Here is a 57,671-nt window from a genome sequence, read left to right on the forward strand (position 1 = left end):
GATCATAAATCAGACTTTTACCTTATTGAAGGCGCTGCGTAACCTTTGCTTCAACACATCGCGTCACTCAAGGAGTCAGCCATGAAAGACATCATCGACGGGTTTCTGAAGTTCCAGAAAGACGCCTATCCCGAGCGCGTCAAACTGTTCAAGGATCTGGCCAGCCAGCAGAGCCCACGTGCCCTGTTCATCTCATGCTCCGACAGCCGCCTGGTGCCGGAGCTGGTCACCCAGCGCGAACCCGGAGACCTGTTCGTCATTCGCAATGCAGGCAACATCGTGCCGTCCTACGGGCCCGAGCCTGGAGGCGTATCGGCCTCGGTCGAATATGCCGTGGCGGCCTTGCAGGTTTCCGACATCGTCATCTGCGGCCACTCCGATTGCGGCGCCATGACGGCCATCGCCACCTGCAAATGCCTGGACCACATGCCCGCAGTGGCCGGCTGGCTGCGCTACGCCGATTCCGCCCGAGTGGTTAACGAAGCCCGCAACCATTTCGGCCCGCAGGCCAAGGTCGAAGCCATGGTGCGCGAAAACGTGATCGCCCAGCTTGCCAACATCCAGACCCACCCCTCGGTGCGCCTGGCCCTGGAAGAGGGCCGCGTGACCTTGCATGGCTGGATCTACGACATCGAAAGCGGGCTGATCGAGGCCTTCGATGGCAGCACCGGCACATTCGTGTCCCTCGCCCACAACCCCGAAGTGCACGCCGTTTCCCATCAACCCAAGCGCGTTGCCTGAACATCTTTCAACCAAGGAGAAACACCATGATCCAATCGCAAATCAGCCAGAACGCCCGCCTTGCCCTGAGCGAAGTCATCCTTCTGGCCAAAGCCCGCAAAGACCTCTCGTTCTCGCAGATCACCGAAGGCACCGGTCTGTCCGAAGCGTTCGTCACCGCGGCACTGCTGGGCCAGCACCCGTTGCCGGCGAGCGCCGCCCAGGTGGTGGGTGACAAGCTCGGCCTCGACGCGGACGGCATCGCACTGCTGCAGACCGTGCCACTGCGCGGCAGCATTCAAAATGGTATCCCGACCGACCCGACCATCTACCGCTTTTACGAGATGTTGCAGGTGTACGGCACCACCTTGAAGGCGCTGGTTCATGAAAAGTTCGGCGACGGCATCATCAGTGCCATCAATTTCAAGCTGGACATCAAGAAAGTCGAAGACCCCGAGGGCGGCTCGCGCGCAGTGATCACCCTGGATGGCAAATACCTGCCCACCAAACCGTTCTGATTTGGCTGCAACACATGGGCTGGGCCGCAACTTCGTGGCCCAGCCACAACCTGAAGGTGATCAAAATTGAAAGCATTGTTCGCATTGATACTCGGCGCGCTGTGCAACGTGACGATGGCTGCTGACGTTGAGCAACAGGTCGAGCAGACACCGGTTGAACAGTACAGCTACTCCCAGCACCTCGATATTGCCCGTGTCATTTCCATGAGCGAGGTCCCCAATGTCTGTCAGGTCGTGCCCGCTCGCATGACGTACGAAGACTCCCAAGGCAATGAGCATGTGCTTGAGTACCGCGTGATGGGCAATGGTTGCTCGAATAACTGAGCCCGGCCTTCGCAGCGCTACAGCGCTCTTTATGAGGACTGAAGTTGATGGACCTTGTCTTTCGAAATGTACGCATTGACGACGCCCAGCCACGGGTAGATGTGGCTGTGCAAGCAGGCAAAATCGCCGAGATCGCGCCACACATCGCCACCACGGCAGAGCACGAAATCCAAGGCGACGGCAATGTGCTTGTTGCTGGGTTTGTCGAAGGCCACCTGCACCTGGAAAAAGCCAACGTCATGCAGCGCAAGGCCAATCGTTCCGGCACCTTGAAGGAAGCGATCGCCGTCACCGCCGAACTGAAGCCCACACTGACCCGTGAGGATATCCGCGAACGGTCGATCCAGGTGCTGCGCGCATTGGTACAAGCCGGTACCACGCACGTGCGCGCCCATGCCGAGTTCGACCCCGCCCAAGGCTTCACCGGGCTTGAAGTGGTGCTGGAGTTGCGCGAGCAGTTTCGCGAGGTGATCGACATCCAGGTCGTGGCCTTTCCGCAAGAAGGCATTCTCAAGCTGCCTGGCATGCAGGCCATGATGGCCCAGGCAATGGAGATGGGGGCCGATGTGGTGGGCGGCATTCCCTACAACGATGTGTCGCCGCAGGAGCACATTGATTTCGTCTTTGACCTGGCCAAGCGCTACGACAAAGACATCGACTTGCACCAGGACTTCGCCGATGACGCCGAGCACATGACCATCGAGTACGTGGCACGTCGAACCATTGCCGAAGGCTACCAAGGGCGGGTCTGCGTTGGGCACCTGACCAGCCTGGCGGCCGTCTCGCCAGCGCGGCAGGCACAGGTCATCGCGTTGCTACGTGAGGCCGACATCAGCGTGATGTGCCTGCCCGCCACCGACCTGCACCTGGGGGCTCGGGGTGACAGTCACAATGTAAGACGCACCCTGACACCTGTGCGTGCCCTGCGCGACGGCGGTGTCACGGTTTGCCTGGCCACCAACAACATCCGCAATGCATTCACACCCTATGGCACTGGCGACCTGTTGCACATTGCACAGCTGGCCATTCCAGCGTGCCACCTGGGCGGCGCGGATGATCAGGCCACCGTGTTGTCGATGCTCTCGACAAACCCTGCCAAAGCCTTGGGGTTGAAACACCACGGATTGGCGGTGGGCAATGATGCCGACCTGGTGCTGGTCGATTGCCGTGCTGTGGCCGATGTCATTCTCGACTTGCCGACACGGTTGATGGTGCTCAAGCGCGGCAAGGTGGTGGCAACGGCTGAGCATCGTAGGTCAGTCGCGTTTTGAGGCCATTTTGGAAATTTCGTAATCAAGCAAGTCCATGTATGGGACGGTCGCTTGTGGGAAGGCTACTCGAACCAACCCTTCGACTTCGGCCCTGTTCACTAGGCCACGCTAAGGGCCATGCCGGGACGCTATGGCGTCAAGGTATGCAGGAGTGCAGGTGAGTGGGGAGTGATCAGGCCATTGGCAATGGCACTGGCTTCAAGCTTCGCATGCTCCGTGCTCAGCAGGACATAAGCAGCTTGCAGCGTGGTGATCTTCGCTTGAATTTCGGCCATCTTGCTGGCGACCAAGGCTGCGCCTTGCGCGCAATCGATCTTGTTGCCTCGCTTGGCTGCAAGAATTTCTCCAATCTCAGCGAGGGAAAAACCGCCACTCTGGGCGCTCTGAATAAAGGCCAGATCAACAACCGTCTGATCGCTGTAGCTGCGGTAATTGTTGGCTTGTCGTTGTGCCACGATAAGCCCGAGCTGTTCGTAATAGCGCAATGCATGCCGGCCGACGCCACTGCGGCGCTCCAACTCTCCAACGTTCACACTAAAAACTCCTTGACTGTAGAGCGCACTCTACACCTTAGCCTGCACCCATTATCCAAACCAGGAGTCAGGCATGAGCGTGGAATGCTTCGTCACCGGCGGCAGTGGATTTGTGGGCCAACACTTACTGGCCCGACTTACTGCGACAGGGTACAAAACCTGGGTGCTTATGCGTACCCCAGGCAACATTGAGCGTCTCAGAAAACAGGTAGGTCAACTGGGCGGTAATCCTGCGTATATCCATGCCGTTGAGGGCGATATCAGCAGAGAGGGGCTCGGGCTCAGCGAGGCGGACATACAGTGCGTGTCTTCGGCCTCTGTGATCTTCCATCTCGCGGCGGAGTTTTCCTGGGGGCTGTCAATGGAGCGCGCCCGAGCAGTCAATGTGCAAGGGGCGCTGAGGGTCGCCAAGCTTGCGGCGCGCCAACGCATCCGATTGCTGATGGTGTGCGGCTTCATGCTGCAAAACCTCAACCACCTGGCCAGTATCGGCGTTGATGATGAGTGCCCTGCAAACACAAACTGGCCCGCAGTCTACCGCCGTGTAGGTGGCTACGAAGGCAGCAAGATCGAGTCCCATTTTGCCGTCATCCGTTATATGCAGGATGCGGGCGCGGACTACACCATCATTCATCCTGCTACGGTGTGTGGCCACAGCGAGAGTGGCCACATCCTGGAAGGACAGCCTCTGGCCGAACTCATTCGAAATTTGGCACAAGGTCGGTTCAAAGCGGTCCCCGGTTCCCCCAGGCACTGGTTGCCATTAGTCAGCGTCGACTACCTGGTAGCGATGATGACCTGTGTGGCGTTCGATCCTTCGATGGCCAACCGGCAGGTTCTGGCGCTCTATGAGCACACATCGAGCCTGCAGGGCATGCTTGAGCAGATCGCAAAACCGCTGGAGGTCAAGGCGCCCCGTCGGCATGTACCGATAAGGTTGCTCAGGTGGCTTTTGATGATTCCCGGGCTGGCAGCACGATTTGCGATCAGCGCCGAGTCATTGGACTTTATCCAGACGCAGCGCTTCGATATCAGTAATAGCGAGCAATTAGAGCGCAAGTATCAGTTCACACATCCCGATATGGCGCGCGCTCTGGAAAAGACGGTGCGCTACGTCAAGGATCACTATCTCCACTGAGGCAGGCCAGTCTTGATGGCTCAAGACATGCGTGTGAGAGCGAGCGCTTGCGACCCATAGCAGCCGCTGAAAGTTAACTGGCTTCGTGAGCGCGACGCGCATCCTGTGGGAGCGGGTTCACCCGCGAAGCAAGCGCCGCAATGGATGGCACCGGCGGTGCCGGTGTTCGCGGCAGTTCGACGCCTCGAAAAACCCGCTCCCACAAAAATTGCTGATGGGCTCAGCGTTCGCTTCGGGTCGAAAGCAGCCATTCACGACCAGCGACTAACGACCCATAGCTCCCCGCCTGGCGCGGCACCTCAAGGCGGGGCGGCCCACTATTACCTCACAACCCATCCCGATAATAAGCAGAAAAGCTCAGACTCTGGACATTAATGACTGGTATCTGAGCATTCAAGTTACTGGCTCGTAGGGCTCAAGAACGCTTTAGTTTGAACGATTCAAACAGCGTTGCTTTCTGGCGGACTATCCATAATTTATAGCCTACCGACAGCAATGCCAGCCACCCGATACCTACATAGAGCGCCATGCGAGTTTCTGAGTACCAACCCAGTACGCAGAAAATGAACAGCATGAAAACAATTGCGCAGGCGGGGCCTACAGGCCAGAAAGGCACGGGGAAATGCAGGGCCTCAACCTCAGTTCGAGTCATGTGCCGGCGCATGGCGACTTGGGACAAAAGAATCATCAGCCACACCCATACAATCGAAAACGTCACCACCGACGCCAAAATCATGAAGAGATTGTCCGGGAACAGGTAATTAAGCAGAACACCCAAAAGCAGGGCCGTCGCCATAACGATTACAGTCATCCAAGGTACACCGAATCGGGACAGGCGGGAAAAACTGGCGGGTGCCTGGCCGCTCTGAGCCATGCCGTACATGATTCTCCCTGCGGCGAAAATATCGCTGTTAATGGCCGATAGTGCGGCAGAAATGACGACGATGTTCAGCACTGTAGCAGCCGACTTTATACCTAAGCCGCTGAATATCTGTACGAAAGGGCTGCCCTCACTGCCAATCTTGGGCCAGGGATAGATGGCCATCAGAACGAATAGTGTAAGCACATAGAACATCAATATTCGCAGTGGCACGGAGTTGATCGCGCGTGGCAGGACCTGTTGCGGGTTTTTGGCTTCTCCCGCAGTGATACCAATCATTTCGATTCCGCCAAAGGCAAACATTACGACGGCGAAAGAGGCGATCATTCCACTCACGCCATTGGGGAAAAAGCCACCGTGCTGCCACAAATTGCTTAAGCCGCTCGTTACTTCATTGGCAGAGCCCAACTTAATACCGAAAACTAGAACTGCCAACCCGGCAACGATCATCGACGCAATAGCCGTGACTTTCAGCAACGACAACCAGAACTCCAACTCGCCAAATACCTTGACGCTGCACAGGTTCAGAGCCCCGATGAAAAATACGATGCCCAGGACCCAGATCCATCGTGGTGTGTCGGGAAACCAGTAACTCATGTAAACACCAAAGGCGGTCACATCTGCCAGACATACCACCAGCATGGAAAATGCGTAGCTCCAGCCAGTCAGAAAACCTGGAAAGCTCCCCAAGTACTGGGTTGCGTAGTGGGCAAAAGAACCCGATACAGGATTGCGCACGGCCATTTCACCCAAGGCACGCATCATCATGTAGATGGCCATGCCACCGATGATGTAGGCCAGCAGTACCGAGGGGCCAGCCAGCTTGATTGCTGAGGCGGACCCATAGAACAATCCGGTGCCAATAGCAGAACCGAGCGCCATGAAGCGAATATGGCGAGCACTCAGGCCTCGCCGCATGGAAGGTGCGTTATCGCTCATTCCAGGTAGTCTCCACATTATTTTTGTTTGAATGCCGAGGCGTCGCGCGGGCGTCTGGTTTTCAGGCCAGACAAGTCCCCAGGCCGGCCATCGGCACCTGTAGTGGTCAAGTAATCTGCGGGAATAGGACCGGCGTTTTCATCGTCAATGAAAGCCAGTTCGCGAGGCCTACAGCTGCACAGTGGAAAGCCGCTTGATTTCGGACCAAGTGCGTTGCGCGTAGTGAGGATCGAAGAGTGAGTGATAGCCCCCCGTGTGCCAGAAGACCACTGGGCCTTCCAACTCCCCCTTTTTCGCGAGATCGATCAGCGCCGCGACTGCCTTGGCGCTATAGACGGGGTCTACGAGTATCCCTTCGGTGGTGGCAAGCAGGTCGATCGCTTCTATCACGCCCGGTGCAGGCAGGCCGTAGCCGTCGCCCAGATAGTCCTCGGTGAGGTTGATGTCGTTGCGTGTCAGTTCCACTTCTGCGCCGATGAGGTGGGCACCACCTTGGGCATAAGCGAGGTACTGGCCGGGTACGTCATCATAGACATCCTCGGCAACGACGATACCGCGGATGTTGCTTGGCGAACCGTGCAAGGTATTGCCCAGCACCAGTCCGGAGTGAGTGCCTCCCGATGAGCTGGCATGCACAATGGTGCCGATCGAACGCTCATGCGCGGCCATCTGTCCGTGAAGCTCGGAGTAGGCCAGGGCAAACCCGAGCGAGCTCCTCTCGGAGGCACAGCCGATGGGTAGTCGATAGACACGCTCCCCATTATTTTCCAGCTCATTGACCACGGCCTGAGCATGATCGGCGAGTTCAGCCCAGGTTGCATTGCCCACTAAGCGCAAGTTGGCGCCAAAGAGTCCGTCCAATAGCAGGTTGCCAACCGGCTCCCGTGGCGCGTCATGGCAGAGTACCAGGGTGCATTTCAGCCCTGTCTGCGCCGCTGCCGCCGCCACCGCCCGCGCGGCATTGGAAAGACGTGAGCCTTCGGCAACCAGATGCTTGGCGCCCTGGGCGATCGCATAAGCCAGTTCTACTTCGAGCTTGCGCACCTTGTTACCGGCAAGACCGACCGTTCCGATATCGTCGCGCTTGCACCAGACCTCGACGCCAATTTCAGCACTGAACCGCTTCAGGTATTGCACCGGTGAAGTGAAGCCCCGCAGATTCAGCCGAGGTAGTTTTTCAAGTGTATCGAGAGCATTCATCGGGGTTATCCTCGTGATGAGCATCGTACGTAACAGGAGAATGGCCTGAGGAGGAGCCGCCCGACCCAAGCCCATATTTCCTGTCGACGGTGCAAGTATGAGGTTGGCGCTATATGCTGAAATAACGAAAACCAGACAACGCATACAAGGTTCCCGACAACATGGCCGCTGCACCTGTCTCACCTGCCATTAGCTCGCCGCTACCGCATTCCGTTCTGTTAAGGACCATGCGTCTGACGGAAGTAACGTCCTACCCGACCGAGCGCCATGACTGGGGCGAATTCGTCTACTCGTTCAGCGGCGTGATCGAGTTGACTGTGGACAACCGTGAGTACCTGACACCGCCGCATTACGGCTTGTGGCTTCCGCCCCGAGCGGAGCATGGCGCCAGTACTCGGCCCCACGTGTGTTACTGCGTGCTGGACATTGCCCCGGAACGCTGTGTCAGGCTGCCCACCGAGGTCTGCACGCTGGCGGTCGGCCCCATTACCAAGGCAATCCTTGCGGATTTGGTCGAGCGCCAGGTTGATTACCCTCGAAACGATGACGACGTACGGTTGATGCAGGTGCTGGTAGACCAGATAAGCCTGGCGCCGCGTCGAGATACGTATTTACCGATCTCTACAGACCGGGCACTCAGTCAGGTGCTCGAAGCACTGCATCTGGAGCCAGGTGATAATCGTCCCCTGGAAGCATGGGCCAGTGTCGTACATAGCACCGAGCGCACGCTCTCGCGGCGTTGCCAGCGTGACCTGGGAATGTCATTTGTGGAGTGGCGACAGCGTCTGCGGCTGGTGAGAGCACTCTCGATGCTGGAAGACGGCGCCCCAGTGCAGACCGTCGCGCTGGAGTTGGGCTACAGCACTTCGTCCGCTTTCATTGCGATGTTCCATCGAATGATCGGGTCGACTCCGGATGAGTTCCGCAAACGTGTCGTACAGTTATAACCACGTCGACGCGCCCGGCTTCAAGATCCCAGTGCCGTATCGTGCCCTCGCAGAAGAGATGGAGTGCCGCTAAAGGTGGATGTAGCGAGCGAGGTGGGAACTCCAAATATGCATTTTTATGCTTCAAGCGTTAATGCTGAATGGCTCCTGCTCGCCATTTGTTGCCCTCCACCAAGGGCCACTTTGGACTGCTGTCGGCCAGCAGCAGACTGACCAATAAATAGATCTGTCGCCTTTTTTCGCACCGCCAGCCGTCGGGGTTGGGTATCGCCGATCAGTCCATAAGGGCCACGGCCAATCTCCAGGCAGATCTTCGGCAGCAGCCTGGTCTTTCCCGCACCAGTTTTACTGGCGATCACCGGCACTTGATGTCTTTCTAGCGCAACCTTGATCTCGTCGCGCTTGGCAGCAATCGGCAGGGCATTGTCATACCGCATGACTGCCAAGTTCAGGCACCTCGCTTCGATCTTGGCGCAGGACGCCTGATACACAAGCCAACAACTACTCTCTGCATGCGGAAAAGCAATTTGCCGCTCAACGGGTTTGGCTGAGTATGATGCGATCAAACAGACGGTCGCCGAGCCATACGCGCATGCGAATCAGCATCTTGGCGAATTTACCGACGGCGTAGCGTGTGCTGGGGTTACGGCTGACCACTGCCTTGGAAACCACGTCTGCGATCACTTGTGGGTCACTGCCCGTGTTATGCCCGTAGGTGTTCTTAATCGACTTGGTCACCATTTGAACCATCCGCCCATAGGGTCCGCTGGCAGATCGTTTGACGATGGACTCGGTGGCGCCGTCGCCGAAGCCGGTTTCAATCACGCCTGGTTCGACGATCACGACCTTGATACCGAACTCGGCCACCTCCAGGCGTAGACAGTCCGACCACCCCTCCAGGGCATGTTTGGTGGCGTGATACCAGGCGCCGAGGGCGCTGTACATCTTGCCGCCCATAGAGGTGATGTTAACTATGTGCCCGGCACGCTTCGCGCGCATTGAGGGCAGTAGCAACTGTGTAAGCCGTGCTGCACCGAACAGATTGACCTCGAACTGGTAACGGGCTTCGTCGAGACTGATCTCTTCCACAGGGCCATAGAGACCGAAGCCTGCATTGTTGACCAGGACGTCCACGCCGCCCGTTTGGGTCAGGATGGTCTGAACGCCACTGACGATTTCCTCGTCCTTGGACACATCCATGCGCAGCGCCTGAGCGCCAAGCTCTTTCAGGTCAGCCATCTTGTCGACGCTACGTGCGGCCACGTAGACCTGATAACCGTCCTTAATCAACTGCTTGGCAATCGCTTTGCCCATCCCCGACGATGCACCGGTGACCAGGGCTGTTTTCTTTTCTTTGCTGAACATGGCGAACCTCATGCGTTTTGATGTGGCCAGTCTGGCAAAACTAGAGAGGGTCGTATCTCGCACAATACGCCAGCGGACCTGCAGAGTGCGCCATCTCGGTGGCAATGCGCGCATGGGGCGCCTGCGCATGCGCCCAGCAGTGCTGCCAGGAAGCGACGTGCCCTGTCCTGGTGATTTCTCATTGCGATTTCGCTCAGTGTGCCTGTCCGATCTTGGCCATCGTGTCAGAGGCCAGTACGACCACGCCGTGGGCCGTCGGTACGGTCTGAACCAGTGCCAGGGCCACGGCACGTGCATGCACCGGACGATAGGTGCCAGGCAGCAGCGGTGCCAGCAACCTGGCAATAGGTATCGAGAGGATCTCGCCGATGCGCGGCGGCTGCCCCAAACCGTTACGGTGATCCAGCAGCAAAGAGGGCTGGGCAATGACCAGGGCCGTCAGGTCCATGGCTTTGAGAGCATCTTCCAGTTCACCCTTGACGCGGTTGTAGAACATTGAAGAGCGTGCATTGGCGGCAGCCGCGCTGACCAGCCCTACACGTCGTGCACCGGCCGCGACGGCTGCCCGGGCAACGGCCAGGTTAGCGTCGTGATCCACCGCACGGAAGGCCGCCTGGCTGCCGGCAACCTTGATCGTGGTGCCCAGTGCCAGATAAACCTCATCGGTTTGCGGTAGCGCGGGCAAGTGGTTGAAGTCCGCAAGGTGAACCTGAAGCTTGGGGTGGCTGACGGCCAAAGGGCGGCGGCTCAGTGCGTGCACCTGCGCAACCGATGGATCGCTCAGCAAGGCCTGTAACATCTGGCCACCCACCAGTCCAGTAGCACCGGTCAGCAGGACGTGGCGTTGTTTCTCTTGGACAGGCATCGGGTATGTATCTCAGTTCAGGCGCATGGTGTGGCGTGCGGTATCGGGGGTTTGCCCGGTCCAGTCCAGAAATGCGCGATAGAAGGAATTCGGGTCTTCAAAACCGAGCAGGAAGGCGATTTCCCCGCCAGATAGGCTCGTGCTGCCAAGGTAGTGGCGGGCCAGGCTCTCACGCGTGGTATTGACCAAGGCACGGAAGTTCTCGCCCTCATCCTCCAGCCGACGTTGCAGGGTGCGTTTGCTGAGCCCCAAGCGTTGCGCAGCCTTCTCGATCGTGGCCGTGTTGCTGGGCAACAGTTCGAGCAGGACGGCACGTACACGCTCGGCCATCGTCGCTGCCGCATCCAGTTCGCTGAGCCGACGACGCAGGTCGGGTTCGAACACGCGCCACATACTCTGATTGACGGTCAGGAAGGGGCGCAGGGCGTCGGCGGCGGCAAAGGTAATGCTCGGTGTCTCACCCCGCTGCACGGGGGTACCGAAAAACACTTCGTAGCGGCGGGCGTAAGTGCTCGACGGCAGTTGCGCAAGCGCCACGCGCAAGGCTTTGATGCGCTCGCGCGTGGCAAGGTTGGCCAGCCGCAGAAAGAATGCGATTTCGGCCACTTGCAACGAATAGGGCACCTGCGTTTGTACAGACAGCCAGCGTGGCGAAACCGTCATTTCTCCGTTTTTGCCCACCTCAACGTCCAGGCTCATCGGGGCGACGAGTTGTTTGTACTTTGCCAGACGCTGCACGGCCTGCATGAGGTTGGTACTGCACAAGGCGGCGAATAGCGGTGGGTCGAAGACCTCGGCCGAGACGGTTTCCACCAAGCGTAGCGGAAACATCGGATCATCTGCCTCCGACTCAAGGGCACGCCAGAAACGGAAGTATTCATCGGTTAGCAGCCCGTAGCCCTCACGGGAAAAGAGGTCGTCTGGCAAGCCGGCTTTGCGCAGCACGTGTTCAGGCTGCAAGCCAACATCTTTCAGAAGCGTCCGCCAGCCAATGTCCAAGGAGAAAGTGAGATTGCGTGCCATTGATCGAAACCGTTCTATGAGTCGCTGATACGCCAGGGAAGGCGTTTCAGGCCAGTTTAGTCATAGGGGGCGGTCCATATAATGCAAAATGCGCCACATGAATTGCGGTCGGTGCCACATGGTGGCGCACACGGTGAAACCCTGCAGTGCAGGCATCGTGATCAAGTACTGTTCGGACAAATGAGCGTCAAGCTCCGATGTCGCACCACTGATGCCGATGCGGCCGGCATGCCCGCGGTCGGCGTCCGTTACCCTACAAGGCATGCGCCCCTGTTACCGCGAGGCATCCGGATAAATGGATGTCGAGTGGTCTACTGCAAAAACCTGAACTTCAACCAGGTATCCCTCTCCCAGATCGGCCCCGACGCAAGCACGCACTGGCTTCGGATAGCCCAGCAGCCAGGCGTCGTAAACCTCGTTGACCTTTTCGAAATGGCGGTAATCGGCCAGCCAGATCTGCACGCGGGTCAACTGCTCCTTGCCGACGTTGGCCTCAGCCATAAGCGCATCGATGGTGGCCAGCACTTGCCGCAGTTGCCCCTGAACATCCTCAAGCCTGTTATCTGCTGCCACTCCGGCGGTCTCGAACACGCCCCGGTAACTGACTGCCAGGGACATTCTGTCCCCGGATGCTAAACGTGTGATCACTGGTGTTTCGCTCCTTCGCCAGCGGCATAGCACCGGGTAGTGCTGTGAGCGCGCCTACCCGGTCAAGGCCACCGAGGTGAATGATGGTGTGCTGAACATCAACCGAGCTGGTTGATGCACACCACTTTGGGCTGGGTCATGTCTTCATAGGCAAAGCGCACCCCCTCGCGGCCCAGGCTGCCGTATTTGGAGCCGCCGAAGGGCATGGCATCGAACCGATAGTCGGAGGAGTCGTTGATCATCACGCCACCAGCCTCTATCCGCCGCGCCAAGTGCAGTGCCTTGGCCAGGTCCCGGGTGAAGACGCCGGCGTGCAAGCTGTACTCCGGCGCATTCGCCCACGCAACCGCCTGGTCGATGTCGTCGAAGGGCGCCAGCATTACCACCGGCGCGAACGCCTCTTCACGCCACAGCCGGCTGCCGTGGTCAACCTGTTCCAGGACCGTTGGCGCGTAGGTGGCGCCTTGGCGCTGATGGCCACAGAGCAGCTGCGCACCCTCTTGCAGCGCCTGGTTCACGCATTCTTCAACCCGCCGCGCAGACGCTTCGTTGATCATCGGCCCCATATCGGTTTCGCGCCGGCCCGGATTGCCCAGCACCATCGCACGGGTGAGCTCGACGAAACGATCACGGAAGGCCGCATAGATCGAGGCGTGGACCAGGATGCGCTGGGTGCCGATGCAGTTCTGCCCGGCTGCCCAGAACGCACCGGATACGCAGGATTCCACCGTCGCATCCAGGTCGCAGTCTTCGAGCACCAGCACCGGGGCGTTGCCGCCCAGGTCCATGGCGAGCTTCTTCAGGCCAGCACCGCGGGCAATCTGCTCGCCGGTGGCAAAGCCGCCGGTGAAGGAGATCATGCGCACATCACGCAGGGCGACCAACGCCTTGCCCAGCTCAGCCCCGCCCGTGGCTACGGTCACCACAGCCTCCGGCAAGCCGGCATCGACCAGGTACTGCACCAGCTTGAGCGCAGAAAGCGGGGTCAGCTCCGATGGTTTGAGGATCACCCCGTTGCCCCCGGCAATCGCGGGCCCCAGCTTGTGCGCCACGAGGTTGAGTGGGTCGTTGTACGGCGTGATGGCCAGGATCAGCCCCAAGGGCTCACGGGTGAACCAGCCCTGGCGCGACTCCGAGCCTTCGTAGGCATCGAAAGGCACCACCTCGCCCGCGTTGCGCCGGGCTTCTTCGGCCGACAACCTGAGAGTGTTGATGCAGCGCTTCACCTCTTTTTCGGCCTGGCGCAGGGTCTTGCCTGCCTCGTCGACGATCAGGCCCGCGAAGTCTGGCGCATCGCGCTCGATCAGCCGGGCGGCCTGTTCAAGGATGCCGGCTCGGCGGTGTCGGGGCAGGGCGGCGCTGTCTTTGACGCCTTGGCGGGCGCGGGCGAGCAGGCCGGGCACTGCGTGCTCGCCCAGGTTGGCAACGCTGCCAACCAGGCTGCCGTCGTAGGGGCTGAACACGTCGATCAGGCCAAGCGTCTGGAGGGGCGCGCGCTGCACGGAAGTCAGGTTCATGAGCGTCGCTCCTCAGGCCGAGTGGCTGGAAGTGTGGATGGCGAGGATGTCCGACAGCAGGGCAAAAGCCGTCTCAATGCGCCCCGCACCAGGGCCGGATACCGTCACCGCACCCAGCAACTCGGTTTCGAAGGCGATGGCGTTGGTAGCGCCGGCAATCCCCGCCAGGGGATGGCTGCCCGGCAGCAAGCGGGCCTGCACACTGGCTCGCACCGAACCGTCCGCTTCGCGGCGAGCGGCGCCGATCAGCTTCCAGTGCTCGCCCGACGCCTTGGCCCGCTCGATATCCTCGCGGGTGATCGCGCTGATACCGCTGCAGGCGACATCGCTGACCTGAAGGCACGCACCCAGCAACTCATTGGCGAGAATGACCACTTTAAGGCGTACGTCATGGCCTTCCACGTCGGCGGTCGGGTCCGCTTCGGCGTAACCCAGTTCTTGCGCCTTGGCCACGGCTTCGGCAAAGCCCAGGCCTTCTCCCATGCGGGTCAGGACGTAGTTGGAAGTGCCATTGAGGATGCCTTCGAAACCCACTAGGCCCGAGCCTGCCAAGGTCTGCCGGGCCATGCGCAGCACCGGCGTGCCGCTCATCACTGAGCCTTCGTACTCGAACGACACGCCATTGGCCTTGGCCAGCGCCTTGAGTGCCTGGGCATGCAGGGCGATCGGCCCCTTGTTGGTGGTGACCACGTGCTTCCCCGCTTCCAGTGCCCAGCGGCAGAAGGTGGCCGCTGGCTCACCGTCTTTCGGGTTGGTGAAGGTGGCTTCGGCGATGATGTCGGCCCCCGACTGCTTGATCACCGACTCGTTGAACGCCTCTGCCGAGCCTTGAGGAAGCTGCGCCAGGGCGCCTTTGCTGGTTGGTAGCGCGGCCAGGGTGGCTGCATCCAGGCCGTTGCGGTCGATCACCGAACCGAGGAACAGGTCGGTCACACCGACGATCTTCAGGCCAAAGCCCAGCTCCTGCTGCCAGCGCAGGTTGCGCTCGGCGATCAATTGGGCCAGGGCACGGTTAACACCGCCAAAGCCTACGAGTGCAATTTTGTATTCGGTCATGGGTTGTTGTCCTTCTCAGGCGTTGGTTGATGGGGACAGCCTAAGAGCCCGGCCATGCCAGTTGAATATGGCAATGCGCTGTATTTATTGGCCAATCTGGCCAGTGCCGGAGGCGCGCATTCGCGCCTGCAAAAACCACCACGCCGCCGGGGCTCGGGCCCAGGCGGCGTGGTGGTGGCAAGAGGGAGGGCGCTTACGGTCAGCTCAGATCACGCTCGACAACACGAACGAGGTCACTGTGTTCTCCACCCCCGGCATCGCGGCAATTTCCCGCCAGACGTGGTGCACCCGTTCCGGGCTTGCGGCCTCGATGCGCAGCAGCAGATCGAACTCGCCGCTCAGCACCTGGCACTGCACCACTTCCGGAATCTGCCGCAGCGCGTCGAGCACAGCGTCACCGCGCATGCGGTCGTAGCGGTAGACGAACACCAGCGCATTGATCAGCGACGCGGGCCGGCGCCCCTCGCCGATGCGCAAGGTGTAGCCCTGGATGGCACCGTCGCGCTCCAGGCGCTCGATGCGTTGGCGCACCGCATTGCGCGACAGGTTGACCTTCTGCCCCAGCTCGGCGTGGGCGATACGTGCATTGGCCGTGAGCTCGGCGAGGATGCGCTCGTCCAAGGGGTCGAGGATGCGCTTCATCGAGTGGCCTGCAACGCGGTCAATACCCCGTGCAAGCCCGTCAGGTCATCCTGGGCCAGCAGCGGACCGTCCGGGGTTGCCACCGCGTACGCTGGCATCGCCCCTTGCCAGGCACCCAATTCGGCCAGCAGCGGCGCCGATTTTTCAGGGGCGAACTGCCCCAGGGTCACGATCGGGGCGCCGATATTGCGCCGGTGCAGGCGCCCGGCGAAGGCACCCGTGGCGGTATGCGGGTCTACCGCACTGCCGGTTTGCTGGAACAGCGTGGTGATTTCTTCGCGGATCGAGGCATCGTCCACCGCATAGGAGTCGAACAGCATGCGGGCCTGCAACCACTGGCGGTTGCCGATGCTCAATTCGCCACAGGCCTCGAAGTGCTCCATCAGCGCCCGCGTCGCCTCGCCGTCGCGCTCGTACAACTCCCAGACGAAGCGTTCGAGGTTGGAGAACAGCGAAAAGTCCATGGCGGGCGACAAGGTCCGGCTGGTCGAGACCCGGCTGTAGCGGTTGCAATGGATGAACCTGTGCAGGGCGTCATTGCGGTTGGTGGAGACGATGATCTGATTGATCGGCAGCCCCATCTTCTGCGCGATGAAACCTGCGTAAATCTCGGCAAAACTGGCCGTGGGGATACTGAAGCCCACCGGGCGTGTGCCCCCGCCCAGCTGCAGCGCAGCATGGAAATAGAAAACTATCTGTGCCAGTACCCCGACCCAGTTGGTCGAATTGAAACTGATCGGTATCAGCGCCGGGCAGGGCCATTCGCGCAGCAACCGGGTGATCAGCGACTGGCAATCGTCGAAGCTGCCGTTCACCGCCACGCAACTGACGCTGCCCGAGTCGGCGCCGCGCATCACCGCCGCGCGGTCCGCCGGGGTGCCGGCCTGCGGATACAGCGCCAGCAGGCGGGCCGTAGGGCAGTGGCGCAAGGCATCGATTGCGGCCACGGCCGTGTCGCCATTGCTGGCGCCCACCCACATCACACGCTCACAGTTCTGGCCCAGGAAGTGCCTGATGAGCCGTGCCTGCAACTGCGCGGCAAAGTCCTTGGAGGATCGGGTTGGCCCGTGGAACAGCTGCATGATCCACTCGTTGTGGCCGATCTGCTGCAGCGGGGCGATCGCACGGTGCGCGAAGCCACGGTAGCTGTCGCTGACCAGCGCCCGTAACGTCGGCTCATCGAGGGTATCCCCTACAAAAGGTGCAATGACCCGCCAGGCCAGTTCGTCGAACGGCAGCCAGGACCAGCTGGCAATTTCCTGAGGGCTGAATTGCGGCAGCGACGCGGGCACGAACAACCCGCCATCCTCTGCCAGCCCTGAAAGCAGCGCTGTGCGAAAGTCAACTCGTGTCTCGCTGCCACGCGTGGTTGTGTACTGCATCGTTGCTCCAAATGACTCGTGATTAGCGTTGCGCCATGGCCACCAGCCAGTGGCTGAAGGCCTGGGCGTCTGCGGGTAGCGCCTCACCCAGGCCGCGCACCAGGTAGAACGACTCGCTGGCTTCGATGCGCTGGGCGAACGGCGCTACCAGGCGGCCTTCCTGTAACAGGTCCTCGGCCAGGGACGAGCGCGCCAGGGCCACCCCCAGCCCCAGCTCCGCCATGCGCAAGGTGGACACCAAGGTGTCGAACTGCAGGCCGCTCGAAGAATCGACGCCCTCGGCGCCGACCCGCTCCAACCAGTACCCCCAGCCTTCCTCGTAACCCAGCACATGCAGCAGTGGCAGGCCTGCCAGGTCGCGGGGCTCGCGCAGCGGGCAACTGGCGATCAGGGCGGGCGAGCAGACTGGCACCAGCAGGTCCCGGGTCAGGCGCTGCGCCTCGACGCCAGGCCATTCGCCATTGCCCCAGCGAATCTCCAGGTCATCCTCGGCATCGAGCTCCTTAACCCACAGGTTGCTGATGTAGCGGATGTCCACCTGCGGATGCGCCCGGCGAAAGTCAGCCAGCCGCGGTGCCAACCAGAAGTGCAGGAACGACAGGCTGCCGCGCACCTTCAAGGGCCGTCGCTGGCGTTGCCCGAAGATCTCGTTGGTGCCGACCGCCAGGCGGCTGATGGCGTCCTGCACCACCGGCAGGTAGGACTGCCCCTCTTCGGTCAACCCCAGCCCCCGGGGCAGGCGCTTGAACAGCGCCACCCCCAGCTGGCTCTCCAGGTGACGGATCTGTTGGCTCACCGCCCCCTGGGTGAGGTGCAGCTCCTCGGCGGCATGGGTGAAGTTCAGGTAGCGCGCCGACACTTCGAAGGCCCGTAGCCAGTTCAAGGGGGGCAAGGTTTTCTGGCTCAATGGAAGCTCCTCATGGCGACTGGTTCAGTGGCCCAGTATCACCTTGCTCAGGCGGCCTCGGTAGCCGTCTCGGCCATGTGCTGCGCACCCTGGCGACGCTGGCGATATTTGCAGGTCAGCCAGTACATGAAGTAGCACCAGGCAATGAACGGCAAGCCGAAGTACAACGCCACACGCTGAGCGGGGTCGAAGGCGATGCCCACGCAGGCCAGCAGGCAGCAGAACAGCGCGGCCAGGGGCACGAAGGGGTAGCCGCGCACGCGGAACTTGAGGTCTTCGAGCTTGCCGCCCGTGGCGATGTAGTGCCGGCGGAAGGCGATCTGGCTGGCCGCGATGCTCATCCACACCACCACCACCGCCAGCCCGGAGATCGACACCAGGGCAAGGTAAATGGTGTCGGGAGCGAACACGCCGCTGAGCAGCGAAGCCATGCCGCCCGCCATGCTCAAAACGATGGCGTTGAACGGCGTGCCGCGGCGTGACAGTGCAGCGAACTTGCGCGGCATGTTGCCTTGGTCGCTGAGGGTCCAGAGCATCCGCGCGGCGGCATACAGCCCGGAGTTAGCGGCAGACAGCAGCGCGGTGATGATGACGAAGTTCATGATGTCGGCGGCGTAGGGAATACCGATCATCTCGAACACCATCACGAACGGGCTTTCCACAAGCCCGGCCTGCTCGCGGGGCAACAGGGTGGCCAACACGAAAATGGTGCCGATGAAGAACAGCGCCAGGCGCAGCACCGTGGTGCGGATGGCCTTGGGCACGTTCTTTTCAGGGTCCCGGGTTTCGCCGGCGGCAATGCCGATCAGCTCGGTGCCGGAGAAGGCGAAGGACACGGCCAGCAAGGTCATGGCGATGGACCAGAAGCCGGTGGGGAACAGCCCTTCACGGGTGAAGTTGCCCAACCCGACACTGTGCGCCTGCTTGATGTCGAACACGCCCAGGATGGCGCCGCCACCGATGACCAGGAAGGCGACGACCGCAAGCACCTTGACCAACGACAACCAGAATTCCGTCTCGGCGAATGCCCGCACGGAAATGATGTTGGTGATGAACACCGCCGCGCCAAACAGCGCGCTCCACACCCATACCGGTGTGTCCGGGAACCAGCGCACCATGAGTATGCCGGCGGCGGTGAATTCCGAACCGATGGCGACCGTCCAGGTCAGCCAGTACATCCAGGCCACCATGTAGCCGGTGCCAGGCCCGAGGTAGCGGGTTGCGTAACTGCTGAAAGAGCCGACTTCCGGCATCTGCACGGCCAGTTCACCCAGGCACATCATCACCAGGTAAACCATTACCGCACCGATGATGTAGGCAATCACCGCGCCTAGCGGTCCCGCCTGGTTGACGGTATAGCCAGAGGTCAGGAACAGGCCGGTGCCGATGACGCCACCCAGTGCCAGCATGACGATGTGGCGGGTTTGCATATCCTGTTTGAAGGCATGCGCCGGGGCATTTTTGTTTGTGGTTATCTGCACGGACATTGTTGGAGTCTCATGAAAGTTGGCGGGCAAGGGCGTGCTACGACCTCGTCTTGGCAGCGCGAATCGAAATGCCTTGCATGTTGTTATTGTTCGACTTCATGAAGAGGCACCCGCCGCGGCGGGCGAGTGCCTTGGGGCAGGCTTCAGGCCTGTTGCTGGATCGGGCGGCCGGCCTCCTCGGCGCCACAGTGCGGGTCAGCCTGCCGCGCGAGTTCCGCGCGTACCGCGGCGCAGGCTTGGGCCAAGTCGGCCAGCAAGTCGTCGGTGTCCTCGATACCCACGGAAATACGCACCAGGCCCTCTGAAATCCCCAGCGCCTGGCGCTCTTCCAGGGTGTTTTCGACGTGGCTGGTGGTGCGCGCCGGGCCGTAGATGGTTTCCACCGCCCCGAGGTTGCCGGCCCGATGGGCGTACTCGAGGCGTGGCAACAGGTGGGCCACGGTGTCCATGCCGCCTTTGAGCACAAAGCTCACGATGGCGCCGAAACCGCGCATCTGCGCCTTGGCGATGGCGTGGCCGGCGTGCTGTGGCAAGCCGGGGTAGTTCACCGTTTCCACCAGCGGCTCGTTGCACAGGTACTCGGCCAAGGCCTGGGCACTGGCCTGTTGCTGACGCAGTCGAAGGGCCAAGGTCTTGATGCCACGGATGATCAGGTAGGCCGAGAACGGGTCCAATGATGCACCGTTGATTTCCCGGTAATGCCGCACCTGCGCCATCAGGTGCTCGGCACCACAGACCACACCACCCAGCACGTCGCCATGGCCGGACAGGAACTTGGTGGCACTGTGCACCACCACATCCACGCCCAGAGCCAGCGGGTTCTGGTTCAGCGGTGTAGCAAAGGTGTTGTCGGCCACCACCAGGGCACCTACTTTGTGCGCAGCAGCGCTCAGGCGGCGAATATCCAGCACCTTGAGCGTCGGGTTGGTGGGCGTTTCCAGGTACAGCAGATCGCAGCCAGCAGCGATTTCGCGCTCCAGGGCTGCGGTATCCAGGGTGTCGCACAGGCACACCTGCACGCCCATGCGCGGCAGGAATTCCTCGAAGATCTTGTTCGTACCGCCGTAGCTGTCGCGGGTCGACACCACCCGTTTTCCGTTCGCCAGAAAGGTGTGCAGCACCGCGCTGATGGCGGCCATACCACTGCTGAAGGCCACGGCCGACTCGGACTGCTCCAGCCCGCAAAGCTTGGCCTCCAGCGTGGCGACGGTCGGGTTGCTCATGCGGCTGTAGATGTAGCCCGGCAGCTTGCCCTGCGCCACGTCGTACCAGGCGTCGATGTCCTGATAGCCATACGCGGCACTGACCACGATCGGGGTCTGCGTCGCGTTGTAGGGGTGCTGGCCTTGCTCGCCACTCCACACCACCCGTGTGCCGACGCCCGCACCAGCAATGCCTGCAACCGCTTCGTTCTTGTTCATATCCAGTTCCTGCACGACTGTGATGACCACCCCGATGCCGGGGCGTTTCGTGGGGACTATAGGGGGAGGGCCTGGAACTGAAAAACGATGTATCTGGGGGCTCAGTAGCGTTTTTTTTAATGGCTGTGCCCCGAGGGATCTGAGTCAGAGGGCAGCGCTGTCGGAGATGGGCAGCCATCGGCATGCTCGACCAGCCATTGCAGGCTCTGGCGCGACGAGCCTGTCACCACCAGCGGGATACGCCTAGCAACATACCTGGGCAGCGGCCTTGCAGTGCCGAGTTGCCCCAGCGGCGAGTCGATCGGCTCGGGTTGATCGGCCAGCAGCCGGCGCAAGTAGTCCACGCACTGCGCAAAGCGCTCGCCACGGTCGTCGTGGTCCAGCCTGTATGCGGGGATCCAATACCAGCAACTCTGATGACGCTCCAGAATACTGGAATGGAATCTATGTTCTCTGGGGCGAGAATAGAGGGCAGGAGTGGCAAGCTAAACTAAATATCGAAACCTGGTGCATTGCAGTGATCCGATTCAACAGAGAAATCCAAAAGAAAGTAAATTCGATTCATATGCCCAAATATGATGAGTTATTTATTTGGCGGAGCTTGAGCACCATTGCTTTCAAACTATCACGCCCCGATCAGATCCGGTTCGATCTGTTTTCCTTGGGCCGATAGCGAACGACCGTGAAGGCCTATTTGGGGGGCGAAGGGCGGCCACTTGCGAACGACCGCCATCGACCCATAGCTGACACTCACGGGTAGATTTTCGTCAGCGTTGATCGACCTAGGTGTACGGTTAGATCCGCAAGGGTTCAGAGCTTGTGCATTAATCCCAGGCGCTTCACAGCCATTGCTTTGCAACGAAGGTGCGAACTCCTGTGCCGCGCTTAGGCGTGAACAGCAGAGTCGGCTGGGCACCAGGGTGTGATGAGCAGCGTTTGCTCACAAGGTGTCGGGGTCGATGCCGATCGCACGAAGGGCTTGAGAGAACGACCGATCGATGACAGCTTCGCCTGTGGTCGAGGCAGCTTGATCGATAGCCACAATGCGGTACTGCAGCTTTTGCCCAGCCACAAGGTCCCGGATGATCTGCTTTGCTTTTTCGCCAGAGGCCAGCGTGTAGGGGCTCATCATTTGCGTAGCGGCATCCATGGCCTGCTTTTCGGCGTTTTTGACGATTTCAGCGTGCTCACCAGAGTCAGTCACATCCTTCTGGAAAACGGCCGGGGAGAGACTCAACGGGTTTTCCTGCGGGGTGATGGTCCAGGCTTCATGTTGATCGACAAGCAGCTGCACGGTACCGACCGGTAGCCTGACCCTGCCGCCTGACATCACTCCAACTAAAAGCTCATCACCGTCCTTGCGAATCACCGGGAAGTAGTACACCGGCCTGGTGAAGAACCAGCTTGCACTGTCTGTGTCGCCAGTGCTGACCATCATGGTCATTTTGTTGGTGGACTCGTCCGTCGAAGAGGTCGCTCTCCAGGTTGGTTTGCTCACGGCGCATCCTCCCAGCGAGAGAGCAACAGCGAGCACTGCTGTGGTCCATTTCATTGCGGATTCTCAGTGTCCAAGGGGGCGAGTGTAACAGGGGGCAAGCTGCGAGTGCCCACTGGCTGCAATGGGTCGATTGCTGCCATTCAAAGCCTGCACATACCCCAACCCTTCAGGTAGAAGACTCATCGCCGCCTCGGGTAATGTGGCCGTTTCTAAAATGGATTTCGCCATGAAAGACTCACGACAGTCGGAAACTGATTTTCCCCAGGTCGCAGCACGGCTGAACAACCGTCGATTCTCTGTAGCCAGTAACACCCAAGGGTTATCGGGTGCCGGCACGGTCTTCCATTATTCAGTCGACGATGGTGCCATCAACAGCACTTACCAAGGCGGACGGATCCGTACAGGTAACCAGGTAGGCCGCGTGACAGGCCCCGATACCATCGAGCTGCTTTTCCAGTGCTTGACCACCGAGGGCGAGCTTCTTGCCGGCTGGTCCCGAGGTACGGTGGGCGTTGATCAAGCAGGCCGCACGACCCTGCACTTTGTCTGGGGTTGGTTATCTGGCGCCACTGGAGGGGGTGAGTCCAATTACGTCGAGCTGATCGATTAGTACAACGCCGACCTTTTGGCTCGTGCGCGCTCTGCGCGTCAGGAGCCAGCCTCGGTCCAGGACTCAAACCGCACCCGAGCAACCCCCACGCTTGCCCACCTCCCGCATCCACCGCCGATACTGCCGCGTGCGCAGCGCATTGGCCAATTGCTGCAACACCAGCGCCCGCAACGGCGACACCTGCGGATCCGGCGCTCGCCCAAGGCTCAGCCGACGCAGCTGGAACTTGACCGCCGCCATGTTGGCCAGCGAGGCCAGCGCCTTGTTCTTCCAGGTGATCGGCCGTAACTGCGGCGCCGGGTCGACGCCACGCTGCCAGTCGTTGGGCAGGCTTGGGGCGATGGCCAGGGCCGAGCCGATGCCGACCATATCCACGCCACTGGCTACTACCTGTTGGGCGACCGGCAGGCGGCGTATGCCGCCGGTGACCATCAGCGGCATCTGCGCGACCTGGCGGATGTCACGGGCGAAGTCGAGGAAGTAGGCCTCGCGGGCGAGGGTGCGGCCGTCGCGGGCTTCGCCTTGCATGGCCGGGGCTTCGTAGCTGCCGCCGGACAACTCGATCAGGTCGACGCCCTGGCCGTTGAGCAGCGCTACCACCTGGCGGGCGTCGTCGGCGCTGAAGCCGCCGCGCTGGAAGTCGGCGGAGTTGAGCTTGACCGCCACCGCAAAGCCGGGCGCAACCACCTTGCGCACTGCTTTCACCACCTCCAGCAACAGGCGAGCGCGGTTTTCCAGCGGGCCGCCCCATTCATCGGTGCGGGTGTTGCTCAGCGGGGAGAGAAACTGGCTGAGCAGATAGCCGTGGGCGGCGTGGATTTCGACGCCGGTGAAACCGGCCTGCTCTGCCAGCTGGGCGGTCCGGGCGAAGCGGGCGATCACCTCGTCGATGATGGGGGCGGTCATCGCCCGTGGGGTGCCGAAGTGCTTGGACATGCTGCCCAGTTCCAACGGCACGGCCGAGGGGGCCCAGGTCTGCTGGCCGAGGTTGGCCTGCATCTGCCGGCCGGGGTGGTTGATCTGCATCCAGAACTGCGCGCCCCGCGAGCGGCCGATCCGCGCCCAGCGTTTGAACGGCTCCAGTTGCGCATCGTGCTCCAGCACCACGCCGCCCGGGCCGGTCATGGCGCGGCTGTCGATCATCACGTTGCCGGTGATCAGCAGGCCGGCGCCACCGTCGGCCCAGGCCTGGTACAGGCGCATCAGGCGCTCGGAGGGGGCCTGGTCGGTCTGCGCCATGTTCTCTTCCATGGCGGCCTTGGCGATACGGTTCGGCACAAGCGAACCATTGGGCAGGGTGAGCGCAGCGAACACATTCATGGCAAGGGCCTCGAGGGGGAGTGGCTCGACCTTAAGCTTAAAGGCAACTTTAAGGTCAACAGTTTTTGTGGGATAACGCGTCTTGGGCGATGCCATCGTCCAGTGAACGCATTCAGCGAGGTGAGTGATGAAAATCGGTGAACTGGCCAAGCGCAGCGGCCTGGCGGCGTCGCGTATCCGCTTCTACGAGGCCAGCGGGCTGATCAAGGCGGTCGAGCGCCGGGCCAATGGCTATCGCGACTATGGGCCAGAGGCGGTGTGGATCCTGGAGATCATCACCGGTGCCCAGCGCGCGGGCTTTTCACTGGAAGAGATTCGCCACCTGCTGCCGGTGGGGCCCAATGCCTGGCGCAAGGACGGCCTGCTCGACGGCCTCAAGCGCAAGGTGGCCGAAATCGAAGCCATGCAGCAGCGCCTGGCGCAGAGCAGGGCGCAGTTGCTGATCGCCATCGACAGCATCGAGAACCGGCCCGAGGGCATGCCCTGCGACAACAACACCCAGCGGGTGCTGGAGCGCCTGCGTGAGGAAAGCGCAGGGGCGGCCAAGGCTCATTGGGTTGTGGAGTGAGCCTTGGATGAACGCTTGACCTTGAAGTTGAGTTGAATCTTAGAGTGATTGACGCGGGCTGATCATCGGCACGCCCCCTCGGCTGCCCGGCGGGTCAATCTTCGAGAAAGGTCAAGCAGATATGGACAGGCGATACACCCAGGTCGAGTTCGGCACGCAGCAGGTCGAGGTGCTGGAAGGGGGGTACTACGACCGCTTCCGGATGAACCCCGACCTCGACCAGGTCGCGCGCGACCCGGCCGCCGGAGACATCACATTCTTCCGGCGCATCCCCAAGCAGCTGGTGCAGTCCCGGGTCGGGCCGGTCTGGGCGCCGAATTTCTATTACCGCTCTGCCTGCATCCAGCTGTTGTACCTGGCCCCCCTCGCGCGCCTGCGGGCGAGCCTGCCGGCGGCCCTGGAACCCTTGAGCCCGTTGCCGGGGTACGGCTTGGTGGCGCTGAATTTCTTTTCCTATGGGGTGTGCGACAACGATCCCTACGACGAGGTGTCCGTGGCCATCGTCATCCGCCGCCCTGGCGCCCGAGGGCCCCACGCGCTGGAGTTGCTGGATGCGATGCGGCGGCGCAGTTTCTTCGCCCATGTGCTGGCGCTGCCGGTCAACACCGAGATCGCCCGGGTGCGTGGGGTGCTGGGCTATCAGCTGCCCAAGTGGCGCACGCCGATCGAGGTGGATATCGGCACCAGCGTGCAGGCGCGGATCGCCGCCGCCGACGGCAGGCTGGACCTGAGCCTGCAGGCGCCGTTGCCCGTGCTGCGCACGCTGGCATCGCAATCGAGGATGGGCACGACGACCATGGTCCATCAGGTCGACGGCCAATGGCAGCAGACCCAGGTGCTGACCAATCCGCTGTCCTTTGCCCAGCGCCTGCTGCCTCGGGGCGTGAAACTGGTACGCCATGGCGGCCCGTTGAGCCAGTTGCTCGACGGGCTGGGGGCATCGACCCTGGTGCGGTTGGATGTGGTCAAGGAGGCGCAGGTGGTACTGCACCTGCCCGCGCCTTTGGCTGGGCTGGGGCAGGCCGGTCAGCGGCGATAGTAGCGACGGTCATCGTAGTAGCGATCCTGCCGGGCGCGGTCGTGATAACGCTCCCAGTTGTGCCGCCGTTCCATTTCGCGGCGGTATTGCTCACGACGCCACTGCTCTTTGCGCCATTGCTCGCGGCGCCAGTCTTCGCGGCGGTCATGCCAGCGGTCATCACGGTAGTAGCGGTCGTCATGGGCCAGCAGCGTTGCGGGCTGCTCGGCGACCGTGCTGGCCAGGCTCGGCCAGGGGTTGGCGGGAGCTGGGGCCTGGGGCGCCGCCACTTCGGCGGCGTGCACGGGGCTGGACGTCTTCATCGGCGAAGCGCTCGCCGAGCCCACTGCCACAAGGGCGAACAGGCCAAGGAGCAGCATGCGTGGGGTAGGTAGTTTCATGGGTGAAGACAGCCTCTGAAAGACAGTTGAAGGTGTGGCCAGCCGCCCGCGTCAGCGTTTCGCTTCGGGCTTGTGCAGATAGACCGGCAAAAAGGAAAAAGTTCTGGGGCCTGCCGCTTTTATAGCCATGGCTGAAAACCCTTGGCACACTGGACCGCATTCTGCAGCCAATAGAATTCCTACCGCCATGTCAGCCGCATTCCCCTCGCTGCCCTCACTCAACGCCCTGCGCATGTTCGAGGTGGTCGCCCGCCACCTGAACTTTCGCCTCGCCGCCGAGGAGCTGGGTGTCACCCAGGCGGCCGTGGCCCAGCAGATTCGTGGCCTGGAGGCCAGCCTGAACATCCGCCTGTTCGAGCGCCTGCCCCGTGGGCTGGGCCTGACTGACGCCGGGCGCGCCTACAGCTCCAGCGTGCGCGGCGCATTGGCGATGATCGACGAGGCGACCCGGTTGCTGCGGCCTCAGCCTTCGCAGCTCACGGTCAGCGTGACACCGAGTTTTGCGGCGAAATGGCTGATCCCCAGGCTCGGCGATTTCGCCGAAAGCAATCCGGACATCGACCTGCGCCTGCTTGCCGGCGACCGGCTGTCGCACTTCCAGACCGATGGCGTCGACCTGGCCGTGCGCTATGGCCAGCCACCGTTCGGCGCGGGGCTCAATGCCGAGCTGTTGATGGAGCAGAGGCTGGTGGCGGTGGCCAGCCCGCAGTTGCTGGCGGAAAAAGGCGTACCGGCAACCTTTGCGGCGCTGCAGGGGTTTGTCGCGCTGCACGACGCCCATGACTTCTGGCCCGCGTTCAAGGCGGCGCTGTTCCCCGGGCAGGGGCCGGGGACGGCACGCAACCTGCGTTTCAACCAGACCTCACTGGCGATCGACGCGGCCGCGGGCGGGCAGGGCATCGCGCTGGCCAGCCACGCCTTCGTCAAGGGCGATATTGCCGCCGGCAGGCTGGCCCAGGTGTTCCCCCAGCAGCTACAGCTGGACAAGGCGTTCTACCTGGTGTGGCCGCGCAAGGCGCAACAGCCTGCTGCACTGGCAGTGGTCAAGGCTTGGCTGAAAGAACAGGCAGGCGATAGCTGAGCTACTGGCTTGCGAAAGCTTGGCTGTCTCCCTCGATGGCTGCACGGCTGCTAGGGTGAGTGGGTACCTGTAGGAGCGGCCTTGTGCCGCGAATGGGCCGCAAAGCGGGCCCGACGATTTTGCATTATTCCGAAATCCTGGGGCCGCTACGCAGCCCTTTCGCGGCGCAAGGCCGCTCCTACCCAGGCGAAGATGGCAGCACGGGTAATGCAGCCTGGCGCCCTCGAACCATCATGTTTTTGTTCAATCCAGGAGGCAGCATGTCAGTACAGAAAGTAGCAATCATCACCGCCGGCGGCAGCGGCATGGGCGCGGCCGCGGCCCGGCGCCTGGCCGCCGACGGCTTCAAGGTCGGCATCCTGTCGTCGTCGGGCAAGGGCGAGGCGCTGGCCAATGAACTGGGCGGTATCGGCGTGACCGGCAGCAACCAGTCGGTCGAAGACCTGCAACGCCTGGTCGACGCGGTCATGGCCAAGTGGGGCCGGGTGGATGTACTGGTCAACAGCGCCGGCCACGGCCCCCGCGCGCCGATCCTGGAAATCAGCGACGAAGACTGGCACAAGGGCATGGAAGTGTACCTGCTCAACGTGATCCGCCCGGCGCGGCTGGTGACGCCGATCATGCAGCGCCAGCAGGGCGGGGTGATCATCAACATCTCCACCGCCTGGGCCTTCGAACCCAGCGACATGTTCCCCACCTCGGCGGTGTTCCGCTCGGGGCTGGCGGCGTTCAGCAAGGTCTTCGCTGACACCTACGCAGCCGACAACGTGCGCATCAACAACGTGCTGCCTGGCTGGATCGACAGCCTGCCGAAAACCGAGCAGCGCCGCGACATGGTGCCGATGAAGCGCTATGGCACCAGCGAGGAAATCGCCGCCACCATCGCTTTCCTGGCCAGTGACGGCGCGGCTTACATCACCGGGCAGAACATCAAGGTCGATGGTGGTTTGACGCGCAGCGTGTGAGCAGGCTAGGGGGCTGAAAACTGGGCTAGGCTCTGTACGAAAAGTATGGTCATCCATCGTTGTGGGAGCGGCGGTGCGCCGATGCGACTTGCCCCGCGGTCTTCAGCAACGCGGCAGCAAAACCTGAATTCGCGGCGTTTTTGACACTATTCGATATCGGGTACAGGAGCGCTTCGCACTCCATCGCGGGGCAAGCCCCCTCCGACAAAACTTTTCGTACAGAGCCATGTTCAGCACAGGACAGGCAACCTGTGCTGAACATGGAGTTTCCCCGGGGAGACCAAAATCACTGCATCAGCCGTCGGAGGAAACCCGCCTCTTGTTACCGATATTCGGGAGCAGCATCAATTGAGGGCGGCGTTCGCTTTTACCATGATGGCATACGTCCGGTGGACCCACGCTGTGCGCATATTTCTTGGATAACCTGCGTATACGAATCCTTGATTTCTGATCGGTTCAATAATTGGCGCGCATAATTATGGAGGTCTGCTATCGTGCTAAGTTGCTGTGCTTCAATTAGGTGGATCACCGATTTGATGTATTCATATATATCGTCGCAAGCTAAAGAAGGTTCGTAGGCTAGTTCGTAAAAGTCCTTGCCGCCATGAACCAGCTTGTTGCGTACGTTTGCGTAGAGTTCATCGTATCTGCGCAGAATGTTTGCAAAGTACGAGGCGTTGCCGTGGGAGATTAGAGCGGCCAAGTAGGTACGATGTTGCCAGCCACTCCATGACTGTGCCGGGTGTGTTAACCCATCTAGAGCGAAAACCAGGTTAAGGAATTTTAATTCTTCGCCGGGGGCATAGAACGACTGCCGGCATCCACGTAACGTTGCTTTTACGAGAAGCCCGAGTTCATCGCTACGCCCGGCCAGTATATCGTGCAGTAGTGTATAGCCAGGTGATATGGCGTGTTCCACCTCGGGCCCCAGCCAATTATTAGAGGACGACAGGGGACGTGTGATACCGGACAAAGAGAGCGGCTTCAGGTATGTCTTGCCCTTTGGGATGATTTCGATTGAGTAGAAGCCGTTTGCCTGCTGGCCTGCAGGGTTAGGTGTGAACTCAGGCCTGAGGAAAGAGCTGAATTGGTAGCGGATGATGTCCATCGCATGCTCGGCCAGCGACAAGCACTTGTTGATGACAACATCATTGTGGGCGACGGCCCTATTGATCCGGAGCAAGTCCGGATAGCTCAGCAAGGCATCAAACTGTAAATATTCACTGTCGAAATCACCCAGGCGCTCATGGGGAGACTCATCGAATTCACGTCTGCAAATGAACTGGTAGTCGCCGATGGCGAACGATTCTTCGATGAAAATGCACTCCAACGGCACGATGATAGTGCAGGGGATTTCCATGCCAGATGCCAGTTCGGCCAGTTCCAAATTCGCGTCGCCGCTTTCGGATAATTCGATGTCCAGCCAGGGGAAAGCGGAAACGAAATCCTGAACGACCTGATCAGTTGGTTTATCTTCGTCATTCCAACGGAACGTCACACCATCTTTCTCCGGAAAAGGACTTGCCCAATACCCCATGGAGTCCAGGATGGACAGTGATTGTTTGATGAGGTTTTCCTTGCCATTGATTTCGACGGGGCTCCAAATGAGGTTGCCATTCACGTTTCCCCGCTGAGGAATTAGTTTTGACTTCATGTCGTCCGAAAGGCCTTGTGTGATGTGAAAAGATGAATGCTGTGGACTCGGCGTCTGCTGCTTCCGGATTATGAGTAGTTGTGGAGTGTGTGTCCACGCTGGGAAAAGTCGATGAATAAGGGGTTGTAGCAGTCAAGTGTATTTGCTGAACGTCATACTGCCGGCGCGGTTGGTTACGCCAATAGTGCAGTGACAGTAGAACCGGGCGATTATCTATCTATCCACCTATTGGATCTTCAAGCCCAGCGACATGTTTCCTACCTCGGCGGTGTTTCGCTCGGGGCTGGCGGCGTTCAGCAAGGTCTTCGCCGACACCTACGCAGCCGACAACGTGCGCATCAACAACGTGCTGCCTGGCTGGATCGACAGCCTGCCGAAAACCGAGCAGCGCCGCGACATGGTGCCGATGAAGCGCTACGGCACCAGCGAGGAAATCGCCGCCACCATCGCCTTCCTGGCCAGTGACGGCGCGGCCTACATCACCGGGCAGAACATCAAGGTCGATGGTGGTTTGACCCGCAGCGTGTGAAACACGCGTCTGGATGCAAATGAATGATAAGTATTACCATGTGCGACTTTCATTCATTTGCCGCCGGAGATTCGCGCCATGAACCCAGCCAACCGCCATGTCGTCGGCGATCTCTACCTGCGGCACCACAGCTGGGTAGTGAGCATGCTGCGCAACCGGTTGGGTAACCGCGAGCAGGCGCTGGACCTGGCCCAGGACACCTTCGTCAGGCTGTTGCGCAGCGAGTTGCCGACGCAGTTGCGTGAGCCACGCGCCTACCTGGCGACCATCGCCGGGCGCCTGTGCCTGCAGCACTTTCGCCGCCAGGCGCTGGAGCGCGCCTACCTGGACAGCCTGGCGCTGCTGGAACCGCAGCATCAGCCCTCGGAGGAAACCCGCCTGCTGGTGCTCGAAGCGCTGGATGCGGTGGGGCAGGTGCTCGATGGCCTGGGCAGCCGCGTGCGCGAGGTGTTCCTGCTGTCGCAACTCGACGGCCTGACCTACGCGCAGATCGCCGAGCGCCAAGGGTTGACCGTCAATGTGGTGCAGAAAGCCATGCTCAAGGCCTATCGGCACTGCTATGCGTCGGTGTACGGCGAATGAGGCCGCAACAGGCCGATGCGCAACGGCTGGACCCGGCCGTGGTCGAGCAGGCCATGCTGTGGATGGTGCGCCTGCAGTCGGGGGCCAGCAGCGAGGCCGAGCGGCTTGCCTGCCAGCACTGGCGCCAGGCGAGTGCGGCCCACGAACTGGCCTGGCAGCGCCTGGATGGCCTGGGCCAGGGCCTGCGTAACGGTACTCACGGCGTGCCGGCGGCGCGCAGCCTGCTGCAGGCGCGCAGCCGGGTGTCGCGGCGGGCCTTGCTCGGCGGGCTGGCCGGGGCCGGGGTGCTGCTTGCCAGCGGCTATGGCGTGCAGCAGCGCAGCGTGCTGCCGACGCTGCTCAGCGACTACGGCACTGCCACCGGCGAGCGGCGCAGCTGGCGCCTGGCCACGGGGCTGACGGTACAGCTTGATACGGGTAGTGCACTGGATGGCGATCAGGTGGCCGGTCAGCAGGTGCTGACGCTCAACCGTGGGCGCGTGCTGGTGGAAACCGGGCAGGGTGCCGGCATCAGTGTGCGTGCGGGGCAGGCGCGGATTCTGCCGGGCGTGGGGGCACGGCTGGTGGTTCAGCAGCAGGTGGCCGCCACCCTGGTGCAGGTGCTCGACGGCAGGGTGCTGGTGGAAGACGGGCAGGGTGTGCGTGCCGGGCTGGAGGGCGGCTGGCAGCAGCTGTTCGCGGCCACGGGCGCTGGCAGCGTGACGCCATTGCCGGTGGGCGCAGCGGCCTGGACCCAGGGGCAACTGGTGGCCGAGCGCATGGCGCTGGGCAGTGTGTTGGCCGACCTGGACCGCTATCGCAAAGGGGTATTGCGCTGCGATCCGCGGGTGGCCGGGTTGCAAGTCAGCGGCACCTTCTCGCTGGACCAGCCGGAGGCCAGCCTGGACCTGCTGGCCGAGGTGTTGCCGGTGCGGGTGCAACGGGTGCTGGGTTACTGGGCCACGGTAGTGCCGGCCTGAATTTCACCGCGCAAAAAAACTTGCCCATGCCCGGCAGGTTTTCATTTCTCGCGCATCAGTACAGGCAAACGCGCTGAATCTGCAGCGCCTCGCCCACGCCTGTCTGCCAAGGATTGTCTCGATGCTGTGTCGCCTTACCCCTCTCGCAAGCCCGCTGTTGCTCGGCCTGGCCGTGGCCGCGTGGCACCTTCCTGCCCAGGCCGAAGAGCGCCGTTTCGATATCGCCCCTGGCACCCTCGACAGTGTGCTCGGGCAGTTCGGCCAGCAGGCCGGGGTGATGGTCGCCGTAGACTCTCAGGCCTCCCGGGGCGTGCACAGCCCCGGCCTGCGCGGTCAGTTCGCGGTTGAGCAGGGCCTGGCCATGCTGCTGGTCGGCACCGGGCTGCAGCCGGTGCAGGTCAGCAGCGACCGTTATCGGCTGATCCCCCAGGCAGCCGACAACGGCGTCATGGAACTGGGCGCCACCAGCGTCAACGCCACCGGGCTCGGCGCGACCACCGAGGGCACCGGTTCCTACACCACCGGGGTGACCAGCACCGCCACCAAGATGAACCTGTCGATCCGCGAGACCCCGCAGAGCATCAGCGTGATCACCCGCCAGTTCATGGACGACCAGCAGCTCACCAGCATGTCCGACGTGCTCAAGCAGACCCCGGGCATCACCATGTCCCAGGATGGCGGCGAGCGCTTCAACATCTATTCGCGCGGCAGTGGCCTGAACACCTACCAGTTCGACGGCATCACCACCTACCAGGAAAACCAGACCCGCACCATGCCCAGTACCCTGCTGGACATGGCGATCTACGACCGGGTCGAGGTGGTGCGCGGCGCCACTGGCCTTATGACCGGCGCGGGCGACCCCAGCGGTGTGGTCAACGTGGTGCGCAAGCGCCCGACCCGGGATTTCCAGGCCTATGTGCAGGGTGGCCTGGGCTCGTGGAACTATCGGCGCCTGGAGGCCGATGTGTCCGGCCCGCTGACCCCCGAAGGCAACCTGCGCGGGCGCCTGGTAGCGGCCAAGCAGACCAACCACACCTTCATGGACTGGTATAAGCAGGACAAGGACATCGCCTACGGCGCGCTGGAAGCCGACCTCACCGACACCACCCTGCTGCGGGTCAGCATCGACCACCAGCGCTATCGTCCCACCGGCGGCCAGGGTGTGCCGCTGATCTACAACAACGGCACGCCGACCGACTTCTCCCGCTCCACCAGCTCCGGGGCGCGGTGGAACCTGGACCGCTTCGAGACCACCAACTACACCATCGGCCTCGAGCAGCAACTGGCTGGCGACTGGCAGCTGAAAGTCGGCACCACCTACATGGATGTCGACCGCTACGCGTTGTCGGGTGCCTATTACAGCTCATCGAACAACTCCAACATCAGCCCTGACGGCAGTGCCAAGATCGACCAGAGCGACGCCACCGCCACCCAGCGCCAGCGCGCGATCGATGCCACCTTGCAAGGGCCGTTCGAACTGTTCGGGCAGACCCACGAACTGATCTTCGGCGCCAACTACTTCGACTACGTCAATCGCCATCACTCCGAGGGCACCGATGACGCGATCGTCGACTTCGACACTTGGGGCAACGAACTGCCCAAGCCGAACAGCGACACCTTCACGCCGGTGCTGGACTACGATGTCGACACCCGTCAGAGCGGCTACTTCACTGCCGCGCGTTTCAACCTGAGCGACAGCCTGCACCTGATCCTCGGCGCCCGGGCCAGCAACTACCGCTATCACTACTACCTGCGCAGCCTGCCCGACGGCGCCCCGAATACCTACGGCATGACCGAGCGCGGCGTGGTCACGCCCTACGCCGGGCTGGTCTACGACCTCACCCCCGAGCAGTCGGTGTACGTCAGCTACACCGACATCTTCAAGCCGCAGTCGGCCCGTGACCGCGACGGCAAGTACCTGGAGCCGGTGGTGGGGAAAAACTACGAGACGGGTTGGAAGGGTGAGTTCTACGATGGGCGCCTGAACAGCAGTGTGTCGCTTTACCTGGTCGAGCGCGACAACGTCGCCGAGCTTGATGGCGGCGCCAAGGTGCCGGGCACTCGCGACCAGGAAGACGCCTACCGCGCCGTCAGCGGCGCCAAGACCAAGGGCATCGACATGGAGCTGGCCGGCGAGTTGGCCACGGGCTGGAACGTGCAGGCCGGCTACAGCCATTCGCGCACCGAGGACGCCGATGGCCAGCGGCTGACTGCCCAGTTGCCGATGGACACTTTCCGGCTGTGGAACACCTACCAGCTACAGGGCGACTGGCAGCGCCTGACCCTGGGCGGTGGGGTCAACTGGAACTCCAGCAACTCGGTGTATTTCTCCCGTTATCGCACCCGCATCACCCAGGACGACTACGCCGTGGTCAACCTGATGGCTCGCTACCGCTTCAACGAGCACCTGAGCAGCACGCTGAACCTCAACAACCTGTTCGACGAGAAGTACTACACCGGCTTCTCCGGCAGCTGGGGGCATTACGGTGCGCCGCGCAACGTGATGATGAACCTGCGCTACGACTTCTGACCCTCAACCCGCCGCCCGGCGCCGCCGTTTCTGCTGGTACATGTCGTCGTCGGCGCGGCTGAGCAGGGTGTCGGCGTCCTCACCGTCATCGGGGTAGCAGGCTACGCCGATGCTACAGCTGGGCATGCCGATATCGCCGAACTCAGGGCCCAGTGGCTCGGCCATGACGGCGAGGATCTGGGCGATCTGCTCGGCAACCGCAGCGGGCGACGAGATATCCGGCAGCAATACGGTGAACTCGTCGCCGCCCATGCGCGCCACCGTGTCGGTGGCCGCCACGCAGGCTTCCAGGCGCCGGGCAATGGTGCACAGCACGCGGTCGCCCGCCGCATGCCCGTGTACATCGTTGATGCCCTTGAAGTCGTTGATATCCAGGAACAGTAACGCCAGTGGACGCTGCTGGTACCTTGCGCTGTGCAGCGCCGCAACCAGGCGGTCGTTGAACAGCGAACGGTTGCACAGTCGGGTCAGCGGGTCGTGATGGGCGAGGAAGCGCAGCTCCTGCTCGGCCTGGGTCAGGGCGGTCACGTTGCGCGCCACGCCGATCCGCGCACCCACCTCGTCGGACCAGAACGCCGCCCACAAGATGTGCACCACCGCACCATCCTTGCGGATGTAACGGTTACGGAAATCGAAATGGGCTTGGCCGTTCATGATGCGGATGATCGAGGCGCGGGTCGCCTCCAGGTCGTCCGGGTGCATGTAGCGGGTGATCGGGGTGCCGGTGAGTTCGTCGGCACGGTAGCCCAGCAGCGCTTCGCAGGCGTTGCTGACGAACACGATGGTGTTGTCCCGGTCGACCACGAACACGGTGTCCAGCATCAGGTGGATCAGCTTGGGGTACAGCGCTTGCAGGTCAACGGGCATGGGGCTGGGAGTCCGCTACGGTGGGCTCGATCGTGGCCTGATCGCGAAGGGCGGCGGCGAGTGGCCCGGTCGGCAGCGGGGCAGGGCCAGGCAACGGTTCGCGGCGCCGGCCAGCATACACAGTGGCGGGCGGCTGTCACCAGTGGCGGCGGACGAAATGGACGGGCGCGCAGTGGCACCTGTCGTTCATGGGCAGGCCAGGGCGCCGAGCGGAGCCCTGGCCGGGATCATCAGGCCGGTACGCCGAGGATGATGTGCGAGGCCTTGATGACGGCGGTCGCATTGACGCCTGGGGCCAGGCCCAGCTCCTGCACGGCATCGCGGGTGACGATGGCGTGGACCTGGGTGCCGCCGGCGAGTTCGAGGGTCACTTCGGCGTTGACCGAACCGTCGGTGACTTTCACCACCTTGCCATTCAGGCAGTTGCGGGCGGACAGGCGAATGTCGCTGGCCTCGGTCATCAGCATCACCCAGGGTGCCTTGATCAGGGCGATGGCCTCGGCGCCTGGCTTGAGCCCCAGGCTGTTGACGCTCTCGACGGTGACCACCGCCACCAGGGTTTCACCGCCGGCCAGCTCGAGGCTGACCTCGCTGTTGACGGCGCCGGGGCGCACATCACGGACCTTGCCTTTGAACACGTTGCGAGCACTGACTTTCATGACATTCTCCTTGGTGATAAAAATCTGACTGCAGTGTCAGGATTTCGTTATGTAGTTTCCAGCATAGCGGCGGCAGTGAGAGCTTCTTGTATACAAAAACTGTCAGTTCTGCTTACATTGGCCGGCGCCTACGACAGCGGCAATCGCCGCTGCGTATTGCGACGGTTACCCATCATGCAACACCCAACGCTGCTCGAACCCTACGAGCCTCTTGCGCGAATCCCGTTCAACGCTGATGCATGCTTCAGCGCTCCCACGAGCGACGGACTCGCCGCCATACCCTTCACGCCTGAAACCCGTCCATGCCTGTCAGGGCCCTTGGCTCATGCCTTGGCACGTGCGGACTCAGCTGCGGCACGGTATCGCCTGCCGTTCATCTGCGCACTGCCTGCGCAGCTGCACTGAACGCTCCATCCAGGCCGCCCGCCGGCGGCCTGTGCAAACATCCTGTTGAATGCGACCCCTTGCGGGAGAGGAACACCCATGCCCAAGACAATGCTGGTCAAGAACGCCGAACTGCTGGTGACGATGGACGGCGAACGCCGGGAAATCAAGCGCGGCGGCCTGTACATCGAAGACAACATCATCAAGCAGGTCGGCCCTAGCGACAGCCTGCCGCAAACCGCCGATGTGGTGCTGGACATGGCCGGCAAGGTGGTCATCCCCGGCCTGGTCAACACCCACCACCACATGTACCAGAGCCTCACCCGCGTGGTGCCGGCCGCCCAGGACGGCGAGCTGTTCAACTGGCTGACCAACCTGTACCCGATCTGGGCGCGGCTGACACCGGAAATGATCGCGGTTTCGACCCAGACCGCCATGGCCGAGCTGATCCTGTCGGGTTGCACCACCTCCAGCGATCACCTGTACATCTACCCCAACGGCTGCAAGCTCGACGACAGCATCCACGCTGCCGAGGAAATCGGCATGCGCTTCCACGCCGCGCGCGGCAGCATGAGCGTTGGCCGCAGCCAGGGCGGCCTGCCGCCGGATTCGGTGGTAGAGAAGGAGAGCGACATCCTCAAGGAGTCCCAGCGCCTGATCGAGGACTACCACGACGCCAGCCATGGTTCGATGCGCCGCGTGGTGGTGGCGCCGTGCTCGCCGTTCTCGGTGAGCCGCGACCTGATGCGCGAAGCCGCGGTGCTGGCGCGCGAGTACGGGGTGTCGCTGCACACCCACCTGGCCGAAAACGTCAACGACATTGCCTACAGCCGCGAGAAGTTCGGCATGACCCCTGCCGAGTACGCCGAAGACCTCGGCTGGGTCGGCCATGACGTGTGGCACGCCCACTGTGTGCAGCTCGACCAGCACGGCATCGAACTGTTCGCCCGCACCGGCACCGGTGTGGCCCACTGCCCCTGCTCGAACATGCGCCTGGCCTCGGGCATCGCGCCGATCCGCAAGATGCGCGACCACGGCGTGCCGGTGGGCCTGGGGGTGGACGGCTCGGCCTCCAACGATGGCGCCAGCATGATCGGCGAAGTGCGCCAGGCGCTGCTGTTGCAGCGGGTCGGTTTCGGCCCCGATGCCATGACCGCGCGCGAGGCCCTGGAGATCGCCACCCTGGGCGGTGCCAAGGTGCTTAACCGTAACGACATCGGCGCCCTGGCCCCCGGCATGGTCGCCGACTTCGTCGCCTTCAGCCTGGGCCACGTGGCCTACGCAGGCGCCTTGCACGACCCGCTGGCGGCCCTGGTGTTCTGCACCCCGACCCACGTTGACACCAGTGTGATCAATGGCCGGGTGGTGGTGAAGGACGGGCATATCACCACCGTGGATCTGCCCCTGGTGCTGGAGCGTCATAACCAGCTGGCGCGGCAACTGGTCAGCGGCGAGTGACTTGAGTGGCCGTTGCGCTCCACTGGGGTGCGACGGCCCAGGGGGCATCCGCTAACAGGTGGTTCAGCTGTCGGTTGCACTCGAAGCGGGACCGCCCGGGCACCTGGCGCTCGTTGAAACCCATGTGCCGCAACGACAGGGCTGAAACACCAACTCAACAGAGATGCTGGGCAAGCTCGCATGCGTTGCGGCCAGAGGGAAGCAGGGGCATCACTCGGGGTTCAGCAGTCCGTTACGCTGGATATGTGAGAGCCAACGTTTAGGGTGGTAACCATCAAGCAGAGCGGTTGTTTTTTCACCCTTGGCAAGATCAATTGCACCGACCGCTGCACCCGCTGCAGCGCCCAGGGGGCCTGCCAGACACATCCCGATCGCGGTACTGACACCTGTCGCGGCGCCGAATCTCATCCATTGGGTCCATTTTTTCTTCGAGGGGAGAAGCTTCTCAGATGCGGCGTAACTCGCTCGTACGTCCAGGTCGGGGGCGAGGTGCTTTGAGAGCCACATCCTCAAATCCTGTGCCTCGTCACTCACAAGGGTAGTGATGATCTTGTTAATGTCTTCGCGGTCACGAAAGACCAGAGGAAATCCTGTTTTCTCGAAGCTTGGAAGGTTTTCAATTTTATGCAGGTCATTAATTATCTTTCTGGCGTGAAAGACTTCGGCGCCAGGCGTGGCGCCTTCTGCCCTTCGAATCGGGAAACAGAGCTCAAGCAATTGTGGCAACTCGTGGTCCATCTCCATCTCTGACACGCCGGCGGCCAGAAGATCATTCATGCGGGCGATGCCCGTGACGGCGCCAGTTTGATAGTAGTAACGTTCAGAGGGAAACAGGAACTCGTAATCTGGGCGTCCTGCGTAATAGCCAAACGCGTCATCAACCTTGCCTTTGGCGGGTAACCAGGCTGTGTAGTCAGGTGCAATGGGGTCGATGAACGTCTCTTCTATTTCAGCGAACAGTGCGTTGCGATCACTCGCATGCTGATGCATGTCTAGTTTACGAACACGTTCAATGAATCGATCACGCGCATAGGCTTCCGGCGTGGTGCTGTTTGCGTGCTCCAAGGAATAGGCGGGGCAGAAGCGAATTCTTTTTTCTCGCAAGAGAAGCCGGAGTTGCTCTGTTTCAAATGCAGCCTCCAGTCGGTTCAGCACGGTTGCTTCCAGTGGAATCACAACCTCTTCGTGTACCAGCAAGCAGTCCGCCAGGTAGCCAACGTTGTCAGGCGTGGAAAAACAAAGGTCTGCGGCGATGCCTAAGCGTGCGGGCAACTTGGGCGTATCGGTAGGAGTGGCCATGCTTCCAAGTCCTATGTTCACATTGAGCGCTAATGGATTTTTGTATTGCAGTGTCTTGGTTCAGCTGTGCGTTGGCTGACAAGGCATCTGCTATTCAGCGTTTGATTGGCCAAGATACCCGGCCAGCAAGTCAATCATGTCCTGCTGATGTTGCCTCGCCTGTGCGTCACCCCATCGCTTGTGGGCATAGATCAGTTTCATCTTCAGCGAGTCGATGCGTTCCCTGTTGCGGTTCTCGAAATGCTTGCGCTTCTCGTTGAACGGCTTGTTGCCGTACTCCGAGTTGATGCCCCGCGATACCAGTGCCAGGTTGCCGAAAGTATCCAGCACCTCGCCGGAAACGGTATCAAGGTCGACGTCCTGCGCCGTCTGCGGCGAAATATGCTCGATCGAGTTCTTTGCGGTCATCCGGAACTGGGTGCGTTGCTGGGCATTCAACTGAGCGGCGTTGGTGCTCCAGAGCACGTACTCCAGCTTGTAGAACCAGTAATGCGCGAAACTCAGGCCCGAAGCCTCGTTCAACACCTTGGCGGGGTCTACCAACGGCATGGTGGCCGAGGCATCTTCCAGGAACACATGGCTGCGTGCGATCAGGGGCCTGGGGTCGTCGCTGCACAGCAGGTGGTTATCGAGGTGTTTGAGCTGTCGAAGGTAGCTGGCCCGGCCGGTTCGATTGGCGCGTATGTACGCCAGCAACGGAGTTAGCCAGTACTGGGTGGTGATCTGTTGCGAGTGGTACAGCATGCTCTGCAGCAGCGCGAATGCGTGATCGCTGGCTTCTTCGCGGACCAGGGTCGTGTATGGCTTGCCGGAGGCGGCCTCGGTTGTGCGCTTGCGCAGGTCGTGGATGAGGTGGTGTTCCTCGCCATCGACTTCCACCCACTTGATGACATGCTTGTCGAAGCAGTAGCGTACTTCCCACAGCAAGGCGATGAACTTCTTCGCCTTGGCGCCACTGCGGGGCGCTTTCAGGAAATGCGTGTCGAACAGCGACAGCAGCTCCTTGTCGTTGATCCTGGGAATGTCCGGCTCACCTTGTTCATTCAGCCAGATGCGCAATGCATGCTGCAGCAGCATCGAAAAAGTGATGATGCTGCGTACCTTGCGCGTGCCCTGGAATACTTCTGGCGGTTCGCTGCCCTGCTCGGGGAGTGCTCTCGTCCTGCCAGCTAGGATATCGGCCAGGGACAGCGAGCTTGAATTGCGGTTGGCCGAATATTTGTCACTCAGCGCTTCCAGAACACAGGCTGACCAGGCCAGTTGCTCGTCATCGCGCCGCGCTGCTGGATTGGAGAACAGCGGGTGCACATCGAACCTGGCGATGCTGCGCAGATTGCGTTCAACATAGTCGTCCATATAGGCGCAGGACTCCCACAGCGCTGCATAGCGTTCTCGCTCGGCGGTGTTGCCGATGTGCTGGAGCAGCCTGGCCTTGAGAATTTCATGTTGCTGGAGCTGCACGCCCCGGTTGTTGATCACCTCGAAGATCTTGTTGAGGTCCATGGTTGCCGGGAAGTGGGTCATGACCACGGTTACTTTGTTCAGCACGTACTCGGTGAAAGCGGTCAGCCTGGCTTCCTCGCGCTCGTGCTTGAAGCGCTGGATGACCCCCAGCGCGGTGTCGATCTTGTCATGCTCGATGGACGGCGCCTTGCCGGAGACACAGCTGGCCTTGAACGCTTTCTCGATATCCGGCCGGATGGGGAAGCCCAGGCGCGGACGAAGTCCATCGTTGTGTTCGCCGGCGAGGAATGGCTTGAGTTCCTGCCCCAGGGACAGTGCCAGCAGCCACAAGGTGGTGAAGCGCTGTTGGCCATCGATCAAGTCGTACTCGACCGTCGAGTGATCCTGATGCCGGGTCACCACCAGGATGCCGCCCAGGTAGGCGATGGGGCGTTGGTCTTCGAATGCGGCCCACAGGTCGTCCAGCAGGGTGCGCACCTGCTCATCGCTCCACACATACAGACGCTGATAGACCGGAATCTGGAAGAATATGCCTTGCTTGACGATCTGCTGCAGGGTGATGTCGTGTGATTGAATGGTCATGCGCATTGCTCCTCGATCCAGGCTTCACGCCCGTCCAGCGTGCCTTCCTTGCCATAGAACGCCAGCACTGCAGCTTTGTAGCGCCCTTGCACGGTTGAGTCGGGCTCGATGTCTTCCGCTGCATAGATGGCCGCAGAGCGTGAGTCGGACATCAGGAACGCCATCACTTCGTCTGGGGTGTAGGCTTGGGCGATCACATCCAGCAGGTTCAGCGGTGCGTCGCGCAGGTAGACAGGGATAGCGGCGGCAAAGATGTAGCTCTTTTCAATTCGGATCGCGCCGATGACGTAATCCAGGCTGAGCGCAAAGCGCAGCAGGTCGCGGGTGCCGAAACGGTCGACGAACATCAGCACCGCCAGGCAGAACAGCTCGCGCAGGTAAGGTGATAGGCGCAGGGTCACCTCGGTGTAGAACTGCCGGAAGGCCCGCTCCTGCGTCTTTGCACCGAACAGCTGATTGACCAGTGCTGCGTACTTTTCGACATACAGGAAAAAGCCCAGCCCGCGCTGGATGGGTTGGCGCAGCGAGAAGGGCAGGGTTGCGATGTCGTCCGGCTCGGGCAAGGCCCCGTGGCTCAATTTGACGTTGCCTGCCTGGGAAACCAGCAATTGTGCCGAGGCATAGGCGACCGGCGCAGGCGATATGCCCAGTCGGTGCCCCTGCTCGGGGCGCAGGGTGCGTGCCTGGAATTCGTCGATGATGCCGTCCCGGCACTCCTCGCCAAGCGTCTTCTGGCCACGCCAGCGCCGCCCGCGCCAGAGCAATTTGCCGAACAGCAGCGCGTCGAAATCACCTGCGATGCCCATGCACTGGTTATGTTCCTGCCAATTTTCCCAGCGCTCGGCGAACAGGGCACGCAGCTTGTCCCGGTGCCCACCCTCGATGGCGCGCAGGTGGAAGGCCTTGAGCAGGTCGGCGGCGCCCAGCGGCACGCCGCGGCTGTTCTGGTTATCGAAGAAGGTGAACGCCAAGTCTTCGTTGGGCACCGTGATCACGGTGAAAACGATGTGCCGGAATAGCGCTTTGCAGTCATCCGCCAAGCCTTCGGCTTCGATGATTCGCTGGGCCTGCTGGATGTTATTGACCGACGCTGGTGACCGGTAGGCAAAGTCGGCCCCGCTGGGCAGCGTGCCATGGAGCACGTGGTAGAGAATGCACAGCGTGGTCAGCCGCTGCTGGCCGTCAATGACGAATTGCCTGTGCTGTGCGCTGTCCTTGTGGATCAGCAACGCGCCCATGTAGTAGTCGAGCCCACTGTCCCGCTCCAATTGGAACTCTCGAAGGTCCTTGAGCAATTGCTGAACCTTGTCCTTGTCCCAGACATAGGGACGCTGGTAGGTATCCAGGGCCAGTGGCATCCGTTGCGAGGCAAGCAATGCCTCGAAAGGGATGACCCTGACCGCTACGGCGTTGTTCTTGCTCATCGCTGGCGAATCCTTACGCTGGGCGGCTGTTCAAAGGCGGCCAATCCTACAGCGATTGGTGAATGATGGCCATGGGCCGCCTTTTGCAGGTGCTTGCCCTCCGGAAACAGCGTTTGGCGCTGCCCTGCCGGCCGGATTAGGCCGAGCGCTGGCTCCGCGAGTGCCTGCGGCGCAGCAAGGTGTTCGAGCTTGATCAGCGTGGGGTGCCGACGACGTTGTGAAGAATTGCTTGGCGCGCCGACCCTTCAGTGATCACAGAGTGTTTATGCCCGCCAGGGGCGTGTAGCCGTTTTTCCACACCCGAACAGGAATGCTCCGTCCTGCATGCGAGACACCTTCTGACTTCTTCCTGAATACCGCCTCGGTATGGTTTCCCTCCTGCATTTTCAGGTCGCCCGACCGAGGCCATTGCACTGCACCACCCACCTCGTGGGAGCGGGCTTGCCCCGCGATGCGTAGCTTCCAGGCGATCTCCTTTCCAGCAAGGAGCGCCAAACCAAATGGCAACCACCCCCGGCAAGGCCAGCCCTTCAGGCAAGGGCATTTTACAAGTAGCGATCACACCACTCGCCGAAATCCAGGCCAAGGACGTCGGCCGTGGCGCCGCAGTGTTCGACGCCTGGCTGCGTGAAGTCAGTGCCGGCCATGCCACCCTCGAGCGCCTCAAGGCCGTCGCCGGCAATGTGCCGGTGGCGGGCAACAGCATCGCCCTGATCGACGCACTGGGCGCTATCGCTACCCTGGCCCGCAGCAAGGTGCCCGACCCGCTCGACTGCGCCACCTTTGCCCTCAATCTGATCGCCTTGGTCACCTCGCCCGCCGGTGAGGCGCCGGCACGCATGAGCTTGCGGCCGATGCTGTTGTTCGTGCGCCAGGAGGGTAAGCAGGTGCTGGACGATGCGTCGGTCGAACTGCTGGCCGGCCACCTCAACGCCGATATCGTCGGCAGCCTTGATAATTTCGTCACCCAGGCCGCCGGCAAACTCAAGGGCATCCTCGCCGAGGCCGCCACACTCGGCGAGCGGATCATCCTCGACATTGCCAGCGGCCTGGCCACCCTGGCCGAAGGCGCCGGCCCAAAACACGCCCGCCCGGCATCCCGCCACGAACAGCGCGCTGAATGCAACAATCCGCTGGCCACGCTCGACAACTACCTGGCCGGTGCTTTCAGCGCCTACAAGCACGCTGGCAAGGGTATGACCAGCGCCAATGTCAGCCCCACCCTCAGCGCTACGGCCAAGGCCGAACTGCTGGCCCACAGCGCGCACTCTGCGCACCCTGGGCGCCTCTGGTGCGCGGCATGATCCTCAAGCTGGGCGATGCCAGCAGCCCCGGCTCCATCGAGGCCCCTGAGTCAGACCCTGGCCAGCAGCGTCAAACAGTGGGCGCCAACGCAACCCCCAGGTGGTGGTGGCCAACATCAAGCCCGGCGGCACCAGCAAGGCCCGCCACCACTGGCCGAAGGCAAGCTGGAAACCCAAAAGAGCAGGCGCCCGCGTCCCCAGGCCGCCAACCCGTGCAAGAACGGCGCCCCGGCCAAACACCTGCAACAGCATCAACTTCGCCCTGGGCAGCGAGACCCTGCAGCACACCGACTTCAGCCTGCCCGGCCCGTTCCCGATCACCTGGACCCGCACCTACCACTCGCGCCTTTTCGCCCTCGACAGCGGCAGCCTCGGCCGCCCGCCTTGGATCACCGCCTTCACCACTGCATCGATGTGCAGGACGACGGGCTGCTGCTGCACGATATCGACGGCCGCAGCCACGCCTACCCGCTGCCCAAGGTCGGCAAAACCCATTACGACGCAGTGGAGTACCCGTGGCCTGACCCGCCACACGACACCCAGCTCATCCTGTCCGCCGCGGGCAGGAGCGCCACGAGACCTACGAGCGCGTCGGCGAGCGCCTTCCCACCTGGTGCATATCGTCATGCGCAATGGCGTCGGCGCGATGCTGCACTACGAGCACAACCACAACGGCCGCCCGGTGCTGTCGGACATCAACACCTACGCCGACAACGACCTGAGCAAGGTGCACCTGCAACTGGGCACGCTGCTCGATGACCACGGCCATATCCAGGGCCTGTGGCAAGTGGTCGACGGCAAGCCGCTGCGCCAGCTGTGCGCCTATCACTACGACGACCAGGGCGACCTGATCGCCGCCCAAGATGAACATGGCGCCGCCTGGCGTTACCAGTACCAGCACCACCTGATCACCCGCTACACCGACCGCACCGAGCGCGGCCTCAACCTGGAATGGGACGGCAGCGGCCCGCACGCCCGGGCGATTCGCGAATGGGCCGACGATGGCAGCTTCGAAACCCGCCTGGCGTGGGATGAGCACATCCGCCTGACCACCGTGACCGACGCCCACGGCGGCCAGACCCGCCACTACTACGACGCCGAGGGCTACACCTACCGCATCCAGCACGCTGACGAGCGCTCCGAGTGGCTGTTCCGCGACGCCCGCAAGAACGTGATCCGCCACCTGCACGCCGACGGCAGCCAGGACCGCTTCACCTACGATGAACGCAGCAACCGCCTGCAGCACATCCGCGCCGACCATACCGTGGTGCACTACGCCTACGACGACAAGGACCAGCTGATCAAGATCAGCGATGCCGAAGGCGGCCTGTGGCTGCGCGACTACGACGATGTCGGCAACCTGGTCGAAACGGTCGACCCGCTGGGCAACAAGACCGAATTTGCCTACACCTCGACGGGACTGTTGAAGGCGATCAAGGACGCCAACGGCAACGAGAAGAAGCTGGCGTACAACGACGCCGGGCAACTGCTCGAATACACCGACTGCTCCGGCAAGACCAGTAAATGGGAGTACGACGAACTGGGGCGCCTGGTGCAGGCCAGTAATGCGCTGGGTGAGAAGACTCAGTTCATGTACGAGGCCGGTCAACTGGCGAAGGTGACCTATCCGGACCTGACCGAAGAACGCTTCCACTACGATGCCGAAGGCCGGCTGCTGGCCCATGTCGATGCGCTGGACCGGTCTACTACCTGGAGCTATACCCATGCTGGGTTGCCAAGTGAGCGTGTTGATGCAGCGGGGTACACGTTGCGCTACCACTGGGACAAGCTAGGTCGATTGGTCTGCCTGGACAACCAGAACGGAAGTAGAGCGACATTCTGCTATGACCTGGTCGGACGCTTGTCGCAGGAAACCGGTTTCGACGGTTTGGCTAGGCACTATCGGTATGACGTGCATACCGGGCGGCTGGCGTTCACGCAGGTTGGCCAGCGTCGCGTAACCATGCGTTTCGATCGTATGGGCCGACTGATCGAACGTACTGCCGGCCTGGGTGAACAGGTGGAATCGGAGCATTATGCCTACGACGGCAATGGCCAACTGCTCCAGGCCCGCAATGCCGTCAGCATGTTGCAATGGTTCCATGACGAAGCCGGCAACATGGTCCGCGAGCACCAGCATTATCTGGGTATCGGCACACCCATGGTTGCCGTCTGGCAGCATGAATACGATGCGTTGAACCAGCGTGTGGCAACCATCCGGCCCGATGGCCACAAGGTCAGTTGGTTGACTTACGGTAGCGGCCATGTCGCTGGCATGACGCTCGATCATCACGAAATGCTCGCCTTCGAGCGTGACGACTTGCACCGCGAAATTGTCCGTCACCAAGGCAACAAACTCATGCACAAACAGCAGTGGACTCTGCGGGGAAGGCCGCAAGAGCAATTGATTGGCGGTGCCGATGGCGAATCTGTCCTGCTCAAACGGGAGTATCAGTACGACACGGTCGGCCAACTGACCGGTATCCGCGATACGCGTCGTGGGCAATTGGCTTACCAATACGACCCGCTTGGCCGGCTGCTGCAGGCCGCCAGCCGTTTAGGCGTTGAAACTTTCGCGTTCGATCCCGCGGGCAACCTCATTGACGAAGCCCAACAACTCAATCGCCCTCTGGAAGAAAAGGCCAGCCATGGGAAGCTGATGGACAACCGCTTGCGCGAATACGGCGGTGTCCATTTCAAATATGACGAGCGCGGCAACCTGATTCACCGGCTGCAAGAGGGCAAGCATGCTCATCTGACCTGGGACTTGTTCGATCGCCTGACGCACTACAACGATGACCGGCTCAAGGTCGACTACAGCTATGACGCGCTGGGGCGCAGGTTGCACAAGCATTCCGTTGCCCATTACTGGGATAGGCCTGAAGCCGGTACTGGCTGGAACCAGATGCAGCGAGCCAAACGACAGCGCGAGTTGAAATGCGGCTTCACGCTGTTCGGCTGGGATGGCAACGCGCTTGCCTGGGAGAGTTCCCCGCCACGTGACGACAGTGATACCGGCAGGACGGTGCACTACCTATATCTGCCAGGCAGTTTTGTGCCAGTGGCCCAAGCGGTGCGCAATGGTCCGGTTCGCCTGCATAAACAACCTGATTGGAGTGGGCGGGAATATGACTTCGAGCAGGACCCGTTATGGCATACGGAGGTGAAGCCGATGGGGTTCGACAATATTTTTTGGTATCACTGCGATCATTTTGGGACGCCGATGGAAATGACTGGCGAAGATGGCAGTATCGTCTGGTCTGCTAAATACAAAGCTTTTGGCGTGTGTTTTACCTCGAAGGAATCTTTCGGAATTATAAATCCGTTTCGTTTTCAAGGGCAGTATCATGACCCTGAAAGTGGATTGCATTACAATAGATTTCGCTATTATGATCCTGGTATGGGGCGCTATATATCGGAGGATCCAATTGGTTATGAGGGAGGACTGCATGCTTATAGTTACGTAGGTGCGAGCCCGGTGACTCATGTTGACCCCATGGGCTTGGCTCGCTGGGACTGGAATGGAATTGGTGATACCTCAGTGTGTGCATATTATGATTCTCGAGCTTGCGAGACCACGGGGGATTTAAGTAGTTATTATAAGACGGCGGGAAAAATTTGTCGCGGCCAGCGGGGGGACGTTAATGTTGTGCTGACGGCTGGAATTACTAATGCTTGGATTTATAAATATACATCTGAATCTGAGTCAGGGGTTTATGATTCCATTAGGCAAAGCTTGATATCGAGTGATAAGGCTGAAGTGGCTGTGCATGGTGTCAATGGGGTAACTGGAAATGCTATTGATGCTTATCATGATAAAGCGTTCGATGGCGCAGGACTGGCGACGAGATTTTACGGTGGCAATATATGGTTCCAAGGCATCTCACCAAATCCAGTACCCTTTGATCGGGATGAAAAATTTGGTTTTGATCCTCGGAGGATGTTACCGACCGGGGACTCTACGCAATCTTTGGGGTGCTCAAAAAATTAATGGCCTTGGGCTAAGCGGAGATGGAAGTGGGTCTTTTATTTAAGGTGATACTGGCGCTGCCATTATTTTTGGTTTATGTGTTTTTTATTTGGGCGGCCGTTCATGCTGGAGCGACCTCCCCAATTGGATTTATTCGCCATGCCATTCTCGTTGGTGGGCTGGCGCCGTTGTGTGCGTGGTTGGGAGTGATGTTTTTTGCTGAAGATAAAATCCTGCCTAAGGCGATTATGGCAGCACTGGGCTTGACGGCTTACCACTATTATTTGTTCGCGGTTTCGGCGCATTACGATGGATTCATGTATTGGGGGGGCCAGCTTGTTGAGTTGTTGGCTTTGTTCGCATTTGTAAGGTTTATCCGCAAGGGGTCTAATTGATTAAGGTGGTCTAATCGATATCGTTAAGAGAGGGCGGGGTGCTAGATCCTGGCGCGAAGCCGCTGACGGAGCGAGCCAGACTGCAGGGGGAGAGCAATCCGATTCGGTTCTAGGGGCAGTATCAGGACTTGGAAACGGCACTGCACTACAACCGCTATCGCTATTACGAGCCGAAAATGGCGCGGTATGTGTCCAGGGACCCGATTGGGATGCAGGGTGGGATGAACGTCTATAGCTATGTGAATAACGCGCCTGTTATGCGCGCGGACCCATTGGGACTGTGGGATGCACCATTTACCAACATGCCGGGTGTGCAGGAGCGTACTTCGCTTGGCACTCATATGATGAAAAATGGCGAGATGCCCGAAGCGATTGCTAAAGCGATGGCGCCACCGCCCCCCAAACCCATAGCGACAGGCGAGTGCCGTGCAGCTGGTACCGCCGCGGTGGGAGCAGGACTCTCCGTGGGGTTAAGCGAGAATGAAATTTCTGGATTTGGCTCGCAGCTCAGTGTTCCCGTGTCAACGGTTGCGTTGCGCGCGGCTGCGAGTTGTGGTTTGAAAATCGCAGATCCTGACGCTAAGCCGCTTAAGGCCGGTGCCGGAGTAGGTATGAGTTTTGGAATCATTTCAGTAGAGGTCGGGCAGACGTCTACATGGCCGGAGATTTACTTTGGTATTGGACTAGGTGCTGGGCCAGAGTTGAAGATTCCTGTGCACCCCAATATCTCTATTCCACTTAATAAGTAAGGATGCGTTATGTGTGTTTGGCTGAATACTGTGATTCAGGTGTTTTTTTGGGGCGCATTTTTTACGTTATTTTTCACGGTTTTTTACGCGAACGCCTATTGCAAGAGAAACGGAATAAATATGAACACGTTTCCAGGTCTTTTTGAGATGTATCGTCGGGTCTTTAGGTTTGAGAACAAAAGGCTTTCTTGGATAGTTCTTTTGACTGTTTATGGAGGGGCGATTATTGGGGTTTTTATGATATTTTTGGTTTTTTATGCTAGGTCGCAAGGGTGTGTGGTAGATATGCGGGTTGGTTTTAGTTGATCATTTAATGGCGCGGTATGTGTCCAGGGACCCGATTGGGATGCAGGGTGGGATGAACGTCTACAGTTATGTGAGTAACACGCCTGTTATGCGCGCGGATCCATTGGGACTGTGGGATGCATCATTTACCAACATGCCGGGCGTGCAGGAGCGTGCTTCGTTGGGTACTCACATGATGAACAATGGTGAGTCGCCGGAGGCAGTTGCTCGTGCGATGGCGCCGCCGCCTAGGCCGGTAGCAACGGGCGAATGTAAGGCGTCAATTGATATTGCTGCTGGAGCTGGAATGTCAGGAAGCGTGGCTGTGAATGAGAAAAGCGGTGTGTCGAAGTGGGGTAGTTTCCAGACATCGACTGTTGCGAACCGTGCGAGTGCAAGTTGCGGTTTGAAGTTCTCTGCTGAAGACGCGAAGCCGCTACCTGCTGCATTAGGGTTTGCTTTTGGTGTTGGTATCTTTAATGTAGAGGTGGCCCAAACATCTTCATGGCCAGATATTTATATGGGTTTGGGGTCAGGGGTGGGGTATGAGGTGAAGTCCCCGCTGAATCCATCCATAAACTTCCGGTGAGTGAGTTTCTAATGTGTGAATATATATATTATTTTAGAGAGTTTTCGTTTTATTTTTTCATGTTTAGTGGGGCGTTGCTTGTATTTTCTTCTGCTGAGTATGTTAGGCGCAAAGGTGTGAATTTCAATTCTTTCTTTGGGGTGATGGATATCTATAGGAGGATATTTCAGTTTGAAAGTAAGCGCTTCTCTCTAGTGTTTTTGTTGGTGATGGGTGGAAATATGATTTTATGGTTGGCTTCTATAACGTTGTATTACTGGGGTGGTAGTAGGGGTTGTGTTTTTTAGGGGGGCGAACAAGCTCCTCTGATCCTTGAATAACCAACGATCCAACGGCGCAAGTCCGATTTCTCAGCCGTCAAACGCTTCAAGACCAGGGCTTTGCCCTGGTTCTTGTGCGCTACAGGCGCACCTCTCATATCAGCAAGTTGCGGATTAAAGTTACTAGATCCTGACGCGAAGCCGCGGAAGTCAAATCTAGGCTTGGGGATAAATATGGGGATTTTTGTTGTGGAAATTGGCCAGGCCTCAACGTATCCAGAGGTCTATTTAGGTTTTGTACGAAAAGTGTGGTCATTCAACGTTGTGGGAGCGGCGGTGCGCCAATGCGACTTGCCCCGCGATCTGCCGCGACGCGGCAGCAAAGCCTGAATTCGCGGCATCTTTGACACTATTTGATATCGGGTACAGGAGCGCTTCGCACTCCATCGCGGGGCAAGCCCGCTCCCACAAAACTTTTCGTACAGAGCCTAAGAGCACAGCCACGAAGGCCGTCCGCCACTGCGATTTACCGACGATGGGCCGGCACAGGCAATTCCAGCCAGTCACTCCCACTCCGATCATATCGACCTCAAACCATGCGCAATCCCTGGTTAGCCAGCAATCCCCCTCACTTGCTCACCAACAACTCCGGCCCCAGGTAATCGTTAATCTGGTCGATATCATCATCCCCCAGGCTACCCACCGACGAGGCCAGGCGCAGGCGCGACATCAAGTAGCGCAACTTGGCCTCGAACAGGTCATGCCTGGCCACGAACAACAGCTCCTCGGCATTGAGCACATCGGAGTTGGTGCTGATCCCCCCCTCCTTGAAGCCCTTGCGGGTCGACAGCAAAGAGCGCTCGTTGGACACCACGGCCTTCTCCAGCGCGCGGATGCGCAGGGCGCCGCTCTGCACGCCGCGAAACTCGCGGGTGGTGCCGGTGATGACTTCCTGGCGGGTGGCGTCGAGTTCGTCCTGGGCCTTGGCGCTGTTGGCGCTGGCCTGGCGGCTGAGGGCGCTGACACCGCCGCCGCTGTACAACGGGATGTTGATTTCCAGGCCGATCGAGCTGTAGTGGTTGCGCTGGTTCAGCTCCGACAGCGACTGGCTTTCGCCGGCGGTATAGCCGGCGACGAAGTCCAGGGTCGGCCAGTGGCCGGCCTTGGCCCGTTTCACTTCTTCTTCGGCGATCTCCTGGCTGTGGCGGCGTGCATGGATCAGCGGGCTGTCGGCCTGGGCCTTGACCAGCCAATCCTGCAAGTTGCCGGGCAGCAGCGGTGGGGTGGCGAAGCCCGGTTGCAGGGTGGTCAGCGATTCAGGGGTTTCACCGATGTACTCGGCGAGCTGGCGGCGGGCGTTGACCAGGTTGTCCTGCGCCTCGATCAGCTCGGCCTCGGCAAGGTCGCGGCGCGCGGCCGACTCGTCGATGTCGGTGATGGTGCCGTCGCCCAGTTCCATGCGCCGTTTCGCCGAGGCCAGTTGCTCTTCGAAGGCGCTCAGCTTGGCGTGGGCCAGGCTGATGGTCTCGCTGGCCAGCAGCACGTTGAAGTAACTCTCGGCCAGGCGTACCGCAGCGTCCTGGCTCTTGGCGTCGAACACCGCCACGCTGTAGTCGGCACGTTGCTGGCCCTGGCGGTACTCGGCCATCTTCTGCTTGTTGAACAGCGGTTGGCGCAGGCGCAGGTTGGCGCCCGTGGAGTCGTAATCGAGGTCGTTGTTGATGCCGTTCTGGCGCTGGTTGCCGTTGACCTTGTTGGTATAGGCCGAGGCGTTGATCTGCGGCAGCAGGCCTGCTCGGCCGATGGCACGGTTTTCCATGCCTGCCTCTTGTTCATGCACGGCGGCGCGGTACACCGGGCCCTGGTACTGCAGCAGGTCCCAGGCTTGCTTGAGGTCCATGGCGCCGGCGGGCAAGGCCAGGCCCAGCAGGCACAGGCACAGGCAATGACGGTTCATATCATTGCTCCTTGAAGGCGCTGTCGACGCGCTCGATCATCGGCTTGAGCAGGTAGCTCAGCAGGTTGCGTTCGCCGGTCTTGATGGTGACGCTGGCCGGCATGCCGGGGCGGATATGGTTGCTGCCCAGCAGGGCCATGCCGTCCTGGGTCACCTCGACCTGGGCCAGGTAGAACGGCTGCTTGCTCTCTTCGTCCAGCAGCCGGTCGGCCGAGACGGTCTTGACCCGCCCGGGGATGTTCGGGGTCTGGGCGTGGTTGAACGCCGGGAACGACAGGTCCACCGCAAGCCCCGGGACCATCTTGTCGATGGCCTGCACCGGGATCATCGCGTCCACCTGCAGCGGCTCGTCGAGCGGTACCACCTCCATGATCTTGGCGCCGGGCTGGATGATCCCGCCCACCGTGGCGATGCTCAGGGCCTGGACCATGCCGTCGATCGGCGAGCGGATCACCGTGTGCGCCACTTCATAATCCAGCGCGCGCAGGCGGTCGGCCAGGGTGGTGCTTTCCTTGGCGATGTCGGTCAGCTGCGATTGCACCTCTTTGCGGTAGTCGTGCTGGCGCTGCAGGATGCGCAGGCGGATCTCGCTGGTCTGGCTGCGCACCCGGGCGATGTTGTTGAGGTTCTCGGCCTGGCCGGCGGACAGGTCGGCATGGCTGCGTTCCAGTTCCAGCAGGCGGTTGCGCGGCACATAGCCTTCGGCGGCGAGGGTGCGGGTGCCGTGCAGTTCCTGGTCGAGGAAGCCGATCTGCGAGGCGCGCGCGCCATACACCTGCTGCAGGCCCTTGAGCTGCACCGCCGAGGCCGTGAGGTTCTCTTCGAGGATGTCGATCTCGCCGGCCAGCCCCGCGCGGCGGGTATCGAGCAGGTGCTCCTGCAAGTCCATCGCGGCCAGCAGGCGGTGGTCGCCGGCGAAGCGGGCAAGCAGGTCGGGGTCGTAGGTGACCCTGTCCTCGCCGTCACGCTCGGCCTCCAGGCGGTTCTCCACGGTCTTGCTGACGATGTACTGGGCGCTGACCGCGCCTTGTTCGGACACGGCGCGCAAGGCATCCAGGCGCACCACTTCCTGGCCTTTCTTCACCAGGTCGCCTTCGCGCACCAGGATCGCTTCGACGGTGCCGCCGGTCAGGTGCTGTACCGCCTTGCGGTTACTGGTGACCTTGACCGTGCCGGTGGCCACCACGCCGGCATCCAGCGGCGCCAGCCACGACCACATCAGAAAACCGCCGAAGCCGGCGAGCATCAGCCACAGGCCGCAGCGGGCGGGGCGAGTGACGTCCAGGTCGATGCCGTGGTCGGGGGCGTTACGGGTGGTTTCAGTGGGCATGTTCATCTGCATGATCTGTCACTCCCGTGCCTTGACCGAGGCCAGTGGGGTCGGTGCCGCCGCGCCTGCCGGCATCACGCTGGCCTTGCGCAGCGCGGCGAACACTTCGTCGCGGCTGCCGAGCATCTGCACGGTGCCGTCGCGCAGCATCAGCACCTTGTCGACGGCGCACAGCACATTGGGCCGGTGCGAAACCAGGATCACCGTCGCACCGCGGGCCTTGAGCTCGGCCATGGCGTCCACCAGGGCTTTTTCGCCGAGGTCGTCGAGGTTGGCGTTGGGCTCGTCCAGCACGATCAGGCTGGGCTCGCCATACAGCGCGCGGGCCAGGGCGATGCGTTGCTTCTGGCCACCAGACAGCGGGCTGCCGTCGTTGCCCAGGCGGGTGTCGTAGCCCTGGGGCAGGCGCAGGATCATCTCGTGTACGCCGCTGATTTTGGCGGCGCGGATCACCGCGTCACTGTCCACATCGCCAAACCGCGCGATGTTGTCGGCGATGCTGCCTTCGAACAGCTCCACGTCCTGGGGCAGGTAGCCGAGCCAGGGGCCCAGCTCGGCCTTGTTCCAGGTGAACAGGTCGGCGCCGTCCAGGCGCACCTTGCCGGCCTGGGTAGGCCATACGCCGACCAGCAGGCGGGCGAGGGTGGACTTGCCCGAGGCGGATGGGCCGATGATGCCGAGGCTTTCGCCCGGCGTAAGGCTGAAGCTCACCCCACGCAGGATGGTGTTGCCGGTGCCGGGGGCGCCGGCAAACACATTCTCCACCGCGAGCATGCCCTGCGGGCGCTGCAGCGACATGCTCGGTGGCCGCTTTGGGTAGTCGTGCAACAGCGCGTTGAGCCGGCCCCAGGCCAGGCGGCAGGCGAGCAGTTGCTTCCACGAGGCGATCACCTGTTCCACCGGGGCCAAGGCGCGGCCGGTGAGGATCGAGCAGGCGATCATCATCCCCGGGGTGATCTTGCCTTCGATCGCCAGCAGCGCGCCGCTGCCGAGGATCAGCGACTGCAGGGTGATGCGCACGAAGCGCCCGGTGCTGCTGATCAGCGCGGCACGGTCGGAGGCCAGGGTCTGCATCTGCAGGATGCGCAGGTGGCCCTTGAACCAGCGCTGGCTGATGGCCGGCAGCATGCCCATGGCCTCGATCACCTCGGCGTTGCGCAGGTTGTTGTTGGCGTAGTTGGCCGACGACAGCGCCGCCTGGTTGGCTTCGGCCAGCGGCTGGTGGGTGGCCTTTTCGGTGAGCCAGGCCAGGCCTACCAGGATCATCGAGCCGATCAGCGTGACCAGCCCCAGCAGCGGGTGGATCAGGTAGGCGACCAGCAGGTAGATCGGCGTCCAGGGGGCGTCGAAGAAGGCGAACAGGCCATTGCCGGTGAGGAACTGACGCAGTTGCGCCAGGTCCTGCAGGGCCTGGCCGGGGCTGCCGCCGGCGCGGCTGAGGTTGCGCTCGAAGGCGGCGCTGAAGGTGCGCCGGTTGAGCGCCATGTCCAGGCAGTTGCCCACCCGGATCAGCACCCGGGTGCGCAGCATCTCCAGGGTGGACATCAGCAGGAACAGGCCCACCACCAGCACCGTCAGCATGGCCAGGGTGGTGACGTTGCGGCTGACCAGTGCGCGGTCGTAGACCTGCAGCATGTACACGGCAGGTGTCAACATCATGACGTTAATCACCCCACTGAACCCTGCCAGGGCATAGAAACTGCGTCGCAATTGAAACAGTGCGTCGGCGAGCTCGGAGCGGGTGGATGTGTGCTTGGGCATGAGGCCTCCCTCCAGAAAACCGGGTGCTCTTGCGGCAGCCCAGGTAGCAGTAGGTGTGGAAGCAGATTGGCACGCAGGCTGGTCGCTCTTTTGGCGGGTAATCCGAACACGCTGCAGTGCCCCACAAGCAGGAGCGTAGGTTGTGAGAAATATTTTGTAATACGTTTTTGCTCTATAGATTCCTCGCAAATCTCATTAAAAACAGCCAGTTGAGAATGATTAGCGGGATCCAATCTTTTTTATCGACGTAATATTGACAATTTTTTTGCCTACAACTTTAGTCTTATTCAGTTCGTCGGAACTTTGCCCGAAGCCCTGTTGTCGCCACGGCCCCGCGAGCCCCCGCTGACATTCCTGTGGGAGCAGAACATGACCAGCCCTCTGTTCTTGTACCGAGTGAATGGGCTCTACAGGACGTTATCCCCCACCTCTCGTAGTCACGGCCCACCCAGGGCCTGGGTCCGTCGCGCCTGAGCGCCCGACGAACCTGAACCTGTGCGAACTCCAGGCACGTAGCCCGCCAGGCGGGTAACGGTTTTGCGCGCCCTGTTTCGCGCCAAGAAAACGCTGCAAACCGTGCACGCCTATGAACGGGCGCGACGGGCGCCTGCGCCCCGCGCTCGCCCCCCATACCGATCGAGGTCAACCGAAAATGGCCAATTTCAGCAAGTCCGACCTGGAGTTCATCCTCAAGCAGATCTTCATCGCCGAAGCCCATGCCAAGGGCGCCAGCCTTATCGAGTTGCTGCCCAACAGCCAGGTGCCGTTCGGCCTGCGCACCGTCGACGGCAGCTACAACAACCTGGTGGCTGGGCAGAGCGAGTTCGGCGCCGCCGACAATTCGTTCCTGCGCCTGCTCGATGCCCAATACCGCGCGGCCTACGCCGCCAGCGGCACGGTGGTCGACGCGCAGCCGCGCACCATCAGCAACCTGATCGTCGACCAGACCGCGCACAACCCGGCGGCGGTCGAGGCCAATGGCGGCGCCGCACCGGTGATCAGCCCCGGCGTGGACGGCGTATTCGGCACTGCCGACGATAAAGAAGTGTTCTTCATCCCCAACGAGTCACCGGATGCCGGCCTGACCGCTGGCTTCAACTCCTGGATGACGTTCTTCGGCCAGTTCTTCGACCACGGCCTGGACCTGGTCACCAAGACCAGCAGCGCCATCGTGTTCATACCGCTGCAGCCGGACGACCCGTTGTACGTGCCGGGCGGGCAGACCAACTTCATGGTGCTGCCGCGCGCGGTGCACACTGCCGGCGCCGATGGCGTGCTCGGCACCGCAGACGATGGCCAGCTCAACACCACCTCGCCGTTCGTCGACCAGAGCCAGACCTACAGTTCGCACCCCTCGCACCAGGTGTTCCTGCGCGAATACACCCTCGATGCCGGCGGCGACCCGGTGGCCACCGGCCGCTTGATCACCAACCGCGACCTGGGCGCCGACGGCAAGTTCGGCACCGCCGACGATGGCAGTGGCGAGAACGGCGGCATGGCCACCTGGGCGGTGGTCAAGGCCCAGGCCCGCGACATCCTCGGCATCGACCTGACCGACGCCAACGTGCACAACGTGCCGCTGCTGGCCACCGATGCCTATGGCAACTTCATCAAGGGCCCCAACGGCATGCCGCAGGTGGTGATCCGCATAGGCAATGGTGCCGACGGCATCGCGGGTACCGCCGATGACCTGACCCAGCTGGTCGAAGGCAACCGCGCCGCGCCGATCAGCCTGGCCAATGCAGTGAGCACCGGGCATGGCTTCCTTGATGACATCGCCCACAACGCCGAGCCGGTCTCGATCGGTGGCGTGCTGCAGGCCGACGCCGACAACAGCATCGGCAACGCCCAGACCCCAGGCCCGGGCGGCAGCAACCTGACCTACGACAACGAACTGCTCGACGCCCACTACATCGCCGGCGACGGCCGCGCCAACGAGAACATCGGCCTGACCGCCGTGCACCATGTGTTCCATTCCGAGCACAATCGCCTGGTGCAGCAGTCGAAGGACACCATCCTCGCCTCGGGCGACCTGGCCTTCCTCAACCAATGGCTGGTGGACGATGTGGCCGCACTGCCGACCACGCCGGCCCAGGTGGCCGCCCTGGTATGGGATGGCGAGCGGCTGTTCCAGGCCGCCAAGTTCGGCACCGAGATGCAGTACCAGCACCTGGTGTTCGATGAGTTCGCCCGCACCATCCAGCCGCAGGTGGACGAGTTCCTTGCCCCCAACGGTTACGACACCTCGATCAACCCGGCGATCCTCGCCGAGTTCGCCCACGTGGTGTACCGCTTCGGCCACTCGATGCTGACCGAGACCGTCGACCGCTTCGACCCCGCGTTCAACCCGGTGCTCAGCGACCCGAACAATCCCGACCAGCAACTGGGCCTGATTGCCGCCTTCCTCAACCCGCTGGCCTTCGCCGGCAGCGGCGC

46 protein-coding genes and 4 pseudogenes (1 of these 50 cut by a window edge) are annotated in these 57,671 nt (G+C 61.3%); 23 read left to right on the top strand and 27 right to left on the bottom strand.

The window, feature by feature from the left end; all coding sequences use genetic code 11:
- Positions 1-81 precede the first annotated feature (81 nt).
- The 4 genes from EJA05_RS10785 to EJA05_RS10800 all read left to right on the top strand — a co-directional run bounded on the left by EJA05_RS10785 (position 82) and on the right by EJA05_RS10800 (position 2,833).
- On the top strand, positions 82-741 hold the full coding sequence (locus EJA05_RS10785; RefSeq protein WP_125463601.1) for a carbonic anhydrase: 660 nt from the start codon (positions 82-84) through the stop codon (positions 739-741).
- Between the two features lie 26 nt (positions 742-767).
- A complete protein-coding gene (gene cynS / locus EJA05_RS10790) occupies positions 768-1,238 on the top strand; it encodes a cyanase (RefSeq protein WP_110993677.1) in 471 nt (156 codons plus the stop codon).
- A 66-nt stretch (positions 1,239-1,304) separates the two neighbouring features.
- Positions 1,305-1,562, top strand: coding sequence for a DUF2790 domain-containing protein (locus EJA05_RS10795; RefSeq protein ID WP_125858229.1), 258 nt, complete (start codon positions 1,305-1,307; stop codon positions 1,560-1,562).
- A gap of 47 nt (positions 1,563-1,609) precedes the next feature.
- Entirely contained in the window at positions 1,610-2,833 is a 1,224-nt protein-coding gene (locus tag EJA05_RS10800; RefSeq protein WP_125858230.1) for an amidohydrolase family protein, read from the top strand.
- Between the two features lie 128 nt (positions 2,834-2,961).
- Here EJA05_RS10800 and EJA05_RS10805 read toward each other — a convergent pair whose 3' ends face one another.
- Entirely contained in the window at positions 2,962-3,366 is a 405-nt protein-coding gene (locus tag EJA05_RS10805; protein WP_125858231.1) for a MerR family transcriptional regulator, read from the bottom strand.
- A 73-nt stretch (positions 3,367-3,439) separates the two neighbouring features.
- On the opposite strand from EJA05_RS10805, the gene EJA05_RS10810 reads away from it, so the two are divergent.
- A complete protein-coding gene (locus tag EJA05_RS10810) occupies positions 3,440-4,504 on the top strand; it encodes an SDR family oxidoreductase (protein ID WP_125858232.1) in 1,065 nt (354 codons plus the stop codon).
- A 415-nt stretch (positions 4,505-4,919) separates the two neighbouring features.
- Here the strand turns inward: EJA05_RS10810 and EJA05_RS10815 are convergent, their stop codons facing one another.
- The gene (locus EJA05_RS10815) at positions 4,920-6,323 is read right to left on the bottom strand and encodes an amino acid permease (protein WP_125858233.1); all 1,404 of its coding nucleotides are present in this window, start codon (positions 6,321-6,323) and stop codon (positions 4,920-4,922) included.
- A gap of 168 nt (positions 6,324-6,491) precedes the next feature.
- Positions 6,492-7,523, bottom strand: coding sequence for a 1-aminocyclopropane-1-carboxylate deaminase/D-cysteine desulfhydrase (locus tag EJA05_RS10820; RefSeq protein ID WP_125858234.1), 1,032 nt, complete (start codon positions 7,521-7,523; stop codon positions 6,492-6,494).
- 227 nt (positions 7,524-7,750) lie between these two features.
- Here EJA05_RS10820 and EJA05_RS10825 point away from each other — a divergent pair, with 227 nt between their 5' ends.
- Positions 7,751-8,470 carry an AraC family transcriptional regulator gene (locus tag EJA05_RS10825; protein ID WP_125858235.1) on the top strand — a complete coding sequence of 240 codons (720 nt, stop codon included), beginning with the start codon at positions 7,751-7,753 and terminating at the stop codon, positions 8,468-8,470.
- Between the two features lie 227 nt (positions 8,471-8,697).
- On the opposite strand, the pseudogene EJA05_RS10830 reads toward EJA05_RS10825, so the two are convergent.
- From EJA05_RS10830 to EJA05_RS10895, 13 genes and pseudogenes are all read right to left on the bottom strand, one after another.
- Positions 8,698-8,958 (bottom strand): annotated as a pseudogene (locus EJA05_RS10830) (hypothetical protein); the annotation flags it as partial.
- Positions 8,959-9,004: 46 nt separating this feature from the next.
- Complete coding sequence (locus EJA05_RS10835; protein WP_125858236.1) at positions 9,005-9,835, bottom strand: oxidoreductase; 831 nt, start codon at positions 9,833-9,835, stop codon at positions 9,005-9,007.
- A gap of 193 nt (positions 9,836-10,028) precedes the next feature.
- A complete protein-coding gene (locus EJA05_RS10840) occupies positions 10,029-10,700 on the bottom strand; it encodes an NAD(P)H-binding protein (RefSeq protein ID WP_125858237.1) in 672 nt (223 codons plus the stop codon).
- Between the two features lie 12 nt (positions 10,701-10,712).
- Positions 10,713-11,723, bottom strand: a complete 1,011-nt coding sequence (locus tag EJA05_RS10845) for an AraC family transcriptional regulator (protein ID WP_125858238.1) — start codon at positions 11,721-11,723, stop codon at positions 10,713-10,715.
- 273 nt (positions 11,724-11,996) lie between these two features.
- Entirely contained in the window at positions 11,997-12,371 is a 375-nt protein-coding gene (locus tag EJA05_RS10850) for a RidA family protein (protein ID WP_323808601.1), read from the bottom strand.
- Positions 12,372-12,469: 98 nt separating this feature from the next.
- On the bottom strand, positions 12,470-13,888 hold the full coding sequence (locus EJA05_RS10855) for an aldehyde dehydrogenase family protein (RefSeq protein WP_125858240.1): 1,419 nt from the start codon (positions 13,886-13,888) through the stop codon (positions 12,470-12,472).
- Positions 13,889-13,900: 12 nt separating this feature from the next.
- Complete coding sequence (locus tag EJA05_RS10860; protein WP_125858241.1) at positions 13,901-14,944, bottom strand: homoserine dehydrogenase; 1,044 nt, start codon at positions 14,942-14,944, stop codon at positions 13,901-13,903.
- Between the two features lie 204 nt (positions 14,945-15,148).
- Positions 15,149-15,586 (bottom strand): Lrp/AsnC family transcriptional regulator, encoded by a 438-nt coding sequence (locus tag EJA05_RS10865; RefSeq protein WP_125463612.1) that lies wholly within the window; start codon positions 15,584-15,586, stop codon positions 15,149-15,151.
- Entirely contained in the window at positions 15,583-16,968 is a 1,386-nt protein-coding gene (locus EJA05_RS10870; RefSeq protein WP_125858242.1) for a threonine synthase, read from the bottom strand. Before EJA05_RS10870 ends, EJA05_RS10865 begins: the two co-directional genes overlap by 4 nt.
- A gap of 22 nt (positions 16,969-16,990) precedes the next feature.
- A complete protein-coding gene (locus EJA05_RS10875) occupies positions 16,991-17,875 on the bottom strand; it encodes a LysR substrate-binding domain-containing protein (RefSeq protein WP_125463614.1) in 885 nt (294 codons plus the stop codon).
- A 47-nt stretch (positions 17,876-17,922) separates the two neighbouring features.
- Positions 17,923-19,362 carry an amino acid permease gene (locus tag EJA05_RS10880; protein ID WP_190306052.1) on the bottom strand — a complete coding sequence of 480 codons (1,440 nt, stop codon included), beginning with the start codon at positions 19,360-19,362 and terminating at the stop codon, positions 17,923-17,925.
- A 143-nt stretch (positions 19,363-19,505) separates the two neighbouring features.
- Positions 19,506-20,783, bottom strand: coding sequence for a cystathionine gamma-synthase family protein (locus EJA05_RS10885; RefSeq protein WP_125858244.1), 1,278 nt, complete (start codon positions 20,781-20,783; stop codon positions 19,506-19,508).
- Positions 20,784-21,723: 940 nt separating this feature from the next.
- On the bottom strand, positions 21,724-22,281 hold the full coding sequence (locus EJA05_RS10895) for a hypothetical protein (protein WP_223811903.1): 558 nt from the start codon (positions 22,279-22,281) through the stop codon (positions 21,724-21,726).
- Between the two features lie 226 nt (positions 22,282-22,507).
- On the opposite strand from EJA05_RS10895, the gene EJA05_RS10900 reads away from it, so the two are divergent.
- Positions 22,508-22,891, top strand: a complete 384-nt coding sequence (locus tag EJA05_RS10900) for a hypothetical protein (RefSeq protein WP_125858246.1) — start codon at positions 22,508-22,510, stop codon at positions 22,889-22,891.
- 63 nt (positions 22,892-22,954) lie between these two features.
- Here the strand turns inward: EJA05_RS10900 and EJA05_RS10905 are convergent, their stop codons facing one another.
- Positions 22,955-24,211, bottom strand: coding sequence for an NADH:flavin oxidoreductase/NADH oxidase family protein (locus EJA05_RS10905; protein WP_125858247.1), 1,257 nt, complete (start codon positions 24,209-24,211; stop codon positions 22,955-22,957).
- A gap of 127 nt (positions 24,212-24,338) precedes the next feature.
- On the opposite strand from EJA05_RS10905, the gene EJA05_RS10910 reads away from it, so the two are divergent.
- A complete protein-coding gene (locus EJA05_RS10910) occupies positions 24,339-24,779 on the top strand; it encodes a MerR family transcriptional regulator (protein WP_125858248.1) in 441 nt (146 codons plus the stop codon).
- 121 nt (positions 24,780-24,900) lie between these two features.
- Positions 24,901-25,818, top strand: a complete 918-nt coding sequence (locus tag EJA05_RS10915) for an acetoacetate decarboxylase (protein WP_125858249.1) — start codon at positions 24,901-24,903, stop codon at positions 25,816-25,818.
- Here EJA05_RS10915 and EJA05_RS10920 read toward each other — a convergent pair.
- Positions 25,806-26,198 (bottom strand): hypothetical protein, encoded by a 393-nt coding sequence (locus EJA05_RS10920; RefSeq protein ID WP_125858250.1) that lies wholly within the window; start codon positions 26,196-26,198, stop codon positions 25,806-25,808. The genes EJA05_RS10915 and EJA05_RS10920 overlap by 13 nt on opposite strands.
- 187 nt (positions 26,199-26,385) lie before the next feature.
- Between EJA05_RS10920 and EJA05_RS10925 the strand changes: the two genes are divergently transcribed.
- Complete coding sequence (locus EJA05_RS10925) at positions 26,386-27,279, top strand: LysR substrate-binding domain-containing protein (protein ID WP_125858251.1); 894 nt, start codon at positions 26,386-26,388, stop codon at positions 27,277-27,279.
- 260 nt (positions 27,280-27,539) lie between these two features.
- Positions 27,540-28,244, top strand: coding sequence for an SDR family oxidoreductase (locus tag EJA05_RS10930; protein WP_125463622.1), 705 nt, complete (start codon positions 27,540-27,542; stop codon positions 28,242-28,244).
- Positions 28,245-28,611: 367 nt separating this feature from the next.
- Here the strand turns inward: EJA05_RS10930 and EJA05_RS10935 are convergent, their stop codons facing one another.
- Positions 28,612-29,898, bottom strand: coding sequence for a hypothetical protein (locus EJA05_RS10935; RefSeq protein WP_125858252.1), 1,287 nt, complete (start codon positions 29,896-29,898; stop codon positions 28,612-28,614).
- A 139-nt stretch (positions 29,899-30,037) separates the two neighbouring features.
- On the opposite strand from EJA05_RS10935, the pseudogene EJA05_RS10940 reads away from it, so the two are divergent.
- The 4 genes and pseudogenes from EJA05_RS10940 to EJA05_RS10955 all read left to right on the top strand — a co-directional run.
- Positions 30,038-30,427, top strand: a pseudogene (locus EJA05_RS10940) (SDR family oxidoreductase); the annotation flags it as partial.
- A gap of 78 nt (positions 30,428-30,505) precedes the next feature.
- Entirely contained in the window at positions 30,506-31,009 is a 504-nt protein-coding gene (locus EJA05_RS10945; protein ID WP_125858253.1) for a sigma-70 family RNA polymerase sigma factor, read from the top strand.
- Positions 31,006-31,968 carry a DUF4880 domain-containing protein gene (locus EJA05_RS10950; RefSeq protein WP_125858254.1) on the top strand — a complete coding sequence of 321 codons (963 nt, stop codon included), beginning with the start codon at positions 31,006-31,008 and terminating at the stop codon, positions 31,966-31,968. Before EJA05_RS10945 ends, EJA05_RS10950 begins: the two co-directional genes overlap by 4 nt.
- A gap of 121 nt (positions 31,969-32,089) precedes the next feature.
- Positions 32,090-34,498: a TonB-dependent siderophore receptor gene (locus tag EJA05_RS10955; protein WP_125858255.1), complete on the top strand. Its 2,409-nt coding sequence runs from the start codon at positions 32,090-32,092 to the stop codon at positions 34,496-34,498.
- Positions 34,499-34,501: 3 nt separating this feature from the next.
- On the opposite strand, the gene EJA05_RS10960 is transcribed toward EJA05_RS10955, so the two are convergent.
- Both EJA05_RS10960 and EJA05_RS10965 read right to left on the bottom strand, forming a co-directional pair.
- Positions 34,502-35,365, bottom strand: a complete 864-nt coding sequence (locus EJA05_RS10960; protein WP_125858256.1) for a sensor domain-containing diguanylate cyclase — start codon at positions 35,363-35,365, stop codon at positions 34,502-34,504.
- A 230-nt stretch (positions 35,366-35,595) separates the two neighbouring features.
- Entirely contained in the window at positions 35,596-36,024 is a 429-nt protein-coding gene (locus EJA05_RS10965) for a TOBE domain-containing protein (protein ID WP_125463627.1), read from the bottom strand.
- A 483-nt stretch (positions 36,025-36,507) separates the two neighbouring features.
- On the opposite strand from EJA05_RS10965, the gene EJA05_RS10970 reads away from it, so the two are divergent.
- Complete coding sequence (locus tag EJA05_RS10970) at positions 36,508-37,866, top strand: 8-oxoguanine deaminase (RefSeq protein ID WP_110993700.1); 1,359 nt, start codon at positions 36,508-36,510, stop codon at positions 37,864-37,866.
- A gap of 210 nt (positions 37,867-38,076) precedes the next feature.
- Here the strand turns inward: EJA05_RS10970 and EJA05_RS10975 are convergent, their stop codons facing one another.
- The 3 genes from EJA05_RS10975 to EJA05_RS10985 form a co-directional block, all read right to left on the bottom strand.
- Positions 38,077-39,165 (bottom strand): hypothetical protein, encoded by a 1,089-nt coding sequence (locus tag EJA05_RS10975; protein WP_125858257.1) that lies wholly within the window; start codon positions 39,163-39,165, stop codon positions 38,077-38,079.
- 90 nt (positions 39,166-39,255) lie between these two features.
- Positions 39,256-41,211: a DUF262 domain-containing protein gene (locus tag EJA05_RS10980; protein WP_190306053.1), complete on the bottom strand. Its 1,956-nt coding sequence runs from the start codon at positions 41,209-41,211 to the stop codon at positions 39,256-39,258.
- On the bottom strand, positions 41,208-42,635 hold the full coding sequence (locus EJA05_RS10985) for a DUF262 domain-containing protein (RefSeq protein ID WP_125858259.1): 1,428 nt from the start codon (positions 42,633-42,635) through the stop codon (positions 41,208-41,210). The genes EJA05_RS10980 and EJA05_RS10985 overlap by 4 nt, the downstream gene beginning before the upstream one ends.
- A gap of 500 nt (positions 42,636-43,135) precedes the next feature.
- Between EJA05_RS10985 and EJA05_RS28360 the strand changes: the two genes are divergently transcribed.
- The 6 genes and pseudogenes from EJA05_RS28360 (at position 43,136) to EJA05_RS11005 (ending at position 49,927) form a co-directional block, all read left to right on the top strand.
- Entirely contained in the window at positions 43,136-43,939 is an 804-nt protein-coding gene (locus EJA05_RS28360) for a hypothetical protein (protein WP_223811904.1), read from the top strand.
- A gap of 106 nt (positions 43,940-44,045) precedes the next feature.
- Positions 44,046-44,279, top strand: a pseudogene (locus EJA05_RS29020) (DUF6531 domain-containing protein); the annotation flags it as partial.
- Positions 44,280-44,564: 285 nt separating this feature from the next.
- Positions 44,565-47,930: an RHS repeat domain-containing protein gene (locus EJA05_RS10990; RefSeq protein ID WP_223811929.1), complete on the top strand. Its 3,366-nt coding sequence runs from the start codon at positions 44,565-44,567 to the stop codon at positions 47,928-47,930.
- 20 nt (positions 47,931-47,950) lie between these two features.
- The gene (locus EJA05_RS10995) at positions 47,951-48,304 is read left to right on the top strand and encodes a hypothetical protein (RefSeq protein WP_125858260.1); all 354 of its coding nucleotides are present in this window, start codon (positions 47,951-47,953) and stop codon (positions 48,302-48,304) included.
- Between the two features lie 125 nt (positions 48,305-48,429).
- Positions 48,430-49,053, top strand: a pseudogene (locus EJA05_RS11000) (RHS repeat-associated core domain-containing protein); the annotation flags it as partial.
- A 313-nt stretch (positions 49,054-49,366) separates the two neighbouring features.
- Positions 49,367-49,927 carry an RHS repeat-associated core domain-containing protein gene (locus tag EJA05_RS11005; protein ID WP_125861290.1) on the top strand — a complete coding sequence of 187 codons (561 nt, stop codon included), beginning with the start codon at positions 49,367-49,369 and terminating at the stop codon, positions 49,925-49,927.
- A gap of 888 nt (positions 49,928-50,815) precedes the next feature.
- Here EJA05_RS11005 and EJA05_RS11010 read toward each other — a convergent pair.
- From EJA05_RS11010 to EJA05_RS11020, 3 genes are read right to left on the bottom strand one after another with little or no spacing between them, the layout of a single operon-like run.
- The gene (locus EJA05_RS11010) at positions 50,816-52,144 is read right to left on the bottom strand and encodes a TolC family outer membrane protein (protein WP_125858261.1); all 1,329 of its coding nucleotides are present in this window, start codon (positions 52,142-52,144) and stop codon (positions 50,816-50,818) included.
- 1 nt (position 52,145) lies between these two features.
- Entirely contained in the window at positions 52,146-53,474 is a 1,329-nt protein-coding gene (locus EJA05_RS11015; RefSeq protein ID WP_223811906.1) for an HlyD family type I secretion periplasmic adaptor subunit, read from the bottom strand.
- Between the two features lie 18 nt (positions 53,475-53,492).
- Positions 53,493-55,235: a type I secretion system permease/ATPase gene (locus tag EJA05_RS11020; RefSeq protein ID WP_125858263.1), complete on the bottom strand. Its 1,743-nt coding sequence runs from the start codon at positions 55,233-55,235 to the stop codon at positions 53,493-53,495.
- 652 nt (positions 55,236-55,887) lie between these two features.
- On the opposite strand from EJA05_RS11020, the gene EJA05_RS11025 reads away from it, so the two are divergent.
- Positions 55,888-57,671: the 5' end (the start) of a peroxidase family protein gene (locus tag EJA05_RS11025; protein ID WP_125858264.1), read on the top strand. The gene runs 9,043 nt beyond the window's last position; 1,784 of the gene's 10,827 nt are visible here — the first part of the coding sequence; its start codon is at positions 55,888-55,890; its stop codon lies beyond the right edge, outside the window.

It is taken from the genome of Pseudomonas oryziphila, from assembly GCF_003940825.1.
Classification (GTDB): domain Bacteria; phylum Pseudomonadota; class Gammaproteobacteria; order Pseudomonadales; family Pseudomonadaceae; genus Aquipseudomonas; species Aquipseudomonas sichuanensis.

Excerpts from the sequence above, each read along its gene's own strand:
- EJA05_RS10935 (WP_125858252.1), bottom strand. The coding sequence starts at position 29,898 with ATGAAGTCAAAACTAATTCCTCAGCGGGGAAACGTGAATGGCAACCTC.
- EJA05_RS10995 (WP_125858260.1), top strand. The coding sequence starts at position 47,951 with ATGGAAGTGGGTCTTTTATTTAAGGTGATACTGGCGCTGCCATTATTT.
- EJA05_RS10855 (WP_125858240.1), bottom strand. The coding sequence starts at position 13,888 with ATGAACCTGACTTCCGTGCAGCGCGCGCCCCTCCAGACGCTTGGCCTG.
- EJA05_RS10870 (WP_125858242.1), bottom strand. The coding sequence starts at position 16,968 with ATGCAGTACACAACCACGCGTGGCAGCGAGACACGAGTTGACTTTCGC.
- EJA05_RS10820 (WP_125858234.1), bottom strand. The coding sequence starts at position 7,523 with ATGAATGCTCTCGATACACTTGAAAAACTACCTCGGCTGAATCTGCGG.
- EJA05_RS10955 (WP_125858255.1), top strand. The coding sequence starts at position 32,090 with ATGCTGTGTCGCCTTACCCCTCTCGCAAGCCCGCTGTTGCTCGGCCTG.
- EJA05_RS10845 (WP_125858238.1), bottom strand. The coding sequence starts at position 11,723 with ATGGCACGCAATCTCACTTTCTCCTTGGACATTGGCTGGCGGACGCTT.
- EJA05_RS10915 (WP_125858249.1), top strand. The coding sequence starts at position 24,901 with ATGGACAGGCGATACACCCAGGTCGAGTTCGGCACGCAGCAGGTCGAG.
- EJA05_RS10865 (WP_125463612.1), bottom strand. The coding sequence starts at position 15,586 with ATGAAGCGCATCCTCGACCCCTTGGACGAGCGCATCCTCGCCGAGCTC.
- EJA05_RS10930 (WP_125463622.1), top strand. The coding sequence starts at position 27,540 with ATGTCAGTACAGAAAGTAGCAATCATCACCGCCGGCGGCAGCGGCATG.
- EJA05_RS10885 (WP_125858244.1), bottom strand. The coding sequence starts at position 20,783 with ATGAACAAGAACGAAGCGGTTGCAGGCATTGCTGGTGCGGGCGTCGGC.
- EJA05_RS10920 (WP_125858250.1), bottom strand. The coding sequence starts at position 26,198 with ATGAAACTACCTACCCCACGCATGCTGCTCCTTGGCCTGTTCGCCCTT.
- EJA05_RS10970 (WP_110993700.1), top strand. The coding sequence starts at position 36,508 with ATGCCCAAGACAATGCTGGTCAAGAACGCCGAACTGCTGGTGACGATG.
- EJA05_RS10990 (WP_223811929.1), top strand. The coding sequence starts at position 44,565 with ATGCGCAATGGCGTCGGCGCGATGCTGCACTACGAGCACAACCACAAC.
- EJA05_RS10960 (WP_125858256.1), bottom strand. The coding sequence starts at position 35,365 with ATGCCCGTTGACCTGCAAGCGCTGTACCCCAAGCTGATCCACCTGATG.
- EJA05_RS10860 (WP_125858241.1), bottom strand. The coding sequence starts at position 14,944 with ATGACCGAATACAAAATTGCACTCGTAGGCTTTGGCGGTGTTAACCGT.
- EJA05_RS10815 (WP_125858233.1), bottom strand. The coding sequence starts at position 6,323 with ATGAGCGATAACGCACCTTCCATGCGGCGAGGCCTGAGTGCTCGCCAT.
- EJA05_RS10800 (WP_125858230.1), top strand. The coding sequence starts at position 1,610 with ATGGACCTTGTCTTTCGAAATGTACGCATTGACGACGCCCAGCCACGG.
- EJA05_RS10985 (WP_125858259.1), bottom strand. The coding sequence starts at position 42,635 with ATGAGCAAGAACAACGCCGTAGCGGTCAGGGTCATCCCTTTCGAGGCA.
- EJA05_RS10910 (WP_125858248.1), top strand. The coding sequence starts at position 24,339 with ATGAAAATCGGTGAACTGGCCAAGCGCAGCGGCCTGGCGGCGTCGCGT.
- EJA05_RS10945 (WP_125858253.1), top strand. The coding sequence starts at position 30,506 with ATGAACCCAGCCAACCGCCATGTCGTCGGCGATCTCTACCTGCGGCAC.
- EJA05_RS10975 (WP_125858257.1), bottom strand. The coding sequence starts at position 39,165 with ATGGCCACTCCTACCGATACGCCCAAGTTGCCCGCACGCTTAGGCATC.
- EJA05_RS10810 (WP_125858232.1), top strand. The coding sequence starts at position 3,440 with ATGAGCGTGGAATGCTTCGTCACCGGCGGCAGTGGATTTGTGGGCCAA.
- EJA05_RS10835 (WP_125858236.1), bottom strand. The coding sequence starts at position 9,835 with ATGTTCAGCAAAGAAAAGAAAACAGCCCTGGTCACCGGTGCATCGTCG.
- EJA05_RS10900 (WP_125858246.1), top strand. The coding sequence starts at position 22,508 with ATGAAAGACTCACGACAGTCGGAAACTGATTTTCCCCAGGTCGCAGCA.
- EJA05_RS11015 (WP_223811906.1), bottom strand. The coding sequence starts at position 53,474 with ATGCCCACTGAAACCACCCGTAACGCCCCCGACCACGGCATCGACCTG.
- EJA05_RS10905 (WP_125858247.1), bottom strand. The coding sequence starts at position 24,211 with ATGAATGTGTTCGCTGCGCTCACCCTGCCCAATGGTTCGCTTGTGCCG.
- EJA05_RS10825 (WP_125858235.1), top strand. The coding sequence starts at position 7,751 with ATGCGTCTGACGGAAGTAACGTCCTACCCGACCGAGCGCCATGACTGG.
- EJA05_RS10980 (WP_190306053.1), bottom strand. The coding sequence starts at position 41,211 with ATGACCATTCAATCACACGACATCACCCTGCAGCAGATCGTCAAGCAA.
- EJA05_RS10925 (WP_125858251.1), top strand. The coding sequence starts at position 26,386 with ATGTCAGCCGCATTCCCCTCGCTGCCCTCACTCAACGCCCTGCGCATG.
- EJA05_RS10785 (WP_125463601.1), top strand. The coding sequence starts at position 82 with ATGAAAGACATCATCGACGGGTTTCTGAAGTTCCAGAAAGACGCCTAT.
- EJA05_RS10965 (WP_125463627.1), bottom strand. The coding sequence starts at position 36,024 with ATGAAAGTCAGTGCTCGCAACGTGTTCAAAGGCAAGGTCCGTGATGTG.
- EJA05_RS10880 (WP_190306052.1), bottom strand. The coding sequence starts at position 19,362 with ATGTCCGTGCAGATAACCACAAACAAAAATGCCCCGGCGCATGCCTTC.
- EJA05_RS10950 (WP_125858254.1), top strand. The coding sequence starts at position 31,006 with ATGAGGCCGCAACAGGCCGATGCGCAACGGCTGGACCCGGCCGTGGTC.
- EJA05_RS11010 (WP_125858261.1), bottom strand. The coding sequence starts at position 52,144 with ATGAACCGTCATTGCCTGTGCCTGTGCCTGCTGGGCCTGGCCTTGCCC.
- EJA05_RS11005 (WP_125861290.1), top strand. The coding sequence starts at position 49,367 with ATGGCGCGGTATGTGTCCAGGGACCCGATTGGGATGCAGGGTGGGATG.
- EJA05_RS10840 (WP_125858237.1), bottom strand. The coding sequence starts at position 10,700 with ATGCCTGTCCAAGAGAAACAACGCCACGTCCTGCTGACCGGTGCTACT.
- EJA05_RS28360 (WP_223811904.1), top strand. The coding sequence starts at position 43,136 with ATGGCAACCACCCCCGGCAAGGCCAGCCCTTCAGGCAAGGGCATTTTA.
- EJA05_RS11020 (WP_125858263.1), bottom strand. The coding sequence starts at position 55,235 with ATGCCCAAGCACACATCCACCCGCTCCGAGCTCGCCGACGCACTGTTT.
- cynS (WP_110993677.1), top strand. The coding sequence starts at position 768 with ATGATCCAATCGCAAATCAGCCAGAACGCCCGCCTTGCCCTGAGCGAA.